Source organism: Streptomyces sp. NPDC043878 (genome assembly GCF_056435735.1).
In genome coordinates, this window is sequence record NZ_JBWKDW010000012.1 from 57,672 (window position 1) to 112,247 (window position 54,576).

Annotated in this window: 58 protein-coding genes and 3 pseudogenes (2 of these 61 running past the window's edge); 36 read left to right on the forward strand and 25 right to left on the reverse strand. The window is 69.7% G+C overall.

The features are described 5' to 3' along the window. From AC07AZ_RS18155 to AC07AZ_RS18180, 6 genes are all read left to right on the forward strand, one after another. Positions 1-14: the final stretch of a sensor histidine kinase gene (locus AC07AZ_RS18155; RefSeq protein ID WP_478848803.1), read on the forward strand. It extends 1,312 nt beyond the left edge of the window; only the last 14 of its 1,326 coding nucleotides appear in the window; its start codon lies off the left edge, out of view; the stop codon is at positions 12-14. A 52-nt stretch (positions 15-66) separates the two neighbouring features. Then, entirely contained in the window at positions 67-930 is an 864-nt protein-coding gene (locus tag AC07AZ_RS18160; protein WP_478848804.1) for a response regulator, read from the forward strand. Positions 931-1,041: 111 nt separating this feature from the next. Further along, entirely contained in the window at positions 1,042-1,236 is a 195-nt protein-coding gene (locus tag AC07AZ_RS18165) for a Flp family type IVb pilin (RefSeq protein WP_356042095.1), read from the forward strand. Beyond that, a complete protein-coding gene (locus AC07AZ_RS18170; protein WP_478849118.1) occupies positions 1,233-1,835 on the forward strand; it encodes a pilus assembly protein TadG-related protein in 603 nt (200 codons plus the stop codon). The genes AC07AZ_RS18165 and AC07AZ_RS18170 overlap by 4 nt, the downstream gene beginning before the upstream one ends. A 34-nt stretch (positions 1,836-1,869) precedes the next feature. After that, entirely contained in the window at positions 1,870-2,460 is a 591-nt protein-coding gene (locus AC07AZ_RS18175; protein WP_478848806.1) for a hypothetical protein, read from the forward strand. Between the two features lie 8 nt (positions 2,461-2,468). After that, positions 2,469-3,116, forward strand: a complete 648-nt coding sequence (locus tag AC07AZ_RS18180) for an OmpA family protein (protein ID WP_478848808.1) — start codon at positions 2,469-2,471, stop codon at positions 3,114-3,116. 18 nt (positions 3,117-3,134) lie between these two features. Here the strand turns inward: AC07AZ_RS18180 and AC07AZ_RS18185 are convergent, their stop codons facing one another. After that, positions 3,135-3,500: a DUF192 domain-containing protein gene (locus AC07AZ_RS18185; RefSeq protein WP_478848810.1), complete on the reverse strand. Its 366-nt coding sequence runs from the start codon at positions 3,498-3,500 to the stop codon at positions 3,135-3,137. Positions 3,501-3,631: 131 nt separating this feature from the next. On the opposite strand from AC07AZ_RS18185, the gene AC07AZ_RS18190 reads away from it, so the two are divergent. From AC07AZ_RS18190 to AC07AZ_RS18230, 9 genes are all read left to right on the forward strand, one after another. Next, entirely contained in the window at positions 3,632-4,294 is a 663-nt protein-coding gene (locus tag AC07AZ_RS18190; RefSeq protein ID WP_478848812.1) for a hypothetical protein, read from the forward strand. 231 nt (positions 4,295-4,525) lie between these two features. Beyond that, positions 4,526-5,185, forward strand: coding sequence for a hypothetical protein (locus AC07AZ_RS18195; protein WP_478849120.1), 660 nt, complete (start codon positions 4,526-4,528; stop codon positions 5,183-5,185). Beyond that, on the forward strand, positions 5,185-6,198 hold the full coding sequence (locus AC07AZ_RS18200) for a hypothetical protein (RefSeq protein WP_478848814.1): 1,014 nt from the start codon (positions 5,185-5,187) through the stop codon (positions 6,196-6,198). Before AC07AZ_RS18195 ends, AC07AZ_RS18200 begins: the two co-directional genes overlap by 1 nt. Positions 6,199-6,632: 434 nt before the next feature. Next, entirely contained in the window at positions 6,633-6,950 is a 318-nt protein-coding gene (locus tag AC07AZ_RS18205) for a type VII secretion target (RefSeq protein ID WP_478848816.1), read from the forward strand. Between the two features lie 14 nt (positions 6,951-6,964). Next, complete coding sequence (locus tag AC07AZ_RS18210; protein ID WP_478848818.1) at positions 6,965-8,299, forward strand: zinc ribbon domain-containing protein; 1,335 nt, start codon at positions 6,965-6,967, stop codon at positions 8,297-8,299. Between the two features lie 105 nt (positions 8,300-8,404). Continuing rightward, positions 8,405-9,025 carry a hypothetical protein gene (locus AC07AZ_RS18215; RefSeq protein WP_478848820.1) on the forward strand — a complete coding sequence of 207 codons (621 nt, stop codon included), beginning with the start codon at positions 8,405-8,407 and terminating at the stop codon, positions 9,023-9,025. A gap of 99 nt (positions 9,026-9,124) precedes the next feature. Then, positions 9,125-9,739: a hypothetical protein gene (locus AC07AZ_RS18220; RefSeq protein ID WP_478848822.1), complete on the forward strand. Its 615-nt coding sequence runs from the start codon at positions 9,125-9,127 to the stop codon at positions 9,737-9,739. A gap of 27 nt (positions 9,740-9,766) precedes the next feature. Further along, positions 9,767-10,642: an LLM class flavin-dependent oxidoreductase gene (locus tag AC07AZ_RS18225; RefSeq protein WP_478848824.1), complete on the forward strand. Its 876-nt coding sequence runs from the start codon at positions 9,767-9,769 to the stop codon at positions 10,640-10,642. A 1-nt stretch (position 10,643) separates the two neighbouring features. Continuing rightward, a complete protein-coding gene (locus AC07AZ_RS18230; protein ID WP_478848826.1) occupies positions 10,644-11,213 on the forward strand; it encodes a GNAT family N-acetyltransferase in 570 nt (189 codons plus the stop codon). A gap of 18 nt (positions 11,214-11,231) precedes the next feature. On the opposite strand, the gene AC07AZ_RS18235 is transcribed toward AC07AZ_RS18230, so the two are convergent. Then, positions 11,232-11,795, reverse strand: coding sequence for a DinB family protein (locus tag AC07AZ_RS18235; protein WP_478848828.1), 564 nt, complete (start codon positions 11,793-11,795; stop codon positions 11,232-11,234). Between the two features lie 51 nt (positions 11,796-11,846). On the opposite strand from AC07AZ_RS18235, the gene AC07AZ_RS18240 reads away from it, so the two are divergent. The 5 genes from AC07AZ_RS18240 (at position 11,847) to AC07AZ_RS18260 (ending at position 19,053) form a co-directional block, all read left to right on the forward strand. After that, positions 11,847-12,863, forward strand: a complete 1,017-nt coding sequence (locus tag AC07AZ_RS18240; RefSeq protein ID WP_478848830.1) for a class I SAM-dependent methyltransferase — start codon at positions 11,847-11,849, stop codon at positions 12,861-12,863. Between the two features lie 1,150 nt (positions 12,864-14,013). After that, positions 14,014-14,787: an isoprenyl transferase gene (locus AC07AZ_RS18245; protein ID WP_478848832.1), complete on the forward strand. Its 774-nt coding sequence runs from the start codon at positions 14,014-14,016 to the stop codon at positions 14,785-14,787. Between the two features lie 328 nt (positions 14,788-15,115). Next, positions 15,116-16,441: a PhoH family protein gene (locus tag AC07AZ_RS18250; RefSeq protein ID WP_478848834.1), complete on the forward strand. Its 1,326-nt coding sequence runs from the start codon at positions 15,116-15,118 to the stop codon at positions 16,439-16,441. Positions 16,442-16,861: 420 nt separating this feature from the next. After that, positions 16,862-17,557 carry an aggregation-promoting factor C-terminal-like domain-containing protein gene (locus tag AC07AZ_RS18255; protein WP_478848836.1) on the forward strand — a complete coding sequence of 232 codons (696 nt, stop codon included), beginning with the start codon at positions 16,862-16,864 and terminating at the stop codon, positions 17,555-17,557. A 134-nt stretch (positions 17,558-17,691) separates the two neighbouring features. After that, positions 17,692-19,053, forward strand: coding sequence for an AI-2E family transporter (locus tag AC07AZ_RS18260; protein ID WP_478848838.1), 1,362 nt, complete (start codon positions 17,692-17,694; stop codon positions 19,051-19,053). Positions 19,054-19,162: 109 nt separating this feature from the next. On the opposite strand, the gene AC07AZ_RS18265 is transcribed toward AC07AZ_RS18260, so the two are convergent. Beyond that, positions 19,163-19,705: an alkyl hydroperoxide reductase gene (locus tag AC07AZ_RS18265; RefSeq protein ID WP_478848840.1), complete on the reverse strand. Its 543-nt coding sequence runs from the start codon at positions 19,703-19,705 to the stop codon at positions 19,163-19,165. Positions 19,706-19,711: 6 nt separating this feature from the next. Beyond that, complete coding sequence (locus AC07AZ_RS18270) at positions 19,712-20,266, reverse strand: peroxiredoxin (protein WP_478848842.1); 555 nt, start codon at positions 20,264-20,266, stop codon at positions 19,712-19,714. 160 nt (positions 20,267-20,426) lie between these two features. Here AC07AZ_RS18270 and AC07AZ_RS18275 point away from each other — a divergent pair, with 160 nt between their 5' ends. The 4 genes from AC07AZ_RS18275 to AC07AZ_RS18290 all read left to right on the forward strand — a co-directional run bounded on the left by AC07AZ_RS18275 (position 20,427) and on the right by AC07AZ_RS18290 (position 23,281). Further along, positions 20,427-21,383, forward strand: a complete 957-nt coding sequence (locus AC07AZ_RS18275) for a hydrogen peroxide-inducible genes activator (RefSeq protein WP_478848844.1) — start codon at positions 20,427-20,429, stop codon at positions 21,381-21,383. A 178-nt stretch (positions 21,384-21,561) separates the two neighbouring features. Continuing rightward, on the forward strand, positions 21,562-22,419 hold the full coding sequence (locus tag AC07AZ_RS18280; RefSeq protein WP_478848846.1) for a MarR family transcriptional regulator: 858 nt from the start codon (positions 21,562-21,564) through the stop codon (positions 22,417-22,419). Between the two features lie 42 nt (positions 22,420-22,461). Next, positions 22,462-22,848, forward strand: coding sequence for a roadblock/LC7 domain-containing protein (locus tag AC07AZ_RS18285; RefSeq protein WP_478848848.1), 387 nt, complete (start codon positions 22,462-22,464; stop codon positions 22,846-22,848). A gap of 4 nt (positions 22,849-22,852) precedes the next feature. Further along, positions 22,853-23,281, forward strand: a complete 429-nt coding sequence (locus AC07AZ_RS18290; RefSeq protein WP_478848850.1) for a hypothetical protein — start codon at positions 22,853-22,855, stop codon at positions 23,279-23,281. 81 nt (positions 23,282-23,362) lie between these two features. Here the strand turns inward: AC07AZ_RS18290 and AC07AZ_RS18295 are convergent, their stop codons facing one another. From AC07AZ_RS18295 to AC07AZ_RS18315, 5 genes are all read right to left on the reverse strand, one after another. Further along, a complete protein-coding gene (locus AC07AZ_RS18295) occupies positions 23,363-25,696 on the reverse strand; it encodes an ABC transporter permease (RefSeq protein ID WP_478848852.1) in 2,334 nt (777 codons plus the stop codon). Further along, on the reverse strand, positions 25,693-26,382 hold the full coding sequence (locus tag AC07AZ_RS18300) for an ABC transporter ATP-binding protein (RefSeq protein WP_478848854.1): 690 nt from the start codon (positions 26,380-26,382) through the stop codon (positions 25,693-25,695). The genes AC07AZ_RS18295 and AC07AZ_RS18300 overlap by 4 nt, the downstream gene beginning before the upstream one ends. Continuing rightward, positions 26,379-26,903, reverse strand: coding sequence for a PadR family transcriptional regulator (locus AC07AZ_RS18305; RefSeq protein ID WP_478848856.1), 525 nt, complete (start codon positions 26,901-26,903; stop codon positions 26,379-26,381). The genes AC07AZ_RS18300 and AC07AZ_RS18305 overlap by 4 nt, the downstream gene beginning before the upstream one ends. A gap of 123 nt (positions 26,904-27,026) precedes the next feature. Then, positions 27,027-27,263, reverse strand: coding sequence for a type II toxin-antitoxin system antitoxin (locus AC07AZ_RS18310; RefSeq protein WP_478848858.1), 237 nt, complete (start codon positions 27,261-27,263; stop codon positions 27,027-27,029). After that, positions 27,260-28,204: an SPFH domain-containing protein gene (locus AC07AZ_RS18315; RefSeq protein WP_478848860.1), complete on the reverse strand. Its 945-nt coding sequence runs from the start codon at positions 28,202-28,204 to the stop codon at positions 27,260-27,262. The genes AC07AZ_RS18310 and AC07AZ_RS18315 overlap by 4 nt, the downstream gene beginning before the upstream one ends. Positions 28,205-28,511: 307 nt before the next feature. On the opposite strand from AC07AZ_RS18315, the gene AC07AZ_RS18320 reads away from it, so the two are divergent. Next, a complete protein-coding gene (locus AC07AZ_RS18320) occupies positions 28,512-30,872 on the forward strand; it encodes a transglycosylase domain-containing protein (protein WP_478848862.1) in 2,361 nt (786 codons plus the stop codon). Positions 30,873-31,052: 180 nt separating this feature from the next. Here the strand turns inward: AC07AZ_RS18320 and AC07AZ_RS18325 are convergent, their stop codons facing one another. From AC07AZ_RS18325 to AC07AZ_RS18340, 4 genes are all read right to left on the reverse strand, one after another. Then, on the reverse strand, positions 31,053-33,218 hold the full coding sequence (locus AC07AZ_RS18325; RefSeq protein ID WP_478848864.1) for an ATP-binding SpoIIE family protein phosphatase: 2,166 nt from the start codon (positions 33,216-33,218) through the stop codon (positions 31,053-31,055). 294 nt (positions 33,219-33,512) lie between these two features. Beyond that, positions 33,513-34,205: a cytidylyl-2-hydroxypropylphosphonate hydrolase gene (gene fomD, locus AC07AZ_RS18330; RefSeq protein WP_478848866.1), complete on the reverse strand. Its 693-nt coding sequence runs from the start codon at positions 34,203-34,205 to the stop codon at positions 33,513-33,515. Positions 34,206-34,277: 72 nt separating this feature from the next. Then, the gene (locus AC07AZ_RS18335; protein ID WP_478848868.1) at positions 34,278-35,687 is read right to left on the reverse strand and encodes a class II fumarate hydratase; all 1,410 of its coding nucleotides are present in this window, start codon (positions 35,685-35,687) and stop codon (positions 34,278-34,280) included. 103 nt (positions 35,688-35,790) lie between these two features. Beyond that, entirely contained in the window at positions 35,791-37,458 is a 1,668-nt protein-coding gene (locus tag AC07AZ_RS18340; RefSeq protein ID WP_478848870.1) for a fumarate hydratase, read from the reverse strand. A 183-nt stretch (positions 37,459-37,641) separates the two neighbouring features. Between AC07AZ_RS18340 and AC07AZ_RS18345 the strand changes: the two genes are divergently transcribed. Next, complete coding sequence (locus AC07AZ_RS18345; RefSeq protein ID WP_478848872.1) at positions 37,642-38,328, forward strand: DUF1707 SHOCT-like domain-containing protein; 687 nt, start codon at positions 37,642-37,644, stop codon at positions 38,326-38,328. Between the two features lie 171 nt (positions 38,329-38,499). Then, the gene (locus AC07AZ_RS18350) at positions 38,500-38,877 is read left to right on the forward strand and encodes a WhiB family transcriptional regulator (RefSeq protein ID WP_478848874.1); all 378 of its coding nucleotides are present in this window, start codon (positions 38,500-38,502) and stop codon (positions 38,875-38,877) included. Positions 38,878-39,000: 123 nt separating this feature from the next. Here the strand turns inward: AC07AZ_RS18350 and glpX are convergent, their stop codons facing one another. Then, on the reverse strand, positions 39,001-40,035 hold the full coding sequence (gene glpX, locus AC07AZ_RS18355) for a class II fructose-bisphosphatase (RefSeq protein WP_478848876.1): 1,035 nt from the start codon (positions 40,033-40,035) through the stop codon (positions 39,001-39,003). A gap of 126 nt (positions 40,036-40,161) precedes the next feature. Between glpX and AC07AZ_RS18360 the strand changes: the two genes are divergently transcribed. Beyond that, the gene (locus AC07AZ_RS18360; protein ID WP_478848878.1) at positions 40,162-40,683 is read left to right on the forward strand and encodes a DUF4245 domain-containing protein; all 522 of its coding nucleotides are present in this window, start codon (positions 40,162-40,164) and stop codon (positions 40,681-40,683) included. 233 nt (positions 40,684-40,916) lie between these two features. On the opposite strand, the gene AC07AZ_RS18365 is transcribed toward AC07AZ_RS18360, so the two are convergent. From AC07AZ_RS18365 to xseA, 3 genes are all read right to left on the reverse strand, one after another. After that, on the reverse strand, positions 40,917-41,507 hold the full coding sequence (locus AC07AZ_RS18365) for a malonic semialdehyde reductase (RefSeq protein WP_478848880.1): 591 nt from the start codon (positions 41,505-41,507) through the stop codon (positions 40,917-40,919). A gap of 195 nt (positions 41,508-41,702) precedes the next feature. After that, a complete protein-coding gene (locus tag AC07AZ_RS18370) occupies positions 41,703-41,954 on the reverse strand; it encodes an exodeoxyribonuclease VII small subunit (RefSeq protein WP_478848882.1) in 252 nt (83 codons plus the stop codon). Positions 41,955-41,963: 9 nt separating this feature from the next. Further along, positions 41,964-43,172 (reverse strand): exodeoxyribonuclease VII large subunit, encoded by a 1,209-nt coding sequence (xseA, locus tag AC07AZ_RS18375; protein ID WP_478848884.1) that lies wholly within the window; start codon positions 43,170-43,172, stop codon positions 41,964-41,966. 193 nt (positions 43,173-43,365) lie between these two features. Here xseA and AC07AZ_RS18380 point away from each other — a divergent pair, with 193 nt between their 5' ends. Then, complete coding sequence (locus AC07AZ_RS18380; protein WP_478848886.1) at positions 43,366-44,382, forward strand: 4-hydroxy-3-methylbut-2-enyl diphosphate reductase; 1,017 nt, start codon at positions 43,366-43,368, stop codon at positions 44,380-44,382. Between the two features lie 48 nt (positions 44,383-44,430). Beyond that, positions 44,431-45,177 carry a polyphosphate--glucose phosphotransferase gene (gene ppgK / locus AC07AZ_RS18385; protein WP_478848888.1) on the forward strand — a complete coding sequence of 249 codons (747 nt, stop codon included), beginning with the start codon at positions 44,431-44,433 and terminating at the stop codon, positions 45,175-45,177. A gap of 28 nt (positions 45,178-45,205) precedes the next feature. On the opposite strand, the gene AC07AZ_RS18390 is transcribed toward ppgK, so the two are convergent. Continuing rightward, complete coding sequence (locus AC07AZ_RS18390; protein ID WP_478848890.1) at positions 45,206-45,730, reverse strand: DUF6542 domain-containing protein; 525 nt, start codon at positions 45,728-45,730, stop codon at positions 45,206-45,208. A 175-nt stretch (positions 45,731-45,905) separates the two neighbouring features. Here AC07AZ_RS18390 and ychF point away from each other — a divergent pair, with 175 nt between their 5' ends. Beyond that, the gene (gene ychF, locus AC07AZ_RS18395; protein ID WP_478848892.1) at positions 45,906-46,994 is read left to right on the forward strand and encodes a redox-regulated ATPase YchF; all 1,089 of its coding nucleotides are present in this window, start codon (positions 45,906-45,908) and stop codon (positions 46,992-46,994) included. A 232-nt stretch (positions 46,995-47,226) separates the two neighbouring features. Here ychF and AC07AZ_RS18400 read toward each other — a convergent pair whose 3' ends face one another. The 4 genes from AC07AZ_RS18400 to AC07AZ_RS18415 all read right to left on the reverse strand — a co-directional run bounded on the left by AC07AZ_RS18400 (position 47,227) and on the right by AC07AZ_RS18415 (position 50,391). Continuing rightward, entirely contained in the window at positions 47,227-47,859 is a 633-nt protein-coding gene (locus tag AC07AZ_RS18400) for a hypothetical protein (RefSeq protein WP_478848894.1), read from the reverse strand. Then, positions 47,856-49,271, reverse strand: a complete 1,416-nt coding sequence (locus AC07AZ_RS18405) for an AAA family ATPase (protein WP_478848896.1) — start codon at positions 49,269-49,271, stop codon at positions 47,856-47,858. The genes AC07AZ_RS18400 and AC07AZ_RS18405 overlap by 4 nt, the downstream gene beginning before the upstream one ends. Positions 49,272-49,735: 464 nt before the next feature. Next, the gene (locus tag AC07AZ_RS18410; RefSeq protein WP_478848898.1) at positions 49,736-50,128 is read right to left on the reverse strand and encodes a PIN domain-containing protein; all 393 of its coding nucleotides are present in this window, start codon (positions 50,126-50,128) and stop codon (positions 49,736-49,738) included. After that, positions 50,125-50,391, reverse strand: coding sequence for a hypothetical protein (locus AC07AZ_RS18415; protein WP_478848900.1), 267 nt, complete (start codon positions 50,389-50,391; stop codon positions 50,125-50,127). Before AC07AZ_RS18415 ends, AC07AZ_RS18410 begins: the two co-directional genes overlap by 4 nt. A gap of 331 nt (positions 50,392-50,722) precedes the next feature. Here AC07AZ_RS18415 and AC07AZ_RS18420 point away from each other — a divergent pair. Both AC07AZ_RS18420 and AC07AZ_RS18425 read left to right on the forward strand, forming a co-directional pair. After that, a pseudogene (locus AC07AZ_RS18420) lies at positions 50,723-50,881 on the forward strand (NUDIX hydrolase); the annotation flags it as partial. A 249-nt stretch (positions 50,882-51,130) separates the two neighbouring features. Next, a complete protein-coding gene (locus AC07AZ_RS18425) occupies positions 51,131-51,514 on the forward strand; it encodes a VOC family protein (RefSeq protein ID WP_478848902.1) in 384 nt (127 codons plus the stop codon). A gap of 251 nt (positions 51,515-51,765) precedes the next feature. Here the strand turns inward: AC07AZ_RS18425 and AC07AZ_RS18430 are convergent, their stop codons facing one another. Further along, positions 51,766-52,086, reverse strand: coding sequence for a hypothetical protein (locus tag AC07AZ_RS18430; RefSeq protein WP_478848904.1), 321 nt, complete (start codon positions 52,084-52,086; stop codon positions 51,766-51,768). 197 nt (positions 52,087-52,283) lie between these two features. Here AC07AZ_RS18430 and AC07AZ_RS18435 point away from each other — a divergent pair, with 197 nt between their 5' ends. The 3 genes and pseudogenes from AC07AZ_RS18435 to AC07AZ_RS18445 all read left to right on the forward strand — a co-directional run. Further along, positions 52,284-52,793: a SigE family RNA polymerase sigma factor gene (locus AC07AZ_RS18435; protein ID WP_478848906.1), complete on the forward strand. Its 510-nt coding sequence runs from the start codon at positions 52,284-52,286 to the stop codon at positions 52,791-52,793. Positions 52,794-52,801: 8 nt separating this feature from the next. Next, entirely contained in the window at positions 52,802-53,116 is a 315-nt protein-coding gene (locus AC07AZ_RS18440; RefSeq protein WP_478848908.1) for a hypothetical protein, read from the forward strand. 282 nt (positions 53,117-53,398) lie between these two features. Next, positions 53,399-53,650: pseudogene (locus AC07AZ_RS18445) on the forward strand (IS5/IS1182 family transposase); the annotation flags it as partial. Here the strand turns inward: AC07AZ_RS18445 and AC07AZ_RS18450 are convergent. After that, a pseudogene (locus tag AC07AZ_RS18450) lies at positions 53,642-54,118 on the reverse strand (DUF6000 family protein); the annotation flags it as partial. The pseudogenes AC07AZ_RS18445 and AC07AZ_RS18450 overlap by 9 nt on opposite strands. 3 nt (positions 54,119-54,121) lie before the next feature. Then, positions 54,122-54,576, reverse strand: the 3' portion of a protein-coding gene (locus AC07AZ_RS18455) for a HEAT repeat domain-containing protein (RefSeq protein ID WP_478848910.1). The gene runs 277 nt beyond the window's last position; the window shows 455 of its 732 coding nt (coding positions 278-732); the start codon falls outside the window, past its right edge; the stop codon is at positions 54,122-54,124.

Genomic DNA, 54,576 nt, shown 5'->3' on the forward strand with positions numbered 1-54,576 from the left:
CGTCGTATCCATGAACCTGTAACCGTCACAAGGGTTTCGTCGCACGACCCGAGAGGAGGCCGCCCCATGCAGCACCACCCCCCACACCCACCCCGGCCCTCGTCCGAGCCCTTCCCCACGGCGGCTCCCGCCGGTCCGGTACGTGTCCTGGTGGCCGACGACAACCCGGTGGTCCGTGCGGGCCTCACGGCGCTTCTGTCCGGCCGGCCGGACACGACGGTCGTGGCGGAGGCCGCCGACGGCCGCGCGGCCTGTGAGGCGGCCCGGCGACACCGCCCCGACGTGATCCTCCTGGACGTCCGCATGCCGGGCGTGGACGGCCTCGCGGCCCTCCCGCACCTCGTACGGATCGCCGCCGTCGTCATGCTGACGTACAGCGGCGAGCCGGAGACCGTCGAGAAGGCCCTGCGCGGAGGGGCGGGCGGATACCTGGTGCACGGAGAGTTCACCGCCGAACAGCTGGCGACCGCTGTGCAGGACGTCCGACAGGGCCGAGCCCACTTCACACCCACTGCGGCGGACGCCCTGCTGGCCCAACTCCGCCGGACCAGCACTTCGCAAGAGCAATTGGTCGGGCACGAGACGTCGACGCGCACCACCCTTTCCCAGATACCAAGTCCACCCACTTCGCCAGAAACCCTTTCACGAGTGCAACCGGATATGGGACAGTCTTCTCCAGGGTGGAGGAGCGGCCGTCCGGCCGCTCCCGACAGGTCGCTGTTCCAACTCAGCACGAGGGAGGCGGAGATCATGGACCACATCGCGTCGGGGATGACCAACCAGCAGATCGCCGCCATCTGTTTCATCAGCGAGAAGACGGTCAAGAACCACATCAACCGAATTTTCGCGAAGCTGGGGAGTACGAGCCGCACCGAGTCGGTCGCCAAGTGGCTGGGCACGGCCTCCAACGCGCCACGGGGTGTGCTGTGAACCGTGATCGGGCCCTGAATTGGGCCCTGAGGCCCTCCTCCGCACCAGGCCCCTCGGCGTACGGTGCGGGGGGCACCACAGAGACTTGCCGGCCACCCGGAGGGGAACACCATGAGCAACTGGATCAACACCACAGTCGCGTACCTTCAGACCCGGGCCGCCCGCGACGACAGGGGCCAGACCGCGGTGGAGTACCTGGGCATCATCGCGGTGGTGGTGGCGATCGTGCTGGCGATCACGGGCACGAGCATCGGGCAGACGATCTACGACGCGATCACCGCACAGATCGCCAAGGTGACCGGCTGACACGTCTCCACCGGCCCGGCGACGCAGGGCAGGCTTTCCCCATCTACATCATGGTGGTGGCGGGCCTGCTCTTTCTCGCGTTCGCCTACCTGGCCGTCGGCCAGGCCGCGGCCAACCGGAACGGTGCGCAGACGGCGGCCGACGCGGCGGCGCTCGCGGCGGCCCTCGACACACGGGACGCGCTCTGGGACGAGTGGGTCGACAAGATCGCCGACCCGACCGCCTGGCAGGCCATCTTCGACGGCGGCGGAGTGCCGTTCGACGGATGCGCGCGGGCGGCGCAGCTGGCCGCTCAGAACGAGGCCACCGCGCAGTGCGTGCCCAAGTACGGGCTGCCACCGGGCTACACGGTCGACGTCAAGGCGAACAAGTCCGTCGGCGACTCGATCGTGCCCGGCACCGAGGGCACCTACTCCAAGGCCACCGCCACCGCCGTGATCGAGCCGCGCTGTTCGTTCGAGCCGCCCGCGGACGGCTCGGACGGGAACACACTGCCGACGCTCACCTGCAAGGGCGGCGGGGAGTGGATCCTGAAGCCGGACGATCTCACCGATCTTCCGAAGCCCGAGGACCTCTTCGACGTCCATCTGGCCGACTGACGTGCGAAAGACGAGTGATGAAGGAGGCGGAGCGATGAGCATCCGGTGCACGGCGGAGGCCCGCAGGGGGATGGTCGCGCTGGCTGTGGCGGCCGGTCTGGCCCTCGGTGTGACCGGCTGCGGCGGTGGTGGCGCCGGCGACGACAAAAAGCCGGAAACGACTGCCTCCGCGTCCAAGGGAAGCGGGTCCGGGTCCGGTCCGAGCGCCCAGGAAGGCCAGTCGGACGAACCCCTGGCCGAGTTGAAGGGCTCGGGCGGACTGCTTCTTCAGATCACGTCCGCCCAACGGGACTCCGGTGGCTTCGTCACCGTGAACGGCAACCTGAAGAACGACGGCGCCCAGAGCGCGGTGGTACCAGCCGCCCTGAGCGGCAACGAGACCGAGATCATCAGGAACGGCAGGTCGCTCGGCGGAGCCACGCTCGTCGACTCGAAGGGCAAGAAGCGCTACTACGTGCTGCGCGACACGGACGGCCGCCCGCTGACGACGACAGGCTTCTCCACGATCAGGGCGGGCGACAGCGTGACCGTCTTCATGCAGTTCCCCTCCCCGCCCACCGACACCAGCGAAGTCAGCTTCCAGCTTCCGACGTTCGCCTCCGCCACCATCCAGATCTCGGGGTGAGGCGGACCATGACCCGCACCTCTCCCCGGGCCGCCGCCCCTCGCCTCACCCTGGCGCTCGCGGCGACCTCGGCCCTGGTCGCCGCCCAACTGGTCGGCGCCGTACCGGCCGGTGCCGACGACACCCCGAGCGTCCCCCCGGGCACCCAACCCACCGCCGCCGCCCCCGTGCAGGTCGACGCGAACGACCCCGACCTGAAGCTCCCCGAAGGAGCCACCCTGGCGGCCGCCAAGGTCCTCGACATCAAGCAGGTCGTGGAGGACCAGACCGGCGACGAACGCCGGGAGGACACCAACGCGGACGTGAAGTTCGCCCTCCAGGCGGAGGTGCTGTTCGGCAAGGACAGCGCCAAGCTCGGCTCGGAGGCAAGGGCCCGCATCGGGGGCATCGCCGACGAGATCAAGAACCAGCACGCGACGCAGATCCGGGTCTTCGGCTTCACGGACGACCTCGGCTCCTCGGCCCACGGCGACGTACTGTCCAAGCAGCGCGCCAACGCCGTACAGGACGTCCTGGACCAGGAACTGAACGACTCCGGCGTCACGTTCGAGGTGCGCGGATACGGCGAGCAGTACCCGATCTCGTCCAACGCGACGGAAGAGGGCCGTAAGAAGAACCGAAGGGTGGAGGTGTCCTTCCCCCGCTCGGACAACTGAGCCGACCGGGGGCGGCCCCTACTCCACGACGATGTCCACCCGCACCCCGGCCCGCACTCCCCACCCGTCCATCGCCCCCGCCTCCGCCTCCAGCACATGGCGGGACCGCAGACGGGGCAGCCCGAGGCGACCCGGCTTCATGGTGCGCACGGCGATGACATCGAGGTGACGATCGAGGTAGGCGACGTCGATGGGCATCCGCATACGGAAGGTGTGCACGCTGCCGGCGGGGGAGAGCAGCATCGCCCCGTCGAGATGATCGCGCCCCAACAGCCCCTTGGTGCGGGCCCGGTAGGAACTCGCGATCTCCAACGGCACGGAAATGTCGGCTTCCTCCCCCCGCACGACCAGACTCCCCCACCCGTCCCGCCACCGCCGCCTCATACCCATCCCTCCCGTAACGCCGCCCGCACGAACCGAACGTAGCGGGTGCGGGCGGGCCGAATTGATGCGGCCACGCCCCCTGACTAACGTGACGTCGCCCAAGCCCCGCCCCCCACGTCCGGGAGTTGCCCGTGCCCCGCCGCCGCCCCACCCTTCTCGCAACAATCGCCCTGACCACGACGGCGGCCGTGTCACTGTCGGCGTGCGGGGGCGCCGGCGATCCCGACGACAAGAGTGCGGCAGCCGCGTCGGCGAGCGAGACGTCTGCTTCCCCGAGTACGAGCCCGAGCGACTCCGCTCCCGCCTCAGCCGGCCGCCCGGAGATCACTCTCCCGTCCGACGCCAAGAACGTCTTCGAGTACCGGAAGACAGGGGACACGGCGAAGGACTCGGCACTCGCGGACAGCACGCGAAGCGTGAACTCCGTGGATGAGGCGATCCTGAAGGGCAGCACGGACACCAAGGCGCTCGGTTTCTACAACACGGGCAAAGCCCTGGAGTCGTCGATCGAATACGCCCAGCGGTACATCAAAGACGGTGACACGTGGGTCGGGTTGACCCGGTACTTCGATTTCAAGGTGACGCTCTCCGGAAGCGGAAAGGCGTACGTCACCTACTGCTCCGACGAGAGCAAGTCCTTCATCAGGGACGGGAAGACCAAAAAGGTCGACAATACGCCGACGACCTCGAAGGCCTACGTGCTCTACCACTCAAGTCTGGCCAAGGGCACCGAGGGCGTCTGGCGGACCACCTACATCGTGTCGCACAGGGGGGACAAGACGTGCCAGCCCTGAGGCTCTCGGCTGGACACCTCCTTTGCTTGTTCATAAGTGGAACCGTCTGCTCAGCGCACCATGCGATGAAGGCGGCGTCCAGTTACGGAACTGTTACGGGTCAAGCGGGGCCTCGAATGGTCGATTTGGTCCCATACACCCCTAGGTCGACCCGAGTCACCCTGGTGTCGTCCCGTGCCTCTGGATAGCGTTGGTTCGCTCAAGAGAAGCCTCGCCGACCGGGAGTTGACCGTGACCCGCCGCCCCACCCTCCTCGCAGCGATCGCGCTGACCGCCGCTGCGGCCCTGTCGCTGTCCGCGTGCGGTAGCGACCACGACTCCAAGGACAAGAGCAACGACAAGATCGCGGGAGCCGAAACGGCGGGCGCGGAGTCTGCGACGCCGACGGCTTCGGCCTCCACGACCGCCACCCGCCCGAAGATCGAGCTGCCGTCTGACGTCACCTACAAGTTCGAGTGGCGGAAGACGGGCGACTCGGCAAAGGATGCCGTCCTGAACGATGCTGAACAACGCATCAAGGCGGTGGACATGGCGATCGCGGAGCAGGACCCGCTTCATGCGGCTTACCGGTTCTATTCCGAGGGGACTGCGGCCGCCGGTAGCCAGGCGTACATCCAGGAGTTCGTCGACCACAAGGCGCGCACTACCGGTCTGACTCGTTATTACCAGGAAAACCTGACGGTCAGGGACAACGGCACGGCCGCCCTTGTGTACTGCGAGGATCAGAGCAAGTCCTTCAACAAGTTCCTGAAAACCGGCAAGACGGATGTCACGCCGGTGACGAAGGACAGCTACGTCATTTACGCCAGCACTCTGCGTAAGAACAAGAAGGGCGTCTGGGTGACCGAGCGCCTGGACTCACAGAGGGGAAGTGCAAAGTGCCAGCCTTGATGCGGCGAAACCATCTGGTCCTCCTTTCGGGACTGACGGTGCTCATTCTCACGGCTGCCGGCACTGCCCACGCTGAAAAAGGGTTCGGCGGAGGCACGGACGGCCAGAGCGCCAAGGCCGGCGACGACGGCACCGTCTCCGTGACCGTCGGCGGTGTCGTGTTCGATCGTTCGAAGAACGGCAGTGGCAACTCGACGGGGGCGTTGTCGTCGACCACGTCGTGGACGCCGCCGGCGTGCTGGTATGCGCCGAAATACACGCCTGAGGGGTTGCAGAAGTATCTGGAGCCGATCTGGGCGGCCGATTCGACGGGTTACGAATGGGACGCCGAGCAGCGGAAGAAGTACGTCAACAAGGACGAGCCCGACAAGGACTTCAACAAGGACAAGACCGGTAAGGGCTTCTGGTGGGGTCCGTACGTCAACAAGGACTTTCCGCCGGGTTGGGACGCCTGCACCGCGGACTATTTCTGGGTGGACAAGGGCGACCCCCCGCCGGCCGGCATAGCGAACGCCGTGACTCCGAAGGTCCTGGCCGAACTCGCCTACGCCGAGATCCGCGTCCCGGGCACCAAGGTGACGCTGGCGCCCGCAGCCGCGACCAAGGTGAACCTCCCGACGTGGGCCTGGCTGGACGGCGCCCAGTTCAAGCCGGTCTCCGTCACGGCGTCGGTTCCGGCGATCGGTATCGAGGCGACGGCGACCGCGGAGCCGGTCTCGCTGAAGATCGAGCCTGGTACCGGGGACGCCGTGACGTATCCGGCGTCCGGGGTCTGCCGTATCGACAACGGTCGCATCGGCGAGCCGTACGCCAAGGGCAAGGCCGACGAGACCCCGGCCTGCGGCGTCAAGTACCTGCGTTCCTCGGGCAAGGGCACGTATCCGCTCAGGGCGACGGTCACCTGGAAGATCGACTGGACCGGCAGCGGCGGCGCGGGCGGCGACCTGCCCGACGGCTCCTTCGGTGCCACGCAGGATGTCGTCGTACAGGAGATCCAGGCCATCAACCACTGACCGGGTTGTGGGGCCGGTGCCGCGGATACGCGAGCACCGGCCCGGCGAACGCACCCACCGGTCAGCCTGACCGACCGGTCCGAGGCCGCATCCGAAGCCGGTGGCGATGGGCGATGTCCGGGACATGACCGTCGCGGACGTCACGGCGACCGGGTCGCAGCGCCGGTTTCCCCGCCACCCTACGGAGTGAATTACCTGCGCTTCTCCGGCGCCCGCTTCTCCCCGTTCAGTGCTGCGGCCGCCTGGAAGATGTCCTGAGCCGGTGCCGGTAGCCATGGCGTTGTCCTCCCTGATAACCCTTTCGGTGCCACGCATGCTGTCGCCGTGCCGGAGATCCGCTCCCATGAAGGGGGCGCGCATCGTCACGACAGCAAAGCCGAAACGGCTAAAGTCCCCTACTCATGCCTGGGTGCAGGGTGAGAGGGGACTGGTGTATGGCTGATCGACTGGCCGTCGACGGGGATGAGCTCAAGCACTTCATGAAGTTGCTGAACAAGTCGAGCGAATCCCTGAAGGGGTTGCGCAGGGCGCTCGCCGACGCGACCGTCACCGGGCTCGGCACGGATGATCTGAACTCCGCGTGCGAGGACTTCCAGGAGGACTGGAAGTACGGCACCGAGCAGATCGGCGAACAGACCGAGGGGCTCGCCGAGATCATCGGGAAGAGCAAGGACAGCTACGCCGAGGTGGACAAGGCGCTGGAGGAAGCGCTGAGGAAGGCCGGCGACGGCCAGGGCGGCGGTACGAAGTGACGGTCACTTCGGGCTTGGAGCCCTCCTCCTTCCCTGATTCCGGCGCAGTTCGTAACAGCAACCTGCCCCAAGGGCTGAAGTCATCCCCGTCCATTCCGAACCCGAGCTATCCCCATCTGGGGTTCAACCCCACGCCGGGCAGCGTCGACACGGTCAGCGACCTGTACAAGAAGCTCGCGAACTGCGCCAAGACCCTGGAAGAGGCGCACGGCCTCGTCACCAAGCTGCTCGACGGCAGCTACTGGAAGGGCGACGCGGCTGTCGCCTTCCGGGAGCAGTTGGACGGTGGTCCGCTCCCTCTGAATCTGAAGAACGCCGCGCATTCTCTCCGCAAGGCGGCACGTCAACTCGACCGCTGGAAGGGCGAACTCGACGACTTCCAGCGCCGCGCCAGGAAGCTCGAATCCGACGCGAAGGACGCGCAAGCCGTCGTCGACGCGGCCAAGGGACGCGCGAGCAAAGCGAAGACCGACGCCGGCTCGGACAGGAAGAGCGGCCCCCATGACGACGCCCAGAAGGCACTGACACACGCGAACGCGAGCGTCGATGAAGCCCAGGCACAGCTCGACAAAGTCATCGGCAAGGCGAAGAGGCTGGCCGAGGAGCATGAGGAGAAGGCGCAGTACCGGGCGCAAAGGATTCGGGCCGCCACGGCCAAGCTGGCACCGCATGAGCCCGGCTTCTTCGACAACGCGCTCGACTGGATCACCGAGAATTTGCCGGACATCCTGAGTTGGACGGCTGCCGTCCTTGGCGTGATCGCATTGTTCGTGCTCTCGGGCGGGACCGCCGCGGCAGTGTTGCTGCTCGCGGCGGCGGCAATGAGCGCGGGAGCGGTGGCGTCGAGGCTGATGATGCAGCCTGAGGTGTGGGAGTCCCTCAAGGACGGGTTCACCAAGGGTGAGTTTGATGCCGACTTCTGGAGCAACGCGATCGGTCTGACAGCGGACAGCCTGGGCGCCCTGCCGGGTCTCGGCGCTGCCGTCAAGGGAGCTCCGGCGGCATTCCGCCTTGTCGGTGAGACGGGCGAGGCTCTGACGTTGAGTGAGAGGCTCGCTGCGAGTGGAGGCAAGACCGTGGCGGCAGCAAAAGACTTCGCGGAGCTCAAGAACCCGTTCACGGAGTGGGTCGTACTCAAAGCGCCTCGCTCGGAACCGACAGTCAAGGCTGCTGAAGCCGCAGCGCCTTGGGCGGGTCTGGCCTCCGCGACGTACGGGCTGTCGAGCAGTCTCGTTGACTCCTTGGACAACGACACGGTCGGCCAAGTCGCCACATCGGTCGACGGCGCCTTCCTGGGACCGATCGACGTCGCCGAGACCGCTGACCTGGTCCGGCGCATGTTCCAGTAGCAGCGAGTCTCCTGAACTTCCCCGAATAAGAGAGCAGCTGGTATGAATCCCTCTGATCGCACGGCCTGGGAGCACCAACCCACCCGCTCTGCCTGGGCGCGTCACATGGCGATGAATGTTCTGGGGCAGCTCGGATGGACCGTGGCATACCCGGGTGTTTTCTATGTCATGGTGGTATACACATCACAAGTTTTCGTTATCGTCTTTCTGCCCTTCATTCTCTACTCCCTCTACCGATTTATCGTCCAGTTCGCCTACTTTCGCTGGGCTTTCCGCATGCGCCGGATTCTGCGGGAGTATCCGTGGGAACTGATCGAGAAGGTGCCCAGCGGCCTCGGCAAGTACCCCGGTGCCCGGGACGACGGAATCTGGTTCGAGTTTCGGGATCCGGCCGACCGTGACAGGAAAGTCCCGTTGGTGTTCATCAAGCACCAGCGCTCCTACTGGTGGCTGAGGCGTCTGGACGGGCCCCGGACCAAGCCCGGGCGCCGGGCGCAGATCGAACCTCTCTGGTTCGCGGGGGACCCGCGTTTCCTCGCGGTCATCGCCGCTCCCGGCCGAGGTGGCAGGGCGCCCAAGCGGCTCCACCTGCTCTATCAGCGCCCGGTGTTCGACAGCCGCTGTGAGCCGGAGAGTTGGGGTGCCGATGCCGCGGACATCGCTCGCGCACGTTGCGCCGGTGCCCTCCATCTTCCGGACGTTTCACCATCCCGCGTGCAGGGATAGGGCGAACAGGCCATGACGTCACCCGCCTCGAACGTCACCGTTCACTCGAGTGCCTCGGAGCCTGGAGAGGGAATCTGGTTCGCCACTCCCGTCGGCTTCGTGTCCCTGCCCCTCGAAGCCCTTGCCTCGACGCTGTACTCGACCGATGCGGATCCGCTTCGGGAAGTCGTGGCTCCCGTACTCCTCGCCGCCCCCGATGAAGTGTCCCGGCAGCGGTTCGTCGAGACTCTGGCCCATGTCCGACGCATGCTCCACGGCGTGTACTGCGAGGGCACGGTGCATCTCTCCTTGGGGCTGCACCGCGATGACTCGGGCGGTGGTGACCGAGGCGCGGGCGCACTTTCCTCCCTGTTCTCCATCACCTGGCTTGGAACGGCCTGGTCGCCGAGGGGAGTCACCGCCGCCCGGGCTGTTGCGGGGGCGGAAGGACACGCCCATGTCGAATACACGGAAGTGCCGTGCGGTCCGGCGGCGTTCAGTGAGACCGTTCGCTTTCCCACTGCCGAATCAGGACTCCCGCAGGACCGATTGCTTCAGGTCTTCGCGCATCTTCCGCACCCGGACGGCACCAGCCTGGCCCTTCTCACCCTGAGCACGACCGCTGTGGCCCACCGCGAGCAGTACCGGGCCATCCTGCGCCGGATTGCCCACACCGTCAGCTTCGACGATCCATTCGCACGGCGCGACGCCGGGGCTCGACAAACGGTTGGCTGACACCTCACGGCGGGGTAGGAAGACCCCATGACTGCACTCGGTGCCGTGTTCCGGCCTCAACTTCCTCCCGAGCGGTTGCGTGACGTCGTTCGGCTTGCTGATGAGAGTGGGCTGGGGGAGCTGTGGCTGTGGGAGGACTGTTTTCGGGAGGGTGGGGTGTCCACCGCGGCCGCCGCGCTCGCGTGGAGTGAGCGGGTGCGGGTCGGGGTCGGTTTGTTGCCCGTGCCGTTGCGGAACGTCGCCGTGACCGCGATGGAGGCCGCCTCGCTGCACCGTATGTTTCCCGGGCGTGCCGTGCTCGCCGTCGGGCACGGGGTGCAGGACTGGATGGGGCAGGTCGGGGCGCGCGTCGAGTCGCCGCTGACTCTGCTGCGGGAGCATCTCGACGCGCTGCGCGGCCTGTTGGGCGGAGCGCGCGTCACCACCGACGGGCGGTACGTGAAGCTGGACGATGTCGCCCTCGACTGGCCGCCCGCGGGTCCCGTCGAGGTGCTGGCCGGTGCCACCGGGCCGCGCTCGCTGCGGCTGTCCGGCGAGGCCGCCGACGGGACCGTGCTGACCTCCTCCACCACGCCCGACGCTCTGCGCGAGGCGCGCCGGCTGATCGACGCGGGGCGCGCCGCGGCCGGCCGGACCGGCGAACCGCACCGGGTGGTCGTCTATCTCCTCGCGGCCACCGGCCCGGATGCCGCCGCCCGGCTGCGCGCCGAGCTCGTGGCCGAGGGAGTCGGTGCCGTCCCCGACCTCGGCGTCGCCGGGGACGCGGCTGCCGTGGCGAAGGCGGTGCAGCGGCTCGCGGAGGCCGGTGCCGACACCGTCATCCTCCAGCCGACCGGCGACGAACCGGACCCCGAGGGGTTCGTGCGCTTCGCGGCCGAGCAGGTCCGGCCGCTGGTGCCGTGACATGACCGACCACCCGGAGCGCGTACGGCTGCGCGGCGTGACCCACGCCGACCTCGAAGCCTTGCTCGTCTTCGAGCACGACGAGGAGGCCGTCCGGCGGTCCAGGTTCGACCCACGGCCCCGTGACGCCTTCCTCACCCACTGGAAGTCCGTGATCCTCGGTGACGACACCTGCCTCGTCCGCACGGTCACCGTGAACGACGAACCCGCCGGGCACATCGTCGCCTGGTGGGAGACCGAGCCGGGGAGCGAGCGGGGGAAAGGGGCGGACAGCCCTCGCCGTTTCGTCGGGTACTGGCTCGGGCGCGCCTACTGGGGGCGCGGCATCGGTGCCGAGGCCCTCGGCCTGTTCCTGGGCGAGGAGGTCAACCGGCCGCTGTACGCCGACCCCTTCGCCGGCAACACGGCCTCCGTACGACTCCTGGAGAAACTCGGCTTCCAGCGCTCCTGCACCGTGCGGCACGGCGAGGACGACCACCTCATGCTCGTTCTGCCGACGTCCCCACCCACACACGACCCGACGCCCCCACCCACGCAGGAGCCGACACCCCCGCCCCCGCACGCTCCCTGACCGCGCCCCCGGCAGCCCTCACTCCGCCCGTCGGTCTCCCACCGCCCCGTCCGCCAGTTCCCGCAGGATGTCCATGTGGCCCGCGTGTCTCGCCGTCTCCTCGATCATGTGGACCAGGACCCAGCGCAGGGACACGGGGTGTTCCCGCCAGGTGGGACGGCCCAGGTCGTCCAGGAACCGGGAGGCGATGAAGGCGTCGGCGGCGGCCCGCGCACGGCCGTAGAACTCGACGATCTGCGCGGTCGTCTCGCCCTGGTCCGCGCGCATGTCCTCGTCGCTCGTCGGGTCGAACCAGAAGGGCTCGACCTCGCCGCCGAAGCTCTCGACGAACCAGCCGTACTCGACGGACGCCAGGTGCTTGACCAGGCCGAGCAGGCTCGTTCCGGACGGCGTCATCGGGCGCCGGAGCGCCTCGTCGTCCAGCCCCTCCAGCTTCCACAGCACCACGTCCCGGTGGCGGTCGAGGCCGTCGAGCAGAATCTCCTTCTCGCCGCCCGTGTACGGCCTGGCAGACACTGCCGAAGGGGTGGGAGCAGGGGTCGGCGCGGGGTCGGGGGTGCCGGTCGTATCGGGTCGCGTCATGCTCCGAAAACTAGCAGCGGCCACTGACACCGCCCTGGGACGATCACACGCATGGCATCCGACCACGCGACCCACGAGCCGTCCGACCGAACACCCGACCACGCGACCCACGAGCCGTCCGACCGAACACCCGGCCACGCCGCGCACCGGACACCCGGCCGCGCTGCCCAAGCGGCACCCGGCCACGCCGCGCCCCCGGCCTCCCGCACCTTCGAGGACCTCGTGGCCGAGGGCGCCGCCGTGCCCACCGAGGGGTGGGACTTCTCGTGGTTCGAGGGGCGGGCCACCGAGGCGCGGCCCTCATGGGGATACGCGGTGTCGATGGCCGAGCGGCTGACCGGCGCGGATGCCGTGCTCGACATCCAGACCGGGGGAGGGGAGGTCCTGGACTTCGCCCTCGGCAGGCTCCCGCAGACGACCCCGCGCGCCCCCGCCACCGAGCTCGGGCTCCCGCCCACGCCCCTGCCTGCCCCCGCCACCGAGCGCGGGCTTCCGCACGCGCCACCCCTCCTCACCGTCGCCACCGAGGGCTGGCCGCCCAACGTGGCCAAGGCCACCGCCCTGCTGCGCCCGCGCGGGGTCGCGGTCGTCGCGTCGCCCGAGGACGCCGCGCTGCCGTTCGCGGACGGCGCCTTCGACCTCGTGGTCAGCCGTCATCCCGTGCGGCCCCACTGGCGGGAGATCGTCCGGGTGCTGCGGCCCGGCGGCACCTACTTCGCCCAGCACGTGGGCCCCGGCAGCGCCTTCGAGCTGGTCGAGCACTTCCTCGGTCCCCTGCCGGGCGGGCAGCACGGTGCCCGCCACCCCGACCGTGAGCGCGCGGAGGCGGAGGCGGCCGGACTGGAGATCGTGGACCTGCGTGCCGAACGGCTCCGCATGGAGTTCCACGACATCGCGGCCGTCGTGCACTTCCTGCGCAAGGTGATCTGGATGGTGCCCGGCTTCACCGTCGAGGCGTACGAGGCCCAACTCCGTTCGCTGCACGACCGGATCGAGTCAGAGGGCTGCTTCGTCGCGCACAGCTCCCGCCACCTGATCGAAGCCCGCCGGGCGGCGACCGCCGACTGACGAGCGCGCCCAAACCCTCTCCGCACGGCGGACGAGCGCCCTCGACCCTCCTGCGCAGGGCGGACGAGCGCCGCCCAAGTCCTCCGCGCAGGACGGTCGAGCGCCCCCGAGCCTCCTACGCACGGCGGACGAGCGCCGCCCAAGTCCTCCGCGCACGGCGGTCAAGCGCCGCCCAAGTCCTCTCCGCACGGCGGACGAGCGCCCGCCGCGCCTCTCCGCAAGCCGCTTGAATCAGACAATGCGTCAGCAAAGGGCCCACAGCCCGCCTTTCGCCACACCTCGGTTCTCCGGCATTCGAGGCATTTCGCCGAGCTGCGCGCAGGGTTTCCGCATCGTTATCCCCAAGGCTCGCGCCGGCGGTGAGCCGTCACGTAGGTTCGGACCAAGGTAATTCGCGTCAGCAAAGCTGCGCGGGCGGCACCGCGCGGTGGAGGGGGCTGCGCGGTGCCATGCCCCACCGTCGGAGGTCGGCGCACCGTCAAGTGGGCGTTCGCACTCCGGTTCACCCGGAGGGGGGATGCCGGGCTCAACCGCCGACTGAGGGTCAAGGTGTGGCAAACCCTCAGATTCCATCCCTATCTCTGGTAGATCGCCTGAGATTCCGTTGTGAACGGGACATGCGTCCAATTGAATCCGAGTCAAGGGTGACCACCGCCGCGTTGCCACACGACTGCGGAGAGTAGTTGTGGCACGCCGATGCGCGCAGCATCACTCACGAAGGGTTAGGGTGGAAACCCCCCCTCGGGCCGGTCCGTCTCCCCCCCCACGGACCGGCCCGTTTTTTGTACCCGGACAGGTCCCGGACGTCGCCCGAACCCCTTGCGCACGCCTTTGCATCCCTGACCCCGTGAGCCCCCGCCGGCCTCCGTCCGCGCACCCCCGCCGCCCCCCTCCGCGCACCCCCGACTCCCCGACCGCGCGCCCGCCCCGCCGCCCCGCCGCACGGCCCGCTTCACGGCCCCTGCGCGCGAACGACCCCCGCTGCCCCCGCCGCCCCGATCCGGCGCACAGGCCCGCAGGGGTAGGCTTCGCCCCTGGGGAACGCCATACGGAGCCCCCGGACCGCCATACGGACAGGGATCGCCCTCGGCCGCGCCAGAGCCGGTCGAAGCCGCGCCTGTCCGATCCGTACGGAGGGGCTGACAATCACGTGAACCTGCGCGACAAGCTGCGCGGCCTGCTGGTCAGGCTGTACGCACGCCGGGTGGAAGGCCACCTGGACCACGCTCAGGTGCCCAAGCACATCGGCGTCATCATGGACGGCAACCGGCGCTGGGCGAAGGCCGCGGGTTCGACCACGGTCCACGGTCACCGGGCGGGCGCCGAGAAGATCGAGGAGTTCCTCGGCTGGTGCTCCGAGACGGACGTCGAGGTCGTCACCCTCTGGCTGCTGTCGACGGACAACTTCGACCGGCCCCAGGACGAACTCGGCCCGCTGCTCGGGATCATCGAGGACGTCGTCCGGACCCTGGCGGCCGACGGCCGCTGGCGGGTGCACCACGTCGGCACGCCCGACCTGCTGCCGTCCCCGATGCAGACGGCGCTGAAGGAGGCCGAGGAGTCCACCGCGCACATCGACGGAATACTGGTGAACGTGGCCATCGGCTACGGCGGCCGTCAGGAGATCGTCGACGCGGTGCGCTCGATGATCCTCGACGCCGCCGACAGGCGCAGCTCGATGGAGGACCTCGCCGAGTCCGTCACCGTCGACGCCATCAGCCGTCACCTCTACACCGGCGCCCAGCCCGACCCCGACCTCGTCATCCGCACCAGCGGTGAGCAGCGGCTGTCCGGTTTCATGCTGTGGCAGACGGCCCACGCGGAGTACTACTTCTGTGAGGTCTTCTGGCCGGCCTTCCGCAAGGTCGACTTCCTGCGGGCCCTGCGCGACTACGCCGCCCGCCACCGCCGCTACGGCGGTTGACCCGCCAAACCCCTCGAAGGGGGCAACATCTGCCCCGCTCGGGACGGAAGTAACACGGAGTTCACCGGAGCGCCGTCATCGGCCGTGGCATGGCGGCGCGTGTTCGAGGGCATAACCCAAGCAGGTCGATGCCCGAACCACGGGTGTCGGATCTCAGCGGACGGCACGGGGCCGTCCGCCCGGGAGGCCCTTTGCACCAGCTCGACCGTGCGGTTCCAGCACGGAAGAAGCAGTGGAGGGCCGGTCCCCGGCCCGCGCATCGCGGCCGACGACCGGTCCAGCTCCACTCCGTCGCTCCCCGACCTCATCCGAGGGGGTACGTCCTTCCGTGGTGACCAGCACAAAGCGCCGTATGCCAGACCGGCGCACCTATGTTCTCGACACCAGCGTTCTGCTGGCCGACCCGAACGCCCTGAACCGCTTCGACGAGCACGAAGTCGTGCTCCCCATCGTCGTGGTCACGGAGCTGGAGGCCAAGCGGCACCATCCCGAGCTCGGCTACTTCGCCCGGCAGGCGCTGCGCCTGCTCGACGAGTTCCGGGTCCGGCACGGTCGCCTCGACGCCCCCATCCCGATCGGGGACCTCGGCGGGACCGTCCGTGTCGAGCTCAACCACTCGGACCCCAGCGTGCTGCCCAGCGGCTACCGCCTGGGGGACAACGACTCCCGCATCCTCGCGGTCGCCCGCAACCTGCAGGCCGAGGGGTACGACGTCACGGTCGTGTCGAAGGACCTCCCGCTCAGGATCAAGGCGTCCTCGGTCGGACTCCTCGCCGAGGAGTACCGCGCGGAGCTCGCCATCACGGGCTCGTCCGGCTGGACCGGCATGTCCGAGCTGACCCTGGCCGGCGAACAGGTGGACCTGCTCTTCGAGGAGGGGCACGTCCATGTGCCCGAGGCCGCCGAACTCCCCGTGCACACGGGCCTGATGATCCAGTCGGAGCGGGGCAGGGCGCTGGGGCGGGTCACGCCCGAGGGCGACGTCCGGCTGGTGCGCGGCGATCGTGAGGTGTTCGGCATCAAGGGCCGCAGCGCGGAACAGCGCATCGCGCTGGACATCCTCCTCGACCCGGACATCGGCATCGTGTCGATGGGCGGCCGGGCCGGCACCGGCAAGTCGGCGCTCGCGCTGTGCGCGGGCCTGGAGGCGGTCCTGGAGCGCCGCCAGCACCAGAAGGTGATGGTCTTCCGTCCGCTGTACGCGGTGGGCGGGCAGGAGCTGGGCTATCTGCCGGGCTCCGAGTCGGAGAAGATGAGCCCCTGGGCGCAGGCGGTGTTCGACACGCTGTCCGCGGTCACCAGCCGCGAGGTCATCGAGGAGGTCACCGCGCGCGGGATGCTGGAGGTCCTCCCGCTCACCCACATCCGCGGCCGCTCCCTGCACGACGCGTTCGTGATCGTGGACGAGGCCCAGTCCCTCGAACGGAACGTCCTACTGACCGTTCTGTCCCGGATCGGCGCGAATTCACGGGTCGTTCTGACCCACGACGTCGCGCAGCGGGACAATCTGCGGGTCGGCCGATACGACGGTGTCGTCGCCGTCGTGGAGAAACTGAAGGGGCATCCGCTCTTCGCGCACGTCACGCTGACGCGGTCCGAGAGGTCCCAGATCGCGGCGCTTGTGACCGAAATGCTGGAGGACGGGCACATCTGATCCGAGCGCTCAACTCGGCGCAGCGGTCCGTTGGTTGGCGCCGCCCGGTGAAAGGCCAAGAGCCTAGCCGGGCGGCGTCGGCGTGTGTGGGCGTTTCTTGAAATCCCCTGGGACAAACGCCATGTGAGCTTTCACACGCAACTCGGAATTGCCTTGCGGCGTCGCGTTACGGCTAGAGTCTCAGTCCTGTCAGGCCCCGCATACGACACATCTGTACCCCCAGCGGTACGGCACCACAGAGCCACCAGGTCCAACTCCATAGCGTCGTCGTATGCCGCCCGTGCACCACGCGGTGCTCCTCCAGGGGAGTCGCCCACCGGGTCCGTGCCTCCCGTGACCCTTAGGTGGGAGGCCAGCGTCAGGGGGCACGATTGCGTCCGCCAGGGTCACCGAAGCGGACGATGCTGGAAGGAAAACCGTGTGAGCCGGATTTCGGTCCGGGGATTCGCAGTGGCCTCGGCCACCGCGGTCACCGCTGTCGGTAGCGTCGTCGGAGTTGCCTCGGGCAGCACCGCCCAGTCCAACGACGCCGAGGCGACGGCAACCGACCTGACGCTCCTCGCGGACATGCCCACGGGCGCGCAGGCCCAGGTGCAGACCGCGTCCCTGACTCAGCAGGCGAACGTCCAGGCCATCGCGGCCGACGCGAGCGCCAAGAAGGACGCCGAGGAGGCGGCCCGCAAGGCCGCCGCGCAGACGGCGATCCAGAAGAAGGACGCTGCCGAGAAGGCCGCCGAAGCCGCCAGGAAGGCGGCCAAGGAGCGTGTCGAGACGAAGGCCGCGGCCAGCCGCAGCTCCGCCAGCTTCCCGGTCCAGACCTCGTACACCGTGGCGCAGGTCCAGGCCATGGCGGCGACGATCGTGGGCAGCGGCCAGTTCGGGTGCTTCAGCAACATCGTGAACCACGAGTCCACCTGGAACTACAAGGCCGTCAACGCCTCCTCCGGCGCCTACGGTCTCGTCCAGGCGCTGCCGGGTTCCAAGATGTCGTCCGTCGGCGCGGACTGGCAGACCAACCCGGCCACCCAGATCAAGTGGGGCCTGAACTACATGAACGAGCGGTACGGCAGCCCGTGTGACGCCTGGGCGTTCTGGCAGGCCAACAACTACTACTAGGCCGTCCGGACTCCGGTCCCGCTCAACCTCGCGAAGCCCCTCCCCGTCCTAGGGGGAGGGGCTTTGGCCATGTACGGTCGGACGCGACGACTCCAGGGGGAGTAGTGGGGAGAGACGGGGGAAGAGGACGGATCATGTCGCGAGTGCCAGGGTGGCTCGGCCGTATCGGCGCCGGACTGACCGAGATGGGTGAGAGGTTGGACGAGCGCCGCGCCGAGGCGGAGCGGGAGCACGGTGAGGACGGAACGCCAACCACCGAGGAGGTGGTGCTTCCCGACCACGTGACCGTCGTCGCGGCCCGGCCGGACCCCGCCCAGGCGGTGCCGTGGGGCATGCGGGTCGCGGCCGAGGCGGGCTGGCGGCTGCTGATCCTCGCGGGCACGGTCTGGGTGCTGATGCGGATGATCAGCGCCGTACAACTGGTGGTCCTCGCCTTCGTGGCCGCGCTGCTGATCACGGCGCTGCTCCAGCCGACGGTGGCGCGGCTGCGGCGGATCGGGTTCCCGCGCGGCCTGGCCACGGCGCTCACCGCGATCCTCGGGTTCGTCGTCATCGGGCTGATCGGCTGGTTCGTGACCTGGCAGGTCGCGGAGAACATCGACAACCTCTCCAGCCAGGTCCAGGACGGCGTCGACGAGCTGCGCAAGTGGCTGCTGAACAGCCCCTTCCACGTCACGGACAAGCAGATCAACGAGATCGCCAAGAACCTGCGCGAGGCGATCGGTTCCAACACGGACGCCATCACGTCGGTGGGCCTGGAGGGCGTGACGGTCGTGGTGGAGGCCCTGACCGGCATCCTCCTGACGATCTTCTCCACCCTCTTCCTGCTCTACGACGGCCGGCGCATCTGGGAGTGGACGCTGAACCTGGTGCCCGCCGCGGCCCGGCCCGGTGTCGCCGGAGCGGGTCCGCGGGCATGGCGCACGCTGACGGCGTACGTCCGCGGCACGGTGGTGGTCGCGCTGATCGACGCGATCTTCATCGGCCTGGGCATCTACTTCCTGGACGTGCCGATGGCCGTCCCGCTGGCCGTGTTCATCTTCCTGTTCGCGTTCATCCCGCTGGTCGGCGCCGTGGTGTCCGGCGCGCTCGCGGTGGTGGTCGCCCTGGTCACCCAGGGCGTCTTCACCGCGGTCATGACGCTGGCGGTCGTGCTGGCGGTACAGCAGATCGAGGGCCACATCCTCCAGCCGTTCATCCTCGGCCGGGCGGTGCGGGTGCACCCGCTGGCGGTGGTGCTGTCGGTGGCGGCGGGCGGCATGATCGCCGGCATCGGAGGCGCGGTGGTCGCGGTGCCGCTGGTCGCCGTGACCAACACGGTCGTGGGCTATCTGCGGGCGTATTCACGGGAGTCGGCGCTCCGGCAGTCGCCCAGGCCGCACGGCGCCACGGCGGTGGACTCGGCGCCCGCGGAGGCGGACGCGCAGGCGGCGGCACCGCCGGCGGACGCGCGGCCGGCGCGACCGGATCCGCAGCCGCCCGCTCCGACGGCGTAACCGTCGCGGCCGCCCCGGCCGGGGACGAAGAAGACGAGGGGAACGCGAAGGGGTCCCGTCCACCTGAGGGTGGAGGGGACCCTTTCGCGTGCGTCGCGGCGCGACCGCGTCACTCCGGCAGGGACGCCAGGACCGCTTCGGCGTCCAGCGTCGTGCCGACCGCCTGGATCACCGAGGCGATCTTGAAGGCCTCCTGGACCACCTCACGGTCGACGCCCGCCTTGCGGAGCACCTGCTCGTGGGAGTCGAGGCACAGACCGCAGCCGTTGACGGCGGACACGGCGAACGACCACAGCTCGAAGTCGACCTTGTCGACACCGGGGTTGCCGATGACGTTCATCCGCAGACCGGCCCGCAGGGTGCCGTACTCGTGGTCCGAGAGCAGGTGGCGGGTGCGGTAGAAGACGTTGTTCATCGCCATCACGGCGGCCGCGGCCTTGGCGGCGGTGAACGCCTCCGGCGACAGGTTCGCCTTCGCCTCCGGCGCCAGCTCGCGCAGCACGATCGGCGAGCGCGAGGCGATCGCGGTGGCCAGCACCGTGCCCCACAGCTGCTGCGCGGGCAGGTCGGAGTTGCCGATGACGGAACCGAGGTTGAGCCTCAGGTCCTTGGCGTAGTCCGGTACGGCGGACTTCAGGGCGTCCAGCGACATGTCAGGTCACTCCCCGGCCAGCAGCTTGACGGGGTCGAGGGTCTCGTCGCCCTGGCTCCAGTTGCACGGGCACAGTTCGTCCGTCTGGAGCGCGTCCAGGACCCGCAGGACCTCCTTGGGGTTACGGCCCACCGAACCCGCGGTCACCATGGAGAACTGGATCTCGTTGTTCTGGTCGACGATGAAGACGGCGCGCTTGGCGAAGCCGTCCTCGCCCTCGATGCCGAGGTCACGCATGAGTTCGTGACGGGAGTCGGCCATCATCGGGAAGGGCAGGTCACGCAGGTCGTCGTGGTCCTTGCGCCAGGCGTGGTGCACGAACTCGGAGTCGCCGGAGAAGCCGAGGACCTGGGCGTCACGGTCGGCGAACTCGTCGTTCAGCCTGCCGAAGGCGGCGATCTCGGTCGGGCACACGAAGGTGAAGTCCTTGGGCCACGCGAAGACGACCTTCCACTGACCCTCGTAGGTCTTGTGGTTGATCTGCTGGAACTCCCTGCCCTTCTCCAGCGAGACACAGGCGGTCAGATCGAACTCGGGGAACTTGTCACCGACAGTGAGCACATGCTCTCCTTGCAGCGAGGAAGCACCCCCGGAACAGGGGCGCGTCTCAGGGGTTGGACAGCTGCGATCCTGACACAAGGTGCATTGATACGAGAAATAGCTACACTCGGTCAGGTTGATCGACCACGGCTATCAGTGACTGCGAGTAAGAGGTACGGCCATGCTCCCCGCCCACTCCCACGGGCGCAGGCCCCCGAGCCTCGCGCAGCTCCGCGCCTTCGCCGCCGTGGCCGAGCACCTGCACTTCCGTGACGCGGCCGCCGCGATCGGCATGAGCCAGCCGGCCCTGTCCGGTGCCGTCTCCGCGCTGGAGGAGACCCTCGGCCTGACCCTGCTGGAGCGGACCACCCGCAAGGTGCTGCTGTCCCCCGCCGGCGGCCGGATCGCCGTACGCGCCAAGGCGGTGCTGGCCGAGGTCGGGGCGCTTCTCGAGGAGGCGGAGGCGGTCCGGGCGCCGTTCACCGGGACCCTGCGGCTCGGGGTCATCCCGACCGTCGCGCCCTACCTGCTGCCCACCGTGCTGCGGCTGGTCCACGACCGCTACCCCGACCTCGACCTCCAGGTGCACGAGGAACAGACTGCCAACCTGGTGGAGGGGCTCACCTCCGGCCGGCTCGACCTGCTGCTGCTCGCCGTCCCTCTCGGTGTCCCCGGAGTGGTCGAACTGCCGCTCTTCGACGAGGACTTCGTGCTCGTCACACCGCTCGACCACCCGCTCGGCGGCCGGACGGGCATCCCGCGCGAGGCGCTGCGCGAGCTGAAGCTGCTGCTCCTGGACGAGGGGCACTGCCTGCGCGACCAGGCCCTCGACATCTGCCGGGAGGCGGGCCGCGCGGACGCGCCCGTCACCACCACCGCCGCCGGTCTGGCCACCCTGGTCCAACTGGTCGCGGGCGGACTCGGGGTGACCCTGCTCCCGCGCACCGCCCTCAGGGTCGAGGCCACCCGCAGCGAGCGGCTGCGCACCGGATACTTCGCCGAGCCCGCCCCGGCCCGCCGGGTCGCCCTCGCCATGCGGACCGGCGCGGCGCGCGCCGCCGAGTACGGGGAACTGGCGGCCGCGCTGCGGGAGTCGCTGCGTCCGCTGCCCGTACGGGTGCTCGGCGCGGACGACTGAAAGCGGCCCCGATCGTTCAAATGGGCTCCGGACAAAGCCTTTTGGGGGACGTCGCGGTGCAACTTCCGTCAGCCGGGGACAGGTAAGGAGACCCCGCCCGGAATATGCGCCCCGACTGCTACACATTCCCTCCTCAGCGTTACGCGTCAGGCGTATGTGCGACAGGTCAAGGGGAGTGATGTCGGGCCTTCGCGATCCCCTCGACCGGGTCGGCCAGGACCTGCTGGCACCCACCCTGATCGCCTGCGGGCGGGCGGAGTTCACCGGGGAACTGCGGGTCTTCGGAGATCCCGGTGGCGTCTTCCATCTGCGCCGGGGTCTCGTCGTCGCGGTCGAGAGCCCCGGCGCGCCGGGGCCCGAGGCACTGCTGCTGCGGTCCGGCCGGGTCAGCGGAGAGGAGTGGGCCGGTCTCGTCCGGGAGTCGGGCGGTTCACGCTGGCCCGCCGCCGGGCTGATCACCCACGGGTACGCGGGCGCCGCGCAGTTGCGGGTGGTGTGCGCGATGGCCCTGCACGACGCGGCCTTCGCGATCGTCGCGGGCCGGGTGCGCAGCTGTGAACGCGTGCCCGACGACGAGCCGTTCACCCAGCTCGTCCTGGGGGAACCGGCCGCCCGGGTGCTCCAGGACGCGGTCCGCAAACTGTCCGCCGTCCTCGCCCTGCCCCAGCCCGTACGCCCGGACCGCGAACGCCCCCTGCCCGCCCCGGTGCCCGCCGGCACGCTCACCGGACTCCGGCGGGAACTGCTCGACCACGCCGACGGCCGCCGTACCGCCCGGGACCTCGCCTTCCGCACCGGACGCGGGGTCTACACGGTCACCGTCGAGGTCGCCCGGATGCTCGCCGAGGGCCTTCTGGTGTGCGCGTCCACCCCTCCGCCGATCCCGGTCCTCGCCCTGCCCGAGGGGCAGGGCGTGCACCACCGGAAGCCGGAACTCCCCGAACCCCGACCGCCCGCAGCGCCCCCGACACCCGCCCCGCTGCCCCGCCGTAAACCCGGCGGATTCTTCCGCATGCGGAACGGAGCCCCGAAATGAAAAAGCCGATCGGACCCGAACAGAAACAGGGAAGTTGACTGCATGGACCGCAAAGCCCTGGCCATGGAAATGCGCGGCCTGCGTGAGCAGGTCACCGGAATCACCGACACCGCCGTGGCGGCCGCCGACGGACTGCTGATCGCCGCCGACACCGCCGACTCGATCGATCCGGAGGGCCTCGCCGCCCTCGCCGCGGCCGGTCTCGGCCTCGCCCGTCGTACCGCCGAGGCGACCTCACGCGGCGCGCTGCGCCGGACCGTGGCGTACGGCAGCCACGGATGTGCCGCCTTCTACGCGGTCGGCGACACCGCGCTGATGGTGGTGCTGGGCGACGAGGGTATGGACGTGGACCGTCTGCACACCGCGAGTCAGCCGGCCCTGGACCGCATCGACGCGATCCTCACCGAGAAGGCCCCGGAAGGAGTGTGAAGGGATGGCGACCAAGCGTATGTCCGCCAATTTCTCAGATCAGGTGATGGGCCTGGTGAAGGCCCTGCGGTCCGACGCCCCCGAGTGCGTGGCCTCGGGCGCGGTCGACATGTCCACCGGCATGCTGCTGTCGTACGAGACCGTCGACAACCATCCGCCCGAGGTCCTGGACCTGCTGGCGGGAGCGACCCTCGACCTGTTCCAGGGCCGTACGGTCGTGATGATCGAGGACGTCTTCAAGGAGCGCCGGGGAGTGGCGAGCGACAACCACTTCTTCCAGGAGATCCTCGTCAACAGCGAGAACCTGACGCATCTGTTCGTGCGGATGAACGAGCAGCAGGACGTCGTCGCCGTCGTGGTGTGCCGCAAGTCGGTGAACGTCGGCATGCTGTTCGCCCAGGTGCGGCGCGTGGTGCGGGAGTACAGCCTCTGAACGCGCCCCCGCCCCCTCCCTCCCCGGGCGGGAAAGGGAGGGGGCGGGGCCGCCGGTTCACTCGGTGCGCAGTCCGTCCGGTCACTCGGTGCGCAGTCCGTCCGGCCGCATCAGCCGCAGCAGCGGAGGCAGGCTCAGCAGCGTCACCAGCAGGACGACGGCGGCGCCGAAGCCGGCCATCGCCAGCACGCTCGCCCAGTCCACGCTCACCGTGGTGCCCGTCATCTTCAGCAGCGTCGCGCCCAGGGTCAGCCCGACCGCGCCGGCCAGCACCAGGCCGAGCGCGATGGGGATCGCCGTCTGCCACAGCACCGACAGGCTCAGCGTCCGGCGCCGGGTGCCGAAGGCGACCAGCGCCGACAGCAGCCGCTTGCGCTCCCGCAGTTGCTCCAGCTGGGAGACCAGCAGGCTCACCCCGATCAGCGCCAGCACACAGGCGGCGCCGACGAACAGGCCGGTGCGGATGGAGGTGAACCGCGCGGACCGCTCGGTCTCCGTCCACGTCATCGGATCGATCAGCGGATCGATACGGGCCACCGTGTTGCGGACGTACTCGTGCGCCAGCGGGACGGCCGGGTCGAGGGAGACGTAGACCTGCGAGCGCAGCTGCGCCGTGGCCTTCGCGGGCAGGGCGGCCGAGGTGATCAGGAAGCCGCCGCGTTCGGCGCCGGCCGGGTCGTTGCGGGCCGCCGCCCGCTTCAGGTCCCGGGGCACCGGCCAGGCGAACGGGGCGTTGCCCTTCTCTCCGGTGTAGGCGGGGTCGAGGTACAGCGTCCTCCCGGCCCCCGCCAGGTCCCGCGTCTCGGTGTCACCCTCGGAACCGTTGATCGCGAAGGCGTCCCCCTCGCGGCACGAGGGCAGCGTCGCCACCTCGCGCAGGGCCGCGCAGTCGCCCACGGTGAGCTGGACGGTCACCTCCGGGTCCTTGCGGCGGGCGCCGACGAACCCCTCGGACATCGACACCACCCGCCGTACGCCCTTGGTGCGGGTCAGGTCGCCGGTCACCCGGGCCGCCGGGGTCTCGACCGGGACCTCGACCTCCATCTGCGCGCGGGTCAGGTCCTGCCCGGTGTCCCTGGAGTAGTCCGACTCCACCCCGGCGAACAGCATCTGCAGCGCGATCGCGCCGGCCACCGCCACGGCGATGCCGTTGACCATGCGGGCCGCGGTACCGCTGCTCAACTGGAGTCTGCGCACGGCCAGTTGCCAGGCCACTCCGCCGGCGCCGAGCCGGGCGACGACCGCCTCGACGGCCCAGGGCAGCAGCGCGGTGATGCCGACCAGCAGGAGCAGGACACCGCCGGTCACCAGGTACTCGTTGAACGTGCCGTCGTCGCGGCCCTGGCCGAGCATCGGGTAGAGCATCGCGAGCCCGGCCACCGGCAGCAGCAGCCGCCACCACAGCCGGCGCCGCGCCGGCTTCGCCGTACGCACCACGCCGAGCGGTTCGATGACCACCCCGCGCAGCGCGAACAGGGTGACCAGCACCGCGGCCGCCGGAACGGCGATGACGACCAGGGCGGCCAGGGCGGGCGAGGGGTTGAGGTAGCTCGGGAACACGCTGACCCGGAACACCTCGGCGGAGCCCGCGATCTCGCGGCCGATCAGGAAGAACCCGGTGCCGAAGACCAGCCCCAGCGCCGCGCCCGCGACCGCCTCGCCGGCCGCGATGCGCCGGACCATGCGGCTGTCGGAGCCGACCAGCCGCAGCGCCGCCAGCCGCCGGTCGCGCCGCTCGCCGCCGAAGCGCACGGCCGCGGCGATGAACACGCCGACCGGCATCAGCAGCACGATGAACACCACGAGGACCAGCAGGACAAGGACCGGGTCGGTGGTCTCCGGACTCGGGTGGGGGTTGCCGAAGTGGTCGATGCGGGCCACGGACGGCGGGTGGATCCTGCCCGCGAGGTCGTCGGAGCCCGCGTAGTAGGCGAGTTCGTGCGAGCCGATCAGCCCGCCCTCCCCGATGGTGCCGGTGATCCGGTACGGCAGCCGCTCGCGCAGCAGCCGGCCCCCGTCGGAGTCGAGCAGCTCCTTCAGCGCCGGGGAGACGACCATGTCACCGGGCGCCGGGAACTTCGCGAGGCCGGGAGGCAGCGGGGCACGGGCCCCTTCGGGCTGCATCAGCCGGCCGCGGACCTGCTCGTCGCGGTACGTCGTGTCCACGTCGGACACCACGAGGGTGTCGTCGGCCGCGGGCTTGGGGGTGAAGTCGTACGTGTAGTCCAGCCGCGCGTCCTCTCGCTCGCTGCGCACGTTCAGCGCGCTGGGGAGGGCGGTGGTGAGCAGCAGCAGCGCCACCCCCAGTCCCACCCCGACGGCCGTGAGCAGGGCCCGGACCCATCCCTCGCGCCCGCCGCTGAAGGCGAACCGGAATCCCATGGCCAGATCCCTGGACCACTGCCGCATGTTCATACGACGCGCTCCATGTCCCGGGACTTCCCGTCCCGTACGACGATCTCGCGGTCGGAGTAGGCGGCCACCCGAGCCTCGTGCGTCACGAGCACGACGGCCGTGTTGGCCGAGCGGGCGGCCTCGGTGAGCAGTTCCATGACCCGCTCGCCGTTGAGCGAGTCGAGGGCGCCGGTGGGTTCGTCGGCGAAGACCACGCGCGGGTCGGTGACCAGCGCCCGCGCCACGGCGACCCGCTGGCCCTGGCCGCCGGACACCTCGCCGGGCCGCTTGGCCCCGAGGTCGTCGACCTCCAGCCGTTCCATCCAGGTGAGGGCGGCGCGCTCGGCCCGCTTGCGGGGGGTCCCGTTGAGCCGCAGCGGCAGCGCCACGTTCTCCACGCAGGTGAGTTCGGGCACGAGCTGGCCGAACTGGAACACGAACCCGAACTCCGAGCGCCTGAGCGCGCTGCGCTGGGTGTCGTTCATCGTCGCCATCTCGCGTCCGTCGTAGGTGATGGACCCGGAGTCGGGCGGCACGATGCCGGCGAGACAGTGCAGCAGCGTCGACTTGCCCGACCCGGAGGGGCCCATCACGGCGACGACCTCGCCGGGGTGGATGGAGAAGTCGGCGCCGTCGAGGGCGACGGTGGGGCCGTAGGCCTTGCGCAGACCGTCGGCGGCGAGCAGGGAACCGGCCGGATGTGTCACGTGGCCACCGCCTCGGCGAGTTTGTCGAGGCGGGCCGCGGTCAGCTCCAGCCAGCGCAGGTCGGCCTCGAGATGGAACAGGGCATGGTCGCAGATCAGCTGGTCCGCCAGGTCGCCCCGGCGTTTGCGGTCGGTCAGGATGCGCATGCTGCGCAGGTGCTCGGCGCGCTGGGTGTCGAGGATGTCGGCGGCGTCGCGCCGGGTGAGCAGGGCGAGGACGACCTTGGTGTACAGCGTGGACTGGAGGTACGGCTCGGGCTTCTCCGGTGTGGCCAGCCACCGCTGTACGTCGGTGACGCCGGCCTCGGTGATCGCGTAGCGCTTCCGCTCCGGGCCGCCGCCCGCCTCGATGCCGTCGACTTCCACGAGGCCGTGCTTCAGCAGCCGCGACATCGTCGAGTAGACCTGGCCGTAGTGCAGCGGCCGGTCGTGACCGAACTTCTCGTCGAAGGCCCGCTTGAGGTCGTAACCGTGGCGGGGCCCGGACTCCAGGAGTCCCAGGAGGGTGTGACCGATGGACATGCGAGCACTGTACATACCGTGTATACGCGCTATGTATACGCGGAGTGTGCAGATCGTGGCGCGGGGTTCAGGACCGCAGGTGGCGGGTCATTGTCACGGTTTCGCTACACGGGCGCCCGCACGTCAGGAGGTGGTGGGCGGCCGTCCCCGGCGGGGCTGCGGACCGGCCTCACCGGGCAGCCGGCCCGCCTCCTTCAGGGCCCGCCGCAGCAGGAACTCGATCTGCGCGTTCGCCGACCGCAGTTCGTCCCCGGCCCAGCGTGCGAGCGCCTCGTGGACCAGCGGGTCCAGCCGCAGCAGCACCTGCTTGCGCTGCTGCGGCCGGCTCCGCGGGGTCCCGCCCTCGGGGGTGTCCGTCACTGGTAGAGGGTCCCGGTGTTGAGGACCGGCTGCGGCGCCCGGTCGCCGCACAGGACCACCATCAGGTTCGACACCATCGCCGCCTTCCGCTCACTGTCCAGTTCCACGATGTCCCGCTCGGCGATCCGGTCCAGAGCCGCCTCGACCATCCCCACCGCGCCGTCCACGATCTCCCGCCGGGCCGCGACGACCGCTCCGGCCTGCTGGCGCTGGAGCATCGCCGAGGCGATCTCGGGAGCGTACGCGAGGTGGGTGAACCGCGACTCGATGATCTGCACGCCGGCCGCTTCCACACGCGCGTGCAGTTCGACGGCGAGCTTCTCGGTGATCTCCTCGGCGTTGCCGCGCAGCGACAGACCGTCCTGCTCGTGCGCGTCGTAGGGGTACTCGATCGCGATGTGCCGTACGGCCGCCTCGGTCTGGGTGGCGACGAACTCCAGGAAGTCGTCCACCTCGAAGCTGGCCTGCGCGGTGTCCTCGACCTTCCACACCACGACCGCGGCGAGCTCGATCGGGTTGCCGTAGGCGTCGTTGACCTTGAGCACGGCGGTCTCGTGGTTGCGCACGCGGGTGGAGATCTTCGTGCGCGAGGTGAAGGGGTTCACCCAGCGCAGTCCGTCCTCGCGGATCGTCCCCCGGTAGCGGCCGAAGAGCTGGACGACCCGGGCCTCACCCGGCGCCACCGTGTTCAGCCCGCACATCGCGAGGAACGCGGCGATGCCGACCAGGACGCCGGCGACGATCAGCGCGGCCTTGGCGCCGGAGCCGGTCACCGTCGTCGCGGTGGCGATCATGCCCGCCCCGAGCAGCAGTCCGACCAGCCCGAGCAGCAGCGCGAGCCCGCCGCCGATGCTGCGCGCGGTGAACTCCCGCACCCGGGGTGCGGGCATCTGCGGTACGTCGGGTGCGTCCGCGGGCGCGGTGGATTCGTGTACGGACATGGAGGTCCCCCCGTTTCGTCGTCTGCGGAGCCGCTGCCGCCGGGGCGCGGCTCCGGGCGGAGCTCCGGCCCCGCTCGGGCCATAGCTCCGGTCTAGCTAAGTGATATCACTTTATCGCGGCGAGGCCCGTTCCGGGCAACCCTCGGACCGGTTTGTTCGTCGGTTCCGTTGACACGGGTGCTGATTCTCACCCCGGTGAAAGAGCGGATCGCGGCCCCTTTGTCATAGACAGCGGTGTTAGCTTTCTGAGCTGACCTGGGCCACGCACGGGCGTGACTGCCGAGTAGGAAGCGGAGCGAAGCGACTCATGGGGCGAGCGGAAGACAGACGAGCGCGGCAGCGCGGTGGTCGCCGCGCGGCGCCGAGGAGCCGTTCCGCGCAGGCGGTCGTGGAGCCGGAGCCGACCGTCGTGGGCCAGGGCCGGGCGGCCGCCAGGAAGGGCGCCAGAGCCGGCAGGAGTGACAAGAGCCTCATACGCAGGATGTTCACCTGGAAGAAGATCCTCGGGACGTTCTTCGGACTGTGCCTGCTCGGCATCGGCGCCTTCCTCCTGATGTACCTGATGATCGGCATCCCCGCCGGCAACGCCGACGCCAAGCTCCAGAGCAACGTCTACAAGTACAGCGACGGCACGACCCTCACCCGCGACGGAGACGTCAACCGCGAGGTCGTGGACCTCGCGCAGATCCCCAAGCCCGTCCAGCGGACCTTCGTCGCCGCCGAGAACAAGACCTTCTACAACGACGCCGGCATCGACCTCAAGGGCACCGCGCGCGGTCTGCTCAACACGCTGTCCGGCAAGGGCGCGCAGGGCGGCTCGACGATCACCCAGCAGTACGTCAAGAACTACTACCTGACCCAGGACCAGACCGTCACGCGCAAGCTGAAGGAAATGGTCATCTCGCTCAAGCTGGACCGCGAGAAGTCCAAGGACTACATCCTCGCCGGCTACATCAACACCAGCTACTACGGCCGCGGCTGCTACGGCATCCAGGCCGCCGCCCAGTGCTACTACCGCGTCGACGCCGGCAAGCTCACCGTCGAGCAGGGCGCCTACCTCGCCGCCCTGCTCCAGGCACCGAGCCAGTACGACTGGGCCGTCGCCACCGACACCGGCAAGAAGCTGGTCAAGGCGCGCTGGAACTACGTCCTGGACAACATGGTCGGACAGGGCTGGCTGGACAAGTCCGAGCGGGACGGCATGACGTTCCCCGTACCCAAGGGGCCCAAGCCCTCGGCCGGCAAGAAGGGCCAGATCGGCTACCTCGTCGACGCCGCCAACAACTCGCTGGCCCGCCAGCTCGTCGCACAGGGCAGCGCCGAGGACGCCAAGCAGGCCGAGGCGATGGTCGAGGCGGGCGGCTGGACCATCACGCTCAACATCGACCGGAAGAAGCAGGTGGCGCTGGAGGAGTCCGTCAAGGGCCAGCTGACCAGCAAGCTGGACAAGAAGAAGCGCAAGGTCGACGGCGACGTACAGGCCGGTGCCGTGTCGGTCGACCCGAAGACGGGCGCGGTCGTCGCGATGTACGGCGGCGTGGACTACCTCAAGCACTTCACGAACAACGCCACCCGCCGCGACTACCAGCCGGCCTCCACCTTCAAGCCGGTCATCCTCGCCGCCGCTCTCGACGAGGGCGCGAAGACGCAGGACGGCAGGAAGATCACGGCCAACACGCTCTACGACGGCACCAGCAAACGCCCCGTCAAGGGCAGCGACATCGCCTTCGCCCCGGAGAACGAGGACGACCAGGACTACGGCGAGGTCACCGTCCAGACGGCCATGAACAAGTCGATCAACTCCGTCTTCGCGCAGCTGGGCGTCGACGTCAGCATGGAGAAGGTGCTGAAGGTCGCGGCCGACCTGGGCATGGACACCAGCGGACTGAAGGCGGTGCCCGCGCAGACCCTGGGCACCATGGGCGCGAGCCCCCTGGAGATGGCCGGCGTCTACGCGACCCTCGACAACCACGGCAAGAAGGTCACGCCGACTCTCATCAAGTCGGTGCAGAACAGCAGCCGCGAGGTCCAGCTCCCGAATCCCGTCGGGGGCCAGGTCATCAGCCGTGAGGCCGCCGACTCGGTGACCTCGGTGCTCACCGGCGTGGTCGACGACGGTACGGCCCGGACCTCCGTGCGGGACAACCCCAAGCGCAACGGACAGAAGGTCGCCGGCAAGACCGGCACGTCCGACAACAACAAGTCGGCCTGGTTCACCGGCTTCACGCCGAGCCTGGTCACCTCCGTCGGCCTGTTCGGCGAGAACCCCAAGTCCCACGCCCAGGTGACCCTGACCGGCGCGACCGGCCTCATCCCGAGCCCCGGCCGCATCAACGGCGGCGGCTACCCGGCGCAGATCTGGGCGACGTACACCTTCGGGGTGCAGACCAAGGTCACGAAGTTCGACCTCGAGACCACCCAGGGCGCCGCGGTCCAGCCGCCCCGGACGGCGACGGCCTCGCAGTCCCCGACCTCGTCCCCGTCGCAGTCCCCGACCTCCGCGTCACCGACGGCCGAGCCCACGCCCACCGACACGCCCACGTCCGAGCCGCCCACGTCGTCGTCGTCGCCGTCGGCCCCGACGAGCAGCGCGGCACCGACGGACCCGGAGACCTCGCCCTCGGGCGACGTGTCCGAGGACCCCCTCGAACCGGACCTCGGGCAGTGAGGGCGAACCGCGGGCGGTGAACGCGCGAGAAGGGCGCCCGGCACACGCCGGGCGCCCTTCGTCGTCACGCCTGCCTCAGGCCCGGTTCACCTCGGACCATCCCACGCGCCTCAGGTCCGGTTCACCTCGGACCATCCCACGCGCCTCAGGCCCGGTTCACCTCGGACCATCCCACGCGCCTCAGGTCCGGTTCACCTCGAACCACACCACCTTGCCGGTGCTCAGCCGGGTCGCGCCCCACCGCCTGGCCAGCTTGTTCACCAGGTACAGCCCGCGCCCACCCTCGTCCGTGGCGCGCGCCTGGCGCAGCCGGGGCAGCTGCGGCACGTCGTCGCCGACCTCGCACCGCAGCACGTCCGTGCGCAGCAGCCGCAGCGTCACCGGCCGCGACGCGTACCGCACGGCGTTGGTCACGACCTCGCTGACCAGCAGCTCCATCGAGTCGCTGAGCTCCTCCAGACCCCAGCGGGACAGCGCCCGCCGCACCAGCCGCCGGGCCTGGCCGGGAGCCGCGTCCTCCGGCTCCAGGAACCAGTACGCCACGTCGCTCGGCGCGATCCCGTCGAAGCGGGCGGCGAGCAGCGCGATGTCGTCGTCCCGGTCACCCGGGCCGAGCATGTCGAGCACCTCGTCGCACAGCGCCTCCAGCGGCGGCGGATGGTCCGGCCCCGTCAGCTGCGCGGTCGCGGCGAGCTTCTCCCGCAGCTGCTCTATCCCCGTCCACACGTCCCGCAGCCGCGACTCGACCAGCCCGTCCGTGTACAGCAGCAGGGTCGCCCCCGCGGGCGCGTCCAGCTCGACGGCCTCGAAGTCGACGCCGCCGACACCGATCGGCGCGCCCGGCGGCACCCGCAGCACCTCCGCCCGGCCGCCCAGGTGCAGCAGGACCGGCGGGGGATGGCCGGCGTTGGCGATGGTGATGCGGTGCGAGACCGGGTCGTAGACGGCGTAGAGGCAGGTCGCCATGCGGTCGGTGCCCAGCCGCTGGGCCTGTTCGTCGAGGTGGTGCAGGACCTCCTGCGGAGGCAGGTCGAGACCGGCCAGGGTCTGCGCGGTGGTGCGCAGCTGCCCCATGATCGCGGCGGACGTCATGGAGTGCCCCATGACGTCACCGACCACCAGGGCCACCCGGCTGCCGGGCAGCGGGATGGCGTCGTACCAGTCGCCGCCGACCCGGGCGGTCTCGGCGGCCGGCAGATAGCGGGACGCGAGCCGCACCCCGGTCGGGCGCGGCAGCGTCTCGGGCAGCATCGTGCGCTGGAGCTCGTCGGCGATGTACGCCTCCCGCCCGTACAGGACGGCCTTGTCGATGCCGAGCGCGCTGTGCGTGGCGAGCTGCGCCGCCACCAGCAGGTCGTCGGCCTCGAACGGGATGCGCTCCGGACGGCGCAGGAACAGCGCGGCGCCGATCACCCGGCGCCGGCCGCGCAGCGGGGCGAGGATCGCCCGCTGACCGCCGGGTACGACGAACTCGCTGCCGTCGCCCAGCAGTTCGGGCAGGGCGGCGCGGGCGGCGGGCGTGTCCGTGAAGACCGGCCGAACACCCCGCAGCACCTCGGCGAGAGCACTGCCGGTACGCACCTCGCACAGCTCGGTGCCGATCGCGTCGAGCCCCGACGCCTCCAGCGGCTCCTGCTGGAGGACGCCGGCGTACCCCGACTCGGTGTCCCGCTCCTCCGGGATGCGGTCCGTGCGGCGCAGCCGCAGCACGAGCGGCCCCACCGGCCGCTCGTCGCCGACCGGCAGCGGGTCGCGCAGATACACCAGGATCGCGTCGGAGAAGGTCGGCACCGTCGCCCGGCACAACCCCATCACGATCTCGTCGAGGTCGATGCCGCGGGCGATCCGCCGGGTCGCGGCGCCCACGAACCGCAGCCGGTCCCCGTCCCGCCGCATCGGCGTCGGCCGCCCGGGCGCCAGCCCCTGCCCGGTCCGCCGCTCCTGGCCGGCCTGGCCCGCCGGGAGCCGGTGCTGCTCGGTGCCCGGCTGCTCGGGGATGCTCTCCGGCGCGGGCCGCGGCCGGTGGGTGTCGGGCTCGGCGCCGGAGGGCTGCGAGTGCTCGGGACCCTCGCCGCCGTCCGGGCCGCCCTTCACGCCCTTGCCGGACGCGGCGGGGCCGCCGCCCGGCCCCGGGGGCGTGACGGTGCCCGGTGCGGTCGTGCCGGGCCCTGACGGGCTCTCTCCGGTGCGCGCCTGTGCGGGTAAGGCGTTCACCCCAGGGTGCGGCGGGGGAGGCGGTGAGGAGGGCGTCGAGGCGTGCGCCGGGGAACGCAGGAGCGCCCCGCGGGGGTCCGCGGGGTCGGCGCCGGTCTCAGGGCGCTCGAAGGAGATGGGATGCTCCGTCACGCGTGTCGAATCCGTCCGTCCGGGGCTGCACGCCGCGCGCGCAGTTCGTCCCGCAGAAATGCCGATACCCGGAATACGCGTCCCCGGAACGGAATTCCCGCGTGGTCAGAGGCTGTTCCTGTGTCACCGCCGGGTCGTCGGCGGCCCGTACCGGCGTTGCCCTCGTACCCCTCGCTCACGTCCTGCCGCCCCTCGGTGACGATCGGTCAAGCCCAGCGCTTGTGAAGGCAGTTGCCGCAGCGTGCCTCGCGGAGGACGATCCTACGTTTGTTGCCCGGGGGCGCAGCAAGGGTCTCACGACGACATGTACGCGGGCGTGCGGTCCCAGTCCTCGGGCAGGGCTGGAACACTCCAGGACGGATCCGGGCGCCAGTGCTGCCAGCCGTCCGAGAACGGCGGGCCCCAGGCGCGGATCACCTCCACCGCGGACCGCCCCGCCTCCCGGACCTGCGCCGCGAGCCTGGCGTCCATCAGACCGTCGCGCTGGGCCTGCGCGAACTCGTCCTCGTCGCGCCAGTGCCAACTGCGGTCCGGGTGAACGGAGATGTCCAGAAAGTGATCCTCGGAGTCGACCCCGCCGGCCCAGCGGGTCAGTGGCTCCTCCAGGTTCACGTACCAGTTCTTGAACTGCCAGCCCGGGTCCCAGAACAGCCACACCGACCAGGGCCGGCCGGGCCGCGCCAGCTTCAGCACACCCGTCCCGAACCACCGGTCGCGCTGTACGGTCCGCGGCTTGGTGTAGCGCGACTCGAGCGGCTCCAGGTGCACGGGCGTGCCGTCGGCGAGGACGGGCCGCACGCACTCGGTGCCGGCCGCCATCCAGACGGCGAGCACCTCCTCGTCGTCCCGCACGACGGTGACGGGGCGCGCGATGTGGAAACGCTCACCGGCGTTCTCCCGGTACCGCCACAGGATCTGACTCCCGGGCTGCCAGAACGCCGTAGAACCGCCCGCTTCCGCTCGTCTCACCGCTCCACCGTCTGCCATGCAGAGATATTAGGTGCCATGGCCATACGACGCTGCGGCACGCGTCACGGTTCACGCCGGGGCGCGAACTGGTTACGGGTGCGTCATCCGCAGGACATCGAGCGCCTCGTCGAGCTGCTCCGCGGTCAGGTCCCCGCGCTCCACGTAGCCGCCCTCCAGCACGACCTGGCGGATGGTCCGCCGCTCGGCCAGCGCCTTCTTGGCGACCTTCGCGGCCTCCTCGTACCCGATGTACTTGTTGAGCGGCGTGACCACCGACGGCGAGGACTCGGCGTACTCGCGGGCGCGCTCCCGGTGGGCGACGACGCCGTCCACCGTCCGGTCGGCGAGCAGCCGGGAGACGTTGGCGAGCAGCCGGATCGACTCCAGGACGTTCCTGGCGATGACCGGCAGCATGACGTTGAGCTCGAAGTTGCCCGCCGCGCCGGCGGTGGCCACGGCCGCGTCGTTGCCGACGACCTGCGCGGCGACCATGAGCACGGCCTCGGGGATGACCGGGTTGACCTTGCCCGGCATGATCGACGAGCCGGGCTGGAGGTCCGGCAGACTGATCTCGGCGAGCCCGGTGCGCGGCCCCGACGCCATCCAGCGAAGGTCGTTGGAGATCTTCGTCAGCGAGACCGCGATGGTCCGCAGCTGCCCGCTGGTCTCCACGATGCCGTCCCGCGCGCCCTGCGCCTCGAAGTGGTCGCGGGCCTCGGTCAGGGGCAGCCCGGTGACGCGGGCGACCTCCTCGATGACGGCGGCCGAGAACCCGGGGGGCGTGTTGATGCCCGTCCCCACGGCGGTGCCGCCGAGAGGCAGCTCCGCGAGCCGAGGCAGGGAGGCGGTCAGCCGCTCCACGCCGTACCGCACCTGGGCCGCGTACCCGCCGAACTCCTGGCCCAGGGTCACGGGCGTGGCGTCCATGAGGTGCGTCCGCCCGGACTTCACCACGTCGGCGAACTCCCGCGACTTGCGGGCCAGGGAGTCGGCGAGGTGTTCGAGGGCGGGCACGAGGTCACGGATGACGGCGGCGGTGGCCGCCACGTGGACGGACGACGGGAACACGTCGTTGGACGACTGCGAGGCGTTGACGTGGTCGTTGGGGTGCACGTCACGGCCGAGCCGCTCGGTGGCGAGGGTGGCGATGACCTCGTTGGTGTTCATGTTGGACGAGGTGCCGGAACCGGTCTGGAACACGTCCACCGGGAAGTGCTCGTCCCACCGGCCCTCCGCGACCTCGGCCGCCGCCTCCTGGATCGCCTCGGCGATGTCCTTGTCGAGCACCCCGAGCCGGGCGTTCACCTTCGCCGCGGCCCCCTTGATCCGGGCCAGCGCCTCGATGTGCGCCCGCTCGATCCGCTGCCCGGAGACGGGGAAGTTCTCCACGGCCCGCTGGGTCTGGGCCCGCCACTTCGCGTCCACGGGCACCCGGACCTCACCCATGGAGTCGTGCTCGATCCGGTAGCGTTGGTCGCCGTCTTCGGCAGTCGTCGTCATCGTCGTCGTACCTCCGAGAAGTCAGAGCGCGGACCCACAGGGCCGTATTCCCCGTTCCCCTCAGTGTTCCCGCACCCGTCACGGGCGGGCGTCCGCCACCGGATCACACCAGCCCGGGACCCCGCACCGGGATCGACGTGAAGGTCGGCTGCGGGGCCGGGTCTTGGAAGAAGTCGTTGCCCTTGTCGTCGACGACGACGAACGCCGGGAAGTCCTCGACCTCGATCTTCCAGACGGCCTCCATGCCGAGTTCCTCGTACTCGACGACCTCGACCTTCTTGATGCAGTCCTGGGCGAGCCGGGCGGCCGGGCCGCCGATGGAGCCGAGGTAGAAGCCGCCGTGGGTGTCGCAGGCGGCGGTGACCTGCTTGCTGCGGTTGCCCTTGGCGAGCATGACCTTCGAGCCGCCCGCGGCCTGGAACTGCTCGACGTAGGAGTCCATGCGGCCGGCCGTCGTCGGGCCGAAGGAACCGGAGGCGTAGCCCTCGGGTGTCTTCGCCGGACCCGCGTAGTACACCGGGTGGTCCTTCAGGTACTGCGGCATCTCCTCGCCCGCGTCGAGACGTTCCTTGATCTTGGCGTGTGCGATGTCACGGGCCACGACCAGCGGACCGCTCAGCGAGAGGCGGGTCTTGACGGGGTACTTGGTCAGCTCGGCGAGGATGGCGTCCATCGGCTGGTTGAGGTCGATGCGCACCACGTCCGACGACTCGTCCAGGTGCTCGTCCGTGGTCTCCGGCAGGAAGCGCGCCGGGTCCGTCTCCAGCTGCTCCAGGAAGACGCCCTCCGCGGTGATCTTCGCGAGGGCCTGACGGTCGGCGGAGCAGGACACGGCGATGGCGACCGGGCAGGACGCGCCGTGCCGGGGAAGGCGGACGACCCGCACGTCGTGGCAGAAGTACTTGCCGCCGAACTGCGCTCCGATGCCGATCCGCTGCGTCAGCTCGAAGACCTTCTCCTCCAGCTCCTTGTCCCGGAAGCCGTGGCCCAGCTCTGAGCCCTCGGCCGGGATCTCGTCCAGGTAGTGCGCGGAGGCGTACTTCGCGGTCTTCAGCGCGTACTCGGCGGAGGTGCCGCCAACGACGATCGCCAGGTGGTACGGCGGGCAGGCGGCCGTGCCCAGCGAACGGATCTTCTCCTCCAGGAACCTCATCATGGAGCCCTCGTTCAGGACCGCCTTCGTCTCCTGGTAGAGGAACGACTTGTTGGCCGAGCCGCCGCCCTTGGCCATGAACAGGAACTTGTAGGCGCCGCCGTCCGTCGCGTACAGCTCGATCTGCGCGGGCAGGTTGGAGCCGGTGTTCCGCTCGTCCCACATGGTCAGCGGGGCCATCTGCGAGTAGCGCAGGTTCAGGTTGAGGTACGCGTCGTAGATGCCCCGGCTCAGGGCCGCCTCGTCGCCGCCCTCGGTGAGCACGTTCTGCCCGCGCTTGCCCATGACGATCGCCGTGCCGGTGTCCTGGCACATCGGCAGCACGCCCGCGGCCGCGATGTTCGCGTTCTTCAGCAGGTCCAGGGCGACGAACTTGTCGTTGGCGGACGCCTCCGGGTCGTCGATGATGCGGCGCAGCTGGGCCAGGTGGGCGGGACGCAGATAGTGCTGGATGTCGTGGACGGCCTCCTCGGCGAGCTTGCGCAGCGCCTCCGGCTCCACCTTGAGGAACGTCCGCCCGTCGGCCTCGAAGGTGGAGACACCCTCGCTGGTCACCAGCCGGTAGGGGGTGGTGTCCTCTCCCATGGGAAGCAGATCGGTGTACGCGAACTCAGGCATCGTCGCCCATTCCTCACTCGACGGGTGCTACGGCCGGCCCGGCACGGGCAGCGCCCACCAGCGTAGAACCTGCCACCGACAGGGAGCTTGTGAGGTAGGGCTCAGTTCGGGTCGCGCGCGTTGTCCACACCGGTCGTCCACACCCCCTGGTCGCGATCTATCGCGTTTCGGTACGCTGCTGCCGTGGACCTTCAGAAGCAGCCCGCGCCCGCCGTCTCCGACCTCCGTGCCTCGGACGCCGACCGCGACCGCATCGCGGACATCCTCCGCGAGGCCCTCGCCGAGGGCCGCCTCGACGCCGAAGAGCACGCCGAGCGCGTGGAGGGGGTGCTGAACGCGAAGACGGTCGGCGAACTCGACGTGTTCATACGGGACCTGCCGGCCGCCCACCAGCACCGGACCACGCCCGCCTACACCGGGGCCCCGAACCGTCCGGTCACCGACTCGCTGCCCCACGACCCCGACGACAACGTGGTGGCGGTCTTCAGCGCCGCCGTCCGCAAGGGCCGCTGGCGGGCGGGCCGCCGTATCCACGCGTACTCGGTGTTCGGCAGCATCGAGATCGACCTCAGCGAGGCGCTCTTCGAGTACCAGCAGGTCGTGATCAAGGCGATCTCGGTCTTCGGCAACATCGAGGTCCGCGTCCCGGAGAACGTGTCGCTGCGCGGCACCGGCGGCGGTGTCCTCGGTAACTTCGAGGTGGACACGCTGGACGCGCCCGACCCCGCGGCCCCCGTCGTCTACGTGGACGGCTGGGCGGTGCTGGGCAACATCGAGGGCAAGGCCAAGCGCGGCAAGCTCGTGGGGGACATCCTCGACCTGGTGCAGCGCAGGGTCGACCGGGGTTTGCGCAAGCACCTGGGGCGTTGACGGTCGTGAACTCGCCGCGCCCGTAAGGCGATCGGCCCCCGGGCCGCTCCCGCGCGGTGCGCCGGTGTGCCGCGGGAGCGGCGGATCGGAACTCAGTGCATAGGCGCGCGCACAGAGGGTAGGCCTTGCTGCATCGTCGCTCGCTCGCGAAGCCGTCGTCAGGAGTAGACCGTGCTGCAACCGCCGCATTCGTCCGTGCAGGTAGCTGCCGTTCCGGCCCAGCGGGTGCCAGTGCGTGACAGGGACCAAGACGCACCGTGGCACACCGAGGCGGTGTGCCGGCGCGACGAGGCCGGCCTGTTCTTCGCACCCTCCAAGGAACCCACCGCCGCCCGGCTCTCCCGTGAGGAGGCGGCCAAGCGGGTCTGCGCACGCTGTCCGGTCATGGTCGAGTGCCGCGAGCACGCGCTCCTGCAACCGGAGCCGTACGGCGTGTGGGGCGGGCTGACCGCCGCCGAGCGCCGGGTGGCGCTGGCCCGGCGCCGCCGCCGGGACCTCGAACTGAAGAAGGCCGCCCACGGGACGGACCGCATAGCCGCCGCGGGCTGAGCGGCCCGACGCGAGGAGAAGGGGCGCCCACAGGGGGCGCCCCTTCCTCGCGACGGACGCCGGGCCCGGGCGGCGGGCGGGCGCCCCGGGGAGCCGGGTCCGCCGCCGGCCGCGGCCTACCGGTTACTTGGCGCGGTCGAAGTCGATCGCGCTGTACGCGCGCAGCTTGCTGAGCCGGTGCTCGGAGTCGATGCGCCGTACCGTACCGGACTTCGACCGCATCACGATCGAGTCGGTCGTCGCGGTCTCGGACCGGTACCGCACGCCCCGCAGCAGCTCGCCGTCCGTGATGCCGGTGGCGACGAAGAAGACGTTCTCCCCGGAGACCAGGTCGTCCGTGGTCAGTACCCGGTCGAGGTCGTGCCCGGCGTCGACGGCTCGCTGCCGCTCCTCGTCGTCCTTCGGCCAGAGCTTGCCCTGGATGGTGCCGCCCAGGCACTTCACGGCGCAGGCCGAGATGATGCCCTCGGGCGTGCCGCCGATGCCGAGCAGCAGGTCGACGCCGGTGCTCTCGCGCAGCGCGAGGATCGAGCCGGCCACGTCACCGTCGGAGATCAGCTTGATGCGTGCCCCGGTGTCCCGGACCTCCTTGATCAGGCCCTGGTGCCGGGGCCGGTCGAGGATGACGACGGTGACGTCCTCGGGCATGGACCGCTTGGCCTTGGCGACCCGGCGGATGTTCACGGCCACGGGCGCGTCGATGTCGACGAAGTCGGCGGCCTCCGGGCCGGTGACCAGCTTGTCCATGTAGAACACGGCGGACGGGTCGAACATCGACCCGCGGTCGGCGGCGGCCAGCACGGCGATCGCGTTGGTCATGCCCCCGGCGGTCAGCGTGGTGCCGTCGATCGGGTCGACGGCGATGTCGCACTCCGGCCCGGTCCCGTCGCCGACGCGCTCCCCGTTGTAGAGCATCGGGGCCTCGTCCTTCTCGCCCTCACCGATGACGACGACGCCGTTCATCGAGACGGTCGAGACGAGAGTCCGCATGGCGCGCACCGCGGCACCGTCGGCGCCGTTCTTGTCGCCGCGCCCGACCCAGCGGCCCGCGGCCATCGCCGCGGCTTCGGTCACCCGGACGAGCTCCAGGGCGAGATTTCGGTCAGGGGCCTCGGAGGGAACTTCGAGTTCGGACGGCAGATGATGATGCTCGGTCATCGGAGCGCACCTTTCTGATACGACGACGGCCGGATGAGGGTATGGCCCCGACTCTATCGCCAGGCAGACAAAATGAGCAGGGGGCCCCACGGATGAGCGGACCGGGGTACCTGCGACGATGGGCGCGTGGCAGGTTCGAACGGCAAGCAGAAGACGGTCCGGGACATGATCCTCTCCCTGGCCCTGATCGGCATCGCGGCGGCGGTCATCTACGTCTTCGTCCCGCATGACGACTCCGCTCCCGAGGTGAAGCGGGTCGACTACCGCGTCGAGCTCCTGACGGCGCGCCGGGCCGCCTCCTATCCGGTGGCCGCCCCGGAGGGCCTGTCCCGGAACTGGAAGGCGACCTCGGTCCGCTTCCGGGGCGACCAGTTCGACGCCTGGCATCTGGGCTTCGACGCCCCCGGCGGTGAGTACGTGCAGATCGAGCAGTCGACTCAGAAGCCGTCGGCGTTCATCGACGAGGCCAGCCAGGGCGCGTCGGCGACCAAGGTCACCCAGCGGATCGACGGCCGGACGTGGACGCGCTACTCAGGCGGCCGGTACAGCGCCCTGGTGCTCTCCGGGAAGGACGCGACGACGGTCGTGGCCGGCACCGGACCGTTCTCGCAGCTGACGGAGATGGCCGAGGCGCTGAAGACGGCCTGAGGCGGGCGCACCCCGGGCACGGTGGACCACGCGGCCTGAGGCGCACCCGGCGCACGGCAGACCACGGCCTGAGGCGCACCCGGGACACGGCAGACCATGGCCTGAGGCGCACCCAAGGCGCGGCGGACCTCGCGCGGGACGCTTCCCGGGCGCGAAGAAGCACCCGGACAAGAGAATGGCCCCGGACAAGAGAATGGCCCCGGCGGAGTGCCGGGGCTTTCTCATGGGGTGGCTCAGACCGTGGTGACGACCTGGTCGAAGTCCAGGCGCGGGGAGCGCGGGTACGAGGCGTCCGGGCCCGGACGGCCGATGTTGACCACCATCAGCGGGGTGTGGTCGTCGTCGAGGAACTCCTTGCGCAGGCCCTCGAAGTCGACGCCGGTCATCGGGCCGGCGGCCAGGCCGGCGGCGCGGACGCCGATGATGAAGTACGCGGCCTGCAGGGCGGCGTTCAGCGTGGCGGCACCTTCACGGACCGGGCGCTCGGCGAAGAAGGCGTCCTTGGCCTGCGGGAAGGCCGGGAACAGGTGCGGCAGCTCCTCGTGGAACTCGTTGTCCGCGGAGAGGATCGCGACCAGCGGGGCCGTGGCGGTCTTGGCCCGGTTGCCCTCGGCCATGTGCTGGACCAGGCGCTCGCGGGCCTCGGCGGAGCGGACCAGGGTGATGCGCAGCGGGGTCTGGTTGAAGGCGGTGGGGCCGTACTTGACCAGGTCGTAGATCGCCTGGACCTGCTCCTCGGTGACCGGTTCGTCGGTGAAGGTGTTCGCGGTGCGGGCCTCGCGGAACAGCAGGTCCTGGGCGGCGGGGTCAAGAACGAGAGACATCGTGAACCTTTTCGGGGGGTGTGTCGGGTCCGAGCGGAGCGGCTGACGTCTGCGACAGTACGCCAGCAAAGTTTAACCTTCAACAAAAACCAGGGAGTGGTGACCCGCCTCACAGACTCCGCGCTCGTACGGACCACCGCTTCGGAGTCGTCCGGTCCGGGACCGCCCGCTTCAGGGGGCGGCCGCCGTGCCGTCCTACTCGGCGTCCCCGGTCCCCGCTCCTGCCGCGTCCTCCTCGGCCAGCGCCGCGTCCAGCCGCGCCCGGGCGCCGTCCAGCCACCGCCGGCACACCTTCGCCAGCTCCTCGCCCCGCTCCCACAGCGCGAGCGACTCCTCCAGCGTCGTACCGCCCGCCTCCAGCCGCCGTACGACCTCGATCAGCTCGTCCCGCGCCTGCTCGTACCCGAGGGCCTCGCTCACCGCGGTCCCGTCCACCTTGCCGGTCATGCGCCCACCCTATGCATCGACTCGTACGGAGAACTCGCCCTCGGCGACCCGCGCGCGCAGCGTCTCGTCCGCCGTGACCTCGCCCGGATCGCGGACCGCGTGGCCGTCGGCCCGCTGGAGCACGGCGTAGCCCCGCTTCAGGGTCGCCGCGGGGGAGAGGGCCACCACGCGCGCGTGCGTGTGCGTCAGCTCCGAGTCGGCGCGGTCCAGCAGATGTCCGAGGGTGCGCCGGGTGCGGTCGAGGAGGGACGCCACATGGTCGGCCCGCTCGTCGATCATCCGGTGCGGGTCCTGCATCGACGGCCGGCCCAGGGCGTGCGCGAGGCCCCGCTCCTCCCGCTCGACCAGCGCCCGCACGCAGCGCAGCGCGCGGTCGCCCAGCAGCCGGACGCGCTCGTACTCCTCGCCCACGTCGGGGACGACCTTCTTCGCCGCGTCGGTGGGCGTGGAGGCCCGCAGGTCGGCGACGTAGTCGAGAAGCGGGGTGTCGGGCTCGTGCCCGATGGCGGAGACCACGGGCGTACGGCAGGCCGCGACCGCCCGGACCAGCTGCTCGTCGGAGAACGGCAGCAGGTCCTCCACGCTCCCGCCGCCGCGCGCGACGACGATCACGTCCACGTCGTCGTGCGCGTCGAGTTCCTTGACGGCCTGGACGACCTGCGGCACCGCGTGCACGCCCTGCACGGGCACGTTGCGCACCTCGAAGCGGACGGCGGGCCAGCGGTGCCGGGCGTTCTCCAGCACGTCACGCTCCGCCGCCGAGGCCCGGCCGCAGACCAGCCCGACGAGCTGCGGCAGGAACGGCAGGGCCTTCTTGCGCTCGGGCGCGAACAGTCCCTCGGCGGCGAGCGACTTCTTCAGCTGCTCCAGGCGGGCGAGCAGTTCCCCCACGCCGACCGGCCTTATCTCGGTGGCCCGCAGGGACAGCTGGCCGCGCGGCGCGTACCACTCGGGTTTCGCGAGCACCACGACTCGCGCGCCCTCGCCGACCACGTCGGCGACCGCGTCGAACACCTGCCGGAAGCAGGTCACGCTCACCGAGATGTCGTGCGACGGGTCGCGCAGCGTCAGGAACACCACGCCCGCGCCCGGCCGCCGCGACAACTGGGTGATCTGCCCTTCGACCCACACCGCGCCGAGCCGGTCGATCCACCCGCCGATGAGCCGCGACACCTGACCGACGGGCAGGGCGGATTCGGGAGACGTGGTGAGAGCCATGCGCCCGAGCGTAGTGGCAGGGTGTGACATTCCCGCCGCGCCGCCGACCGTCCCCCGCGGGGTCCGGGCCGCTCGCGCGGCACCGCCCGCGGCCCACCGGCGCCCGCGACCCACCGGCGCCCGCCGCCCGTCGGGGACCGGCGCCCGGCGGCGACCGGCGCGCGATCTTCGACGCCCCTGACGCGGCCTTACGATGGGTGCCATGACTGCTTCGTCTGGCCGCCGTGTCCTGCTCGCCGCCCCCCGGGGCTACTGCGCGGGCGTGGACCGCGCCGTGATCGCCGTCGAGAAGGCCCTGGAGCAGTACGGCGCTCCGGTCTACGTCCGGCACGAGATCGTCCACAACAAGTACGTCGTGCAGACCCTGGAGAAGAAGGGCGCCGTCTTCGTCGAGCGGACCGAGGAGGTCCCGCCGGGGAACATCGTCATGTTCTCCGCGCACGGCGTCGCACCGGTCGTGCACGAGGAGGCCGAGCGCGGCCGGCTCGCCACCATCGACGCGACCTGCCCGCTGGTCACCAAGGTCCACAAGGAAGCCGTCCGCTTCGCGGGTGAGGACTACGACATCCTCCTCATCGGACACGAGGGCCACGAGGAGGTCATCGGCACCTCCGGCGAGGCCCCCGAGCACATCCAGCTGGTCGACGGCCCCGCGGACGTCGCCAAGGTCGAGGTCCGCGACCCCTCGCGGGTCGTCTGGCTCTCGCAGACCACCCTCTCCGTCGACGAGACCATGGAGACGGTCGACGCCCTCAAGGAGAAGTTCCCGCAGCTGATCTCGCCGCCCAGCGACGACATCTGCTACGCCACGCAGAACCGCCAGCTCGCGGTGAAGCAGATGGGCGCCGAGGCCGACCTGGTGATCGTGGTCGGCTCCCGCAACTCCTCCAACTCCAAGCGTCTCGTCGAGGTCGCCAAGCTCGCCGGTTCGCGCGCCGCCTACCTGGTGGACTTCGCCGACGAGATCGACGACGCCTGGCTGGAGGGCGTGACCACGGTCGGCGTGACCTCGGGCGCCTCGGTCCCGGAGCTGCTCGTGGAGCAGGTCCTGGAGTACCTGTCCGAGCGCGGCTTCGCGGACGTGGAGATCGTCAAGGCGGCCGAGGAGTCCATCACCTTCTCCCTGCCCAAGGAGCTCCGCCGGGACCTGCGCGAGGAGGCGGCGGCCCTGGTCGCCGAGCGCGGCGGCTCCGGCACGGCACAGGTCTGAAGGGGACCTCCCCGGTTGACTGTCCGTCGTCCGTCGTAACGTAGAGCCATGCAGATCTTCGGCGTGGACATCGGTGGATCCGGGATCAAGGGCGCCCCAGTGGACCTGGACAGGGGCGATCTGGCGGAGGAGCGCTTCAAGGTGCTCACTCCCCAGCCGGCCACACCCGACGGCGTGGCCGACGGCGTGAAGCAGGTCGTCGAGCACTACGGCTGGACCGGACCGGTCGGGCTCACCTTCCCAGGCGTGGTCACCGGCGGCTCCACCATCCGTACGGCGGCCAACGTCGACAAGAGCTGGATCGACACCGACGCGGGCGCCCTCTTCACCGACCGGCTGGGCGGTCTCCCGGTGACGGTCGTCAACGACGCGGACGCGGCCGGCGTCGCCGAGATGAACTTCGGCGCGGGCCGGGGCCGCCGGGGCACGGTGATCCTGCTCACCTTCGGCACCGGTGTCGGCAGCGCCCTGTTCGTCGACGGCACGCTCGTCCCCAACACCGAGCTGGGCCACCTGGAACTGCACGGGCACGACGCCGAGAAGCGCGCCTCCAGCAAGGCCAAGGACGACGAGGAACTGACGTGGGAGCACTGGGCCCACCGCGTCCAGAAGTACCTCGCGCACGTCGAGATGCTGTTCTCGCCCGAACTGTTCATCATCGGCGGCGGTGTCAGCCGCAAGTCCGAGAAGTTCCTGCACTTCATCGAGGGCATCAAGGCGGAGATCGTCCCGGCGCAGCTGCAGAACAACGCCGGGATCGTCGGAGCGGCGATGCACGCGGCGCACGAGGACTGAGGAGCCGAAAACCGGGCGGGGCCGCCCCTCACCCGGGCGGACGGCCCCGCGCGGGGCTGTGGCTCGCCAGGTGGGCCCGGCGCACGGTCGCCACGACCCCGGCGACCAGGGTCCCGCCGTACAGCCATCCGGCCTGGGTGGCCAGCGCGGTGAACAGCCCCATCAGCCGTCCCGCCAGGCCCCCGCCGCTGTCGGCCACGGGAAGCAGCCCCAGCGCGAAGGCGAGCGGCACGACGACCGGTGCCGTCAGCAGATCGCCCTTGCCCAGCCAGAGGGCGGTCACCGCGCACACCGGCAAAAACAGCACCCCGTACACCGTCGGCGACGCGTCGAACAGCGCGTCGTCCAGGCAGCCGATCAGGAACATCAGCGCCCCGCAGAAGAGACCGCTGCCGAGCCCCGTCAGCCGGGGGTTCGGCAGCCGCCGTGGCGGGCGGGCCGGTGACGGCGAGGGCCGCCGGGCAGCCGCCGGGCGGCGCTGCGCCTGCGGGGGCAGCGGCGGGGTGCCGTGCGGCGGCCGGTACTGCGGGGGTCGTGTCCTGTGTTGCTCCACTGCACCAACCTAGGTCGTTTTATGTGCCCATTCCCTCGTCGGACACGCCGTACGACAGGGCTTGGCCATGCGTTCGACATGTCGCCGGGGCGGGGCCGGGCACGCCGTAGACTGGTGGATCGCCCCTGGCGCCCGGTTCGCCCACGCCAGCCCTCTCACTCCGGGAAGTCGTAACGTGTCGCTCACGATCGGAATCGTCGGCCTGCCCAATGTCGGCAAGTCGACCCTGTTCAACGCCCTGACCAAGAACGACGTGCTGGCGGCCAACTACCCGTTCGCCACGATCGAGCCGAACGTCGGTGTCGTGGGCGTCCCGGACGAGCGCCTCACCATCCTGGCCGGGATCTTCGGTTCCCAGCGGATCCTCCCGGCCACCGTCGACTTCGTGGACATCGCGGGCATCGTGCGCGGCGCCAGCGAGGGCGAGGGCCTCGGCAACAAGTTCCTCGCCAACATCCGCGAGTCCGACGCGATCTGCCAGGTCATCCGCGCCTTCAAGGACGAGAACGTCGTCCACGTCGACGGCAAGGTATCGCCCAAGGACGACATCGAGACGATCAACACCGAGCTGATCCTCGCCGACCTCCAGACCATCGAGAAGGTCCTCCCGCGCCTCCAGAAGGAGTCCCGGATCAAGAAGGACATCGGTCCGAAGGTGAAGGCCGTCGAGGAGGCCAAGGAGATCCTGGAGAAGGGCGACACGCTCTACACCCACGGCATCCTCCAGGGCAGCGAGCGCGCCGAGCTCCTGCACGACCTGCACCTGCTGACCACCAAGCCGTTCCTCTACGTCTTCAACGTCGACGAGGACGAGCTGACCGACGACACCTTCAAGGACGAGCAGCGCGCCCTGGTCGCCCCCGCCGAGGCGATCTTCCTGAACGCCAAGCTGGAGTCGGAGCTCGTCGAACTCGACGAGGAGGACGCGATGGAACTCCTCCAGTCGGTCGGCGTCGAGGAACCGGGCCTGGCCACCCTCGCCCACGTCGGCTTCGACACCCTCGGCCTGCAGACCTACCTCACGGCCGGTCCCAAGGAGTCCCGCGCCTGGACCATCAGGAAGGGCGCGACGGCCCCCGAGGCCGCCGGTGTCATCCACACCGACTTCCAGAAGGGCTTCATCAAGGCCGAGGTCATCTCCTTCGCCGACCTGGTCGAGACCGGTTCGGTCGCCGAGGCCCGCGCCAAGGGCAAGGCCCGCATGGAGGGCAAGGAGTACGTCATGCAGGACGGGGACGTGGTGGAGTTCCGGTTCAACGTTTAATTGAAAGTTAAACTACTTTTTGGAACTTCAGAAAGTGCAGGTCAGAAGGGGTTCGTGGGTAGGGCGGGCCCCTTTTCTGATGGATCGAAAGGAGGTTGGGCGAGACAAAGCTTCGAGCGCTGGCTTGAGAGCGTGCGCGTGGCCGCCTATTGGCACCTCTTGTCACCTCTTGGATTCCGTACCGTCCGATCTCCAGGCCACATTGCAAGCTGACGCCAAATCGCCCGTCAGATCATTCGCTGAGAATCTCGAGTGCATCGTCGAGATCCTTGATGAAATCCTGCCACGATGGCAAGCAGGTCACTGGCCCCTCGGGGTCCAGGAGTTCGAGCATGCGCAGCCGGTGCTGCGCGAAACGCTTCTGGAACTGGGCGAGGCGGCGCCCTTTGTACTCGCTTGCCCGCGCGAGCGAGTCCTTGAGGAGCTGTTTAGGGTCGGCGATTCTTTCCGCCGCAGCTCCCTTGGGGAGGTCAAGGCTGACGCGGCCGCGCGGGTTCTCGGCGACCTGGCGCAGACATGCCTCATCAAGTAGGAGCCAGGCTTCCAACATACGGACCGGCACCACGGCGACGTGCCGAAGACCGGGCCACTCGGTACGCACTGCGTCCTCGATCTCGTCCCTGCGGTCCTGGGTGGGACCGCGGTCGGCGTCTCGTTGCACCACCGTCAGGTCGTAGGTCCCCCCTAGTGTGCGGGCTGCCCGCAGTTTATCCGGGACTGAATGGCCGGTCGGTGGGCGGAGCAGGCCGAAATCGGGGACGGTGATCGAGATGTCGAGGCCCTTGCGTGCCGCAATGGATTCGATGTGCGGTACGAGGCCGTTGTCGCTACTGCCCTCGCCGATGAACAGAATGCGAGCGGTCACGCGGCCCCCCAGTCCAGCGTGAGCTGCGCTCCCACGGGTGTGGTGAGATACGGCAGGACGTCGGCCTTCGTTACAAAGTCGCCGCCGGCCCTCGTGGCCCGCCACGTCTCGGCGAGTGGACGCAGACGTAGTACTCGGTTCAGGGAGCCGTTATCGGACTTGTAGACCGTGGTGTCCGCGAACAAGAGGTCTTCAGGATTGACGAGTTGCACGACTCCGGGTGAGTGCGTGTTGATCAGCACCTGGCGGAAGGGATTGTCCGTCCCAGGTTGCTCGGTCGGGTCGACGGCAAGGTCCTGGACAAGGGCGACCATGGCGTTGAGGTTCGCAGGATGGATACCGTTCTCCGGTTCCTCCATACAGATCAGACCGCGAACGGATGTGTCCTCGAGCAGGACGCACAATGCGAGGAAGCGCAGGGTGCCCTCGGAGAGACTGCGTGCGGGCAGTGTCATGCCGGCCACCTCGCGCACGTTGACTGTGAGGAGCTGCCGTACCTCGTCCTGATCCACATCCAGATCGCGGATATGGATACCGGTCAGGTCTGTGAGACGCCCGGCCACCCTGGCGTAGACCTGGCTGGCATCCGCGCCGGGAGTGTCGTGGGCCACACGGAAGAGTGTCGCGGGCAGATGGGAGCCGTCGGCGCCCATCACCTGCGGGTCGACGTACCGGTCGGATCTGCGTAGAGCCGACGGCTCAAGAGCTAGCCGTCGCCAGGACTGCATCTCACGGCGAGCCGCGAGGATGGTGGGGTCATCACTGCTGGTGATAGTGGAGACGACGGTTGCGGGTGCCCGGGAGGCTGCGGCGGGTTTGGGCTGACCTCGGCTGCCTCCATCCTGGTGGATCTTAACGACAGATTCGCCAGATTCCGTCGTCGTTGAGATGAAGGGGGCGCCACTGCGGTGGCCCTGAATGACGGTGTTGCGGAACTCCTTCGCCCGGTGGGGGAAAAGGAGGTGCCGGGGGGCCTTGCCCTTGGTGATGTGGCTCAGCGTCTCGTGGAGCAGGGTGAGGCGGCCGAAGCGGTCAAGTCCGGATGGCTCCTGGTAACCAATTTCAAGCTCGTACCGCAAAAACGTGGTCGTGGCCTTCGCGGCCCGGCCGAAGTCGTCTTGTGAGTTGAGCGGAACGATCATCTCGGCGGCGAACCGCATCCGGTGATGGCCAGGCTCGAAACCCTTCCAGAAAAGGTCACGGGGGTCCCCATGGCGCTCGCCGTGTACGCCCCGGACCTCTTGGGCCGCCTCCATCATCGACTGGTCGGCGAGCAGGGAGAGGAACTGGATGGCGTCAAACACATTCGACTTGCCGGTGCCGTTCGCCCCTGCGATGCAGGTGAAGGGGCCGAAGTCGATAGACAGGTTCAGGAGGTTCTTGAACCCGTGGACTTCGAGGCGGGTCAGCATGCTGTCTCCGGAGGGTTCGCCGGGCGGATCCGCCAAGCCTACTGGTGAGGAACGTCGTTATCCCGCGTGTGCGTTGGCGGCATCCGTGCTTTCGGCGTCCTCCTTGCCCGCTACTCTGGCGCAACGCCGAGAAGCAGCCGTGCGAACAGCGGTGTCGCGACGGTGAGCTGCCCGAGCGGATCAGGGAGAGCCACGCCGAGTCCGCCGTGAGCCGCAAGCGGGTCGAGCGCCTGATGTGCGAGGCCGACCTAGCGGGCATCAGCCCTCGCCTCAAAGGCTTCACACGTCGGGATCCCATGGCCATGCGCTGCGAGAGGTCAGAGGCAAGGGCCTGCGTAGCGGGTCCTTGTCACTTGGCTCGCCGTTCGTCAGCGGTGTCCCCACATAATCAGGCAACCATGCCTGTCTCTGCCTCGGCCATCTCCGGGTCCCCCCGCGGGCTGGTCGTCGGAGATCGTCGGTTGCTAGACGGTGCGGATGACGGGGGCGGGTTTGATGTCCTGGGCGTCGATGAGGGTGCGGATGTCGTCCGGGTCCGAGGTCCAGATGATGGCGCCGAGGCTGGCTGCCATGGTCACGACGGTGGCGTCGACGATGTCGGAGGTGCCGGCCTTGCCGCAGAGGATGCCTGCGGTTTTGGCGGTTTCGAGGCCGACGGGTACGACGTGGCACCCGGCGAGGAGCTTGCCGAGTCTGACCTGGCGGCGGGAGTCCCGCCATGCCTGGCTGACGACGACGGACGGGACGTGGATGTCCCTTCCGTCTTCCAGGGCCAGGCTGTGGCGGGCCCACATGCGTCGGTCGTCGTTGTCGATGGCGACGAGTACCCCGGCGTCGTACAGGTAGGGGATGTTCACGCGGCCGAGGCTCCCGGACTGCTGAGGTACTCGGCGTCGGCTGCGGCCAGGTCCGCGCGGGCGGCGGCGAGCTCTTCCGGGGTGAAGGCGCCGTGTTCGGCCTGCCACTCCTGGATGACGGCCCTGCCGGCCCGCAGGCGCAGCTCGCGTTCGGCTGCTCCGGCGACGAGGCGGGAGAGCGGGATGCCTTCTTCCTCGGCGGCTCCGGCCAGGGCTTCGACCAGGGCTTCGTCGAGAGTGATAGTCACCTTCTTGGTAGCCATATATCAACCATAGCGCGGTATGGCCTTCGGTGTGGATCTGCAGGTCATGTCGGCGAGCGGAGGGTGCGAGCGCATTCAGCGAGGAGGTCCCTCGTCGACTCGATGGCCCGCGGGGCTGCGGGTGAGGGTAGGTCCACCTTCCCTGGAATGGGCGGATTAGCGATGAATATCTTGCTCGGCCCTGAAGCGCTGGTGCACGGTTTCGAACAAAGGGCGAGGCGAAGGATCGGGGCTTGGGTGGCGAGCGTTTTTCAGAGGTGCAAGAGGGATGTCCGGGACCGGAACTTTCCCTGTGATCGTCCGCGGTGTCGGCATGGGTGGACGGTGCGGCGGCGAACCCGAAAACCGCGAACCCCGCAAGCACTCCCAGGTCCGCTGGGTCGACGCTAGCGCTATCCCCGAAGCCTTCGTCGACACCACAGCCGGTGCCCTGCACCACTACCTGACCAGCGGCGCGGACGTCTCCCTGGACGGCTGGCCAACCGCGTGAGCATCACGATGCCCCACCGGATGACGTTGGCCAGTTGGGTCTCAGACGGACCAGGTAGAAGTACGGGTAGTGAGCCTTTTCCAACCTCAGGCTGACGTGGCCGGGTGGAGGGCGAAGACGTGGCGAGAGTAGCGGTGGTAGAGGTGAGGTAGGACCGGTTGCAACCCAAGTGCCGATGTCTAAAACAGAAACAGACCTGTTTGCTGCCTACCGTCGCCGCTGGCAATCAACATCAGCGAAAGAACCGCGATGATCGAGCAGACCAGCGCCGCGCCGGAGGGCTACACCACCGTTGCGCCCTGGGTCGTTACCGACGGCACGGGGGCTTTCCTCGACTTCGTAGCCCAGGCGTTCGGGGGTGAGGAGTTCGGGCGGGTATCGACCGAGGACGGCGTGGTCGGTCGCGGTGAGATCCGCGTCGGCGACACCGTGGTGTTGGCCTTCGACCGACGCACGGACTGGCCCTGGTGGGTGGTCAGCCGCGTTGAGGACGTCTCCGAGGACTGCATGTGGAAGAGGCTGCAGGCCCCCGTATACGCCGAGTCCATGCGCGTGGCTCAGGAGACGCTCGACGCCAAGCTCAGCGGTCGGCCCCACGGACGCAGCAGCGCGCCCGTCAAGACAACCGGCTGACTCATGATGTCGAGATTCGCATAGGCCAGACCGGGGTCCAGCCAAGGTAAAGCCAAAAGCCGCAACGGGGATGTCAGAGAGGACCGTTCCCGGGACACGCCACAGGGGCGCCCGATCTTCATCCAGGGCAAGTTGCTACCCCTCCGAGGGGCAATGAGGTCCACGGCGGGTCGTGCGGAGCAGCACGCCTCCCGCACCCGGCAAAGGCCCGAGGCTCTCGGGGAGGCGTGCGTACTCCTCGGGGGTGGGGCTCAGCCCACCGCGTTCGCCCGCTCGGCCGCGCTCAGCGACGAGGGGGGTTCGGCGACAGACTTGGCGTGGACCGGGTTTGCGTGGGTGGCCGCAACGGGGTTTGCGTGGGTGGCGGCAACCGGGTTTGCGTGGGTGGCGGCAACCGGGTCCGCGTGGGTGGCGGCAACCGGGTCCGCCTGAGTGGCCGGGACCGGGTTCGCGTGAGTGGCCGGGGTCGCGGCGCTGGCGACGCTGACCATCCCCGCGGCGGCCAGAACGGTTCCGGCGGCCACGCTGAACATAGCGCGGCGGTTATGCGAGAACTTGCGGTGCTTCGACAACGGTGTGCCTCTTCCTCGGATCGCCGGACTCCCACCTGTGCGTGGAAGCCCTTTCGGGAGAGAGGTACGGAGTCGGGCGGCGGTCAGGTTGCACGGTGCGGCGGGAAAATCCTCCTGCCCGCACCGTGCAACCCCAGAGGGCCACTCCCCGTATGTATGACAGATGGAGTGGTCTGCAAGGGAGAGGCCGGCAAAGAGTGAGGGACACGGCCCGGGAACGAGAGTTCCGGGAATTTGCCGAGGCGCGGCAGGCGCAGCTCCGACGCAGCGCCTACCTGCTCTGCGGTGACTGGCACCAGGCACAGGACCTGACCCAGACGACTTTGATGAAGTTGTACGCGGCCTGGGGACGGGTCAGCCGGGACGGCAATGCGGATGCCTACGCTCGCACCATCCTCACCCGCACCTTCATCGACCAGTGGCGCAAGAGAGGCTGGCGTGAGGAGCCGGTGAGCGAGCCACCCGATCTTCCCTCGGGCGTGTCCGGCACACCGGAGTTGCGATTGATGATGCAAGAAGCCCTGATGGAGCTGGCGCCCCGCTACCGGGCCGTGTTGGTCCTGCGATTCTGGGAGGACTGGTCCGTTGAGCAGACCGCGCATGCACTGCGGGTGAGTCCGGGAACGGTAAAGAGCCAAAGCGCCCGCGGGCTCGCCCGGCTGCGCGAGATCGTCGAAGGCCTTGACAGTGAAGGGACCAGGAGGTGAAACCGGCCATGAATGAGCACGAGAACGACGCTCTGCACGCCGCCTTCCAGGCAGTCCTCAGCGCCGAGCCGGAGCCGACGCTACCCAGCGTTATCGACGCGGCCGTCGTCGGCGGCTTCCGGATCCGCCGCCGACGAGTTGCGCTCGCCACGGCCGGCGCACTGATCGTCGTGGCCTCCATGGCCGCCGTGGCCGTCAACCTGTCCTGGCTGGGCGGCGAACGGGCTCCGGTGCCCCTGGCCCCCGCCAGCACCGCCCACCCGACGCCTCACACACCCGAACCCGCTCGCACGGCAGCAGAGCCCCTTCCCTCCGGAGACTGACAGTCGCCGGGGCGCCCCGGCATCAGGCTGAGGAGTCCAGGTAGATCCACACTGCCTCCGAGTTCCACTTCCGCACGCGACTGGGACCTGTACCAGTTGACCGCCACAGCCTCAAGATCATCTCCGTTGAAGCTTCTGGCCCCACCTTGGCTGGACCCCGGACCGGTGGTCAACGAGGGCTTCCAGCCTGCTTCGGCAGTTCGCCAGTCGGCCTGACACAGGGGTGAAGCTCCTGGTAAATGGGTTTTCGACCAAGAGTTCAGTCTCTACCAGAGGCTTCATATGCTCGTTTACCCGTCCGGGCTGGACGTGTCCAGTTCTGCCCTCCGGTTCCTCTCCGCCCGCCTGCGGGAACACCACCGTGGTCTCGGCACCCGATGGCGGCGTCTGAGCGCAGGTCGGCAGGCCCTGCTCGCCCTCGCCCATCTCCGCAACGGTCATCCGTATGTCCAGCTCGCGGCCGGGTGCGCCCTTGACCCACTCGTCCCAGAGGCCGTCGGGCTCCGTGAAGCGGTCGGCGTGGCGGGTACCGAGGAGGGCGTCGAGGCGGAGGAGGGCGCCCAAGGCGGCGGGCTGGTCGCAGTGGAGGTCAGTGCGGGGGAGGTAGCGGTCGAGACAGGCGGTGAGGATCTCAGCGTCGGCGTGTGTGCCGAAGCGGGCCAAGGCGAAGCAGTAGGCGCCGCCGGAATAGCAGACCTCGCTGGCCAGGAGCAGGTCGCCGATGCGTGGTCGGAACCGATCGCGGCGGTCGACGCCGATCAGCCAGCCGGCGGTGAGACGCGAGCGCCATTCGTACCCGAGGAGAGCTTCCAGTTCCCCGTCGTTGATCGCGGCGGCGTCAGCGATCAGGTGCCGGGTAAAGCGTGGGGTGTGCCACCACCCGGGGCCCAGGAACCGCCCGCCATTCAGTACGAGATGGCGCGGGAGACCGCCGTACATCCTCGTCACGTAGCTCTCGACCACGTGGCCGTAGCCGACTTCCTTGGGGTGCTGGGACGGCATCGGTCACCTCTCCTGGTGCAGGTCGGTCCGATCGATCCAAGTGGGGGCGACGAAGATGTTGTCGCCGACGGGGGCTTCGGAGGCTTCCAGCAGGGACCAGGTGCGGGACTCTTCGACCAGGTGCTGCCAGGGCGCGGTCCAGTCGAGTTCCCAGTCCAGGCCGGGGTCGGAGACGCCGTACGTGCGGCCGGCGTCCACTCGCCAGAACTGGGAGTAGAGGATCACCTGGGCGTGGTCGGCCAGGTCGTTGATGATCTCGGTGAAGTGGGCCGAGGGCCAGCCAGGGGCGTCGTCCTCAGCGGTGGCTCGTAGGCGCGCGGTGAGCGGCGGGACTACAGGGGTGCGGGCGCTCAGTTCCGTCAGGGCCCAGCGGATGCCTTCCGGCTCGCTCCAGTCCGGTGGCGTCGCCCGTTCCAGGCAGGCGCGGTAGGCGCGGCGCACGGGCTCGACCGCGCCGT

Bases quoted from the DNA above. Each gene is read 5' to 3' on its own strand.
- AC07AZ_RS18185 (WP_478848810.1), bottom strand. From the start codon at position 3,500: ATGAGGCGGCGGTGGCGGGACGGGTGGGGGAGTCTGGTCGTGCGGGGG.
- AC07AZ_RS18180 (WP_478848808.1), top strand. From the start codon at position 2,469: ATGACCCGCACCTCTCCCCGGGCCGCCGCCCCTCGCCTCACCCTGGCG.
- glpX (WP_478848876.1), bottom strand. From the start codon at position 40,035: ATGACCGAGCATCATCATCTGCCGTCCGAACTCGAAGTTCCCTCCGAG.
- AC07AZ_RS18335 (WP_478848868.1), bottom strand. From the start codon at position 35,687: ATGACGACGACTGCCGAAGACGGCGACCAACGCTACCGGATCGAGCAC.
- AC07AZ_RS18230 (WP_478848826.1), top strand. From the start codon at position 10,644: ATGACCGACCACCCGGAGCGCGTACGGCTGCGCGGCGTGACCCACGCC.
- AC07AZ_RS18280 (WP_478848846.1), top strand. From the start codon at position 21,562: ATGTCGGGCCTTCGCGATCCCCTCGACCGGGTCGGCCAGGACCTGCTG.
- AC07AZ_RS18265 (WP_478848840.1), bottom strand. From the start codon at position 19,705: ATGTCGCTGGACGCCCTGAAGTCCGCCGTACCGGACTACGCCAAGGAC.
- AC07AZ_RS18240 (WP_478848830.1), top strand. From the start codon at position 11,847: ATGGCATCCGACCACGCGACCCACGAGCCGTCCGACCGAACACCCGAC.
- AC07AZ_RS18175 (WP_478848806.1), top strand. From the start codon at position 1,870: ATGAGCATCCGGTGCACGGCGGAGGCCCGCAGGGGGATGGTCGCGCTG.
- AC07AZ_RS18425 (WP_478848902.1), top strand. From the start codon at position 51,131: ATGATCGAGCAGACCAGCGCCGCGCCGGAGGGCTACACCACCGTTGCG.
- AC07AZ_RS18160 (WP_478848804.1), top strand. From the start codon at position 67: ATGCAGCACCACCCCCCACACCCACCCCGGCCCTCGTCCGAGCCCTTC.
- AC07AZ_RS18205 (WP_478848816.1), top strand. From the start codon at position 6,633: ATGGCTGATCGACTGGCCGTCGACGGGGATGAGCTCAAGCACTTCATG.
- AC07AZ_RS18320 (WP_478848862.1), top strand. From the start codon at position 28,512: ATGGGGCGAGCGGAAGACAGACGAGCGCGGCAGCGCGGTGGTCGCCGC.
- ppgK (WP_478848888.1), top strand. From the start codon at position 44,431: ATGCAGATCTTCGGCGTGGACATCGGTGGATCCGGGATCAAGGGCGCC.
- AC07AZ_RS18275 (WP_478848844.1), top strand. From the start codon at position 20,427: ATGCTCCCCGCCCACTCCCACGGGCGCAGGCCCCCGAGCCTCGCGCAG.
- AC07AZ_RS18405 (WP_478848896.1), bottom strand. From the start codon at position 49,271: ATGCTGACCCGCCTCGAAGTCCACGGGTTCAAGAACCTCCTGAACCTG.
- AC07AZ_RS18215 (WP_478848820.1), top strand. From the start codon at position 8,405: ATGGCGATGAATGTTCTGGGGCAGCTCGGATGGACCGTGGCATACCCG.
- fomD (WP_478848866.1), bottom strand. From the start codon at position 34,205: ATGGCAGACGGTGGAGCGGTGAGACGAGCGGAAGCGGGCGGTTCTACG.
- AC07AZ_RS18415 (WP_478848900.1), bottom strand. From the start codon at position 50,391: ATGGCTACCAAGAAGGTGACTATCACTCTCGACGAAGCCCTGGTCGAA.
- AC07AZ_RS18440 (WP_478848908.1), top strand. From the start codon at position 52,802: ATGAATGAGCACGAGAACGACGCTCTGCACGCCGCCTTCCAGGCAGTC.
- AC07AZ_RS18305 (WP_478848856.1), bottom strand. From the start codon at position 26,903: ATGTCCATCGGTCACACCCTCCTGGGACTCCTGGAGTCCGGGCCCCGC.
- AC07AZ_RS18290 (WP_478848850.1), top strand. From the start codon at position 22,853: ATGGCGACCAAGCGTATGTCCGCCAATTTCTCAGATCAGGTGATGGGC.
- AC07AZ_RS18340 (WP_478848870.1), bottom strand. From the start codon at position 37,458: ATGCCTGAGTTCGCGTACACCGATCTGCTTCCCATGGGAGAGGACACC.
- xseA (WP_478848884.1), bottom strand. From the start codon at position 43,172: ATGGCTCTCACCACGTCTCCCGAATCCGCCCTGCCCGTCGGTCAGGTG.
- AC07AZ_RS18285 (WP_478848848.1), top strand. From the start codon at position 22,462: ATGGACCGCAAAGCCCTGGCCATGGAAATGCGCGGCCTGCGTGAGCAG.
- AC07AZ_RS18225 (WP_478848824.1), top strand. From the start codon at position 9,767: ATGACTGCACTCGGTGCCGTGTTCCGGCCTCAACTTCCTCCCGAGCGG.
- AC07AZ_RS18365 (WP_478848880.1), bottom strand. From the start codon at position 41,507: ATGTCTCTCGTTCTTGACCCCGCCGCCCAGGACCTGCTGTTCCGCGAG.
- AC07AZ_RS18295 (WP_478848852.1), bottom strand. From the start codon at position 25,696: ATGAACATGCGGCAGTGGTCCAGGGATCTGGCCATGGGATTCCGGTTC.
- AC07AZ_RS18165 (WP_356042095.1), top strand. From the start codon at position 1,042: ATGAGCAACTGGATCAACACCACAGTCGCGTACCTTCAGACCCGGGCC.
- AC07AZ_RS18380 (WP_478848886.1), top strand. From the start codon at position 43,366: ATGGGTGCCATGACTGCTTCGTCTGGCCGCCGTGTCCTGCTCGCCGCC.
- AC07AZ_RS18200 (WP_478848814.1), top strand. From the start codon at position 5,185: ATGCGGCGAAACCATCTGGTCCTCCTTTCGGGACTGACGGTGCTCATT.
- AC07AZ_RS18370 (WP_478848882.1), bottom strand. From the start codon at position 41,954: ATGACCGGCAAGGTGGACGGGACCGCGGTGAGCGAGGCCCTCGGGTAC.
- AC07AZ_RS18315 (WP_478848860.1), bottom strand. From the start codon at position 28,204: ATGTCCGTACACGAATCCACCGCGCCCGCGGACGCACCCGACGTACCG.
- AC07AZ_RS18260 (WP_478848838.1), top strand. From the start codon at position 17,692: ATGTCGCGAGTGCCAGGGTGGCTCGGCCGTATCGGCGCCGGACTGACC.
- AC07AZ_RS18235 (WP_478848828.1), bottom strand. From the start codon at position 11,795: ATGACGCGACCCGATACGACCGGCACCCCCGACCCCGCGCCGACCCCT.